The sequence below is a fragment of the Bacillus sp. MHSD_36 genome (assembly GCF_030757775.1).
Taxonomy (GTDB): domain Bacteria; phylum Bacillota; class Bacilli; order Bacillales; family Bacillaceae_G; genus Bacillus_A.
The window spans coordinates 57,672-115,342 of sequence record NZ_JAVBIS010000007.1 but is presented as its reverse complement, the minus strand read 5'-3'; the positions used below and the strand labels follow the sequence as shown (position 1 = coordinate 115,342).

The following is a 57,671-nucleotide window of genomic DNA, read 5'->3' as shown; positions in this document are numbered from 1 at the left end:
TCACCTTTTTCATTTTTTTTCGCTCCAACAATATACGTTTGTCCAACACTATTCAATTCTTCCGTTGATTCATCTAATTTCTCTGTTAACTTCTCTCTCTTTTCTCTTTCCGCCGTTGGGTCTTTTGCAACATCTCTCAATATGTCCGCATCTAATTTATGTACTACCGTATCTCCTGTTTCAAAAGAATGTCGTTCAAATATAGACATCATACTATTTTGAAACATATTAAAACTTAACGCTCCCATAGTACCAACAAGCGTCAAAATAACTAACACAGTTAACAACACATTTTTTTGAAGAAATGATATATTATGCCAATACTTTTCCATTAACATCACCTTTCTTAATTAACTTAATATAAAGTGAAACTATTAAAATATAAACCTTATTAATAATCGTTAAAAGTTCTCATTTGTTTATAAAGTGAAACTTTAATCAGCCCTCACCAATCGGGCTTTTACGGGCAGTTGATCCCCACCTAACTTCTTTGCTTCCGCTGAATTTTGAGGTGGGGGGCTTACTGCCCGTTAATGCGGGATAAATAAAAAAAAGACCAATGAAAAGAGCATTGGTCAAGACCAACCCTATCCGTCCGGTAACTGGCTAGCATAGCCTTTCGGCCTTAGCTCCTGTAGTTTTGCGTCCTAATGTTTCCATCAGTTTGCCTTTCTCGCTGAACGAGTTGAACGATATGGGAGTTCTATGAGAATTACATTATTCTCTATCAAAGGTTACAACATAAAAATTAAAATGTCTACCTATTTAAAAATGCAAATGTATAGTTTCAACGAATTATTTTTTCGAAATAATTTAACAAAGTACGTGAATGTTACATTTCTTGTGTTATATAATAAAAAATGTATGAAACACAAGGATTATTTTGAGTATTTATTTTAATTTTCATTTAAATTAAATTATTCGAATATATCTTAACTAATGAATTTCGGAGGTAGTTTATCATGTTTTGGCTACAATTTCTTACGTTACTACTCTGCATTTTTATTGGCGCACGCCTAGGCGGAGTCGGTCTAGGAGTAATGGGTGGCGTTGGTATGGCAATACTTGTTTTCGTCTTCCACTTACAACCTACAGCTCCTCCTATTGATGTAATGCTTATGATTTTAGCAGTGATTACAGCTGCCGGTGCACTTCAAGCCGCTGGAGGAATGGACTACCTTGTTCATTTGGCTGAGAAAGCATTACGAAAAAATCCAAAGCGTATTACATTCTTCGCTCCAATTGTTACTTATTTATTTACACTCTGCGCAGGAACTGGTCACGTTGCTTATTCTGTACTTCCTGTTATCGCAGAAGTTTCTCGCGAATCGGGGATTAGACCGGAACGACCAATGTCAATTGCCGTAATCGCTTCTCAACAAGCAATTACAGCTAGTCCTATATCAGCTGCAACGGTTGCACTTTTAGCAATGTTAGCTGACTATAAAATCACTTTATTAGATATTTTAAAAGTTAGTATTCCTTCTACTTTCATTGCTTGTATGGTAGCTGCATTTGTTGCTAGCAAAATGGGGAAAGAATTAAATAAGGACCCTGAATACTTGAAACGTTTAAAAGAAGGAATGATTCCTAAAATTGAAGAGAAGAAAGAATTTGTTGGTGTAAAAGGCGCTAAACTATCCGTTATCCTTTTCTTAGTAGCAACTTTCCTTGTTGTACTTCTTGGTTCATTTGAAGCACTTCGTCCAGGATGGATGGTTGATGGAAAGTTAGTTCGTCTTTCCATGCCAAACACAATTGAAATGGTTATGTTAACGATTGCAGCTCTTATTATTATTTTCTGTAAACCAAATGTAGAAAGCATCGTGTCTGGTAACGTCTTTAAAGCAGGGGCAACAGCAGTTGTTGCTATTTTCGGTATCGCTTGGATGGGAGACACTTTCTTTAACGGAAACTTAAATATGATTCAAGGATCAATTCAGCACCTAGTAACAAGTGCACCATGGCTATTTGCCATCGCATTATTTATTCTATCTATTTTACTATATAGTCAAGCGGCAACAGTACGTGCTTTAATGCCACTTGGATTATCACTCGGTATTTCACCAGCACTACTAATCGCGATGTTCCCTGCAGTAAATGGATACTTCTTCATTCCAAACTATGGAACAATTGTTGCTGCCATTAACTTTGATCGCACTGGTACAACTGGCATTGGTAAATATGTTTTAAATCATAGCTTTATGATTCCAGGCCTAATTGCAACATTCACTTCTATTGGAATTGGAATGCTCCTAATATCAATTATGTTTTAAAGAAAAAGCACAAACCGACAATTTTAAAAGGTTTGTGCTTTTTTAATCAAACGTTTGTTTAAATAAACGAAACAACTCATTTTGCAACTCTACATAGCTTTTTTCTACAAACTCTTACTTACTTCCTCTACTAGCTTCTTCGTACTTTCATACGCAGATTCCGCTAAACTAATCGCAGAAATAACGGAAACACCGTCTGCACCCGCTTCTATAACTGATGCTGTATTTTCAATTGTAATGCCACCAATCCCGACAATCGGTATTGTAATTCCTTGCTCTCTAAAATGAGCTAAGCCTTTCGTTCCTTGCACAGCTTTCGTATCTTTTTTCGTACTCGTTGGGAAAATAGGGCCAACACCTAAATAATCAGCTCCGTTTTCAATTGCCCAGCGTGCTTCTTCAATTGTATGTGTAGATACACCAACAATTTTATCCCCCATTTTTTCACGAACAGAAGTAATCCCTTCATCATCTTGTCCAACATGCACGCCATCAGCATCTAACTCGAGAGCTAGTTCCACATCATCATTTACGATGAACGGTACACCGTACTCCTTACAAGTTGCTTGTAGTTCTTTTGCGAAACAAATGCGTTCCTCTCCTGTTAAAGCGCCTTCTCCCTTTTCACGAAATTGAAAAATTGTTATACCGCCTTCGAGTGCATCTCTCAATACTTGTAGCGGCTCTTTCGCACAATTGTTACTTCCCATTATAAAATATACTGATAACAACCTGGACATGTCAGCCTTTGTAATACGCGACATCTAGTTCCCCTCCTTACTATATAATCTCAATCTTCCCGTACTTCTCAATATCACCTGAAGTAGTATTCGCTAACTGATTTAAAAATTCAATTTGGAAACTACCAGGTCCTTTTTCCACAGTCTTGGCAGCTGCCAATTCCGCAGCTACACCATAAAACGTTAATGCTGCTACCGCTGCCTTTACATAATCCTTTTCTACCGCTACAAATGCTCCTATTACAGAAGTTAGTAAACAACCAGTTCCCGTAACTTTCGTTAAAATAGGGTGACCATTTTGAATAAGGATTGTTCGCTCTCCATCTGTAACAACATCTTCTTTTCCAGTAATTACCGCTACTGTATTCAATTCATCTGCTGCCTGCTTTGCAATACTTACGACATTTCCATTTCCAGCACCAGCGTCCACTCCTTTAATTTCCCATCTCTCATTAATAACATTCGCTACTTCAGCTGCATTTCCGCGAATAATCGCTAACTTGATTTCAAGCGGAATATGTCTCGCAACTTCTGTTCGATACGATGTTGCTCCTGCACCAACTGGATCAAACAGTACTGGTACATTGTTCACATTTGCTGATTTACCAGCAAGTAACATCGCTTCTACCTCGTCAGGACGAAGTGTACCCATGTTCAAAACAAGCGCCCCAGCAATGCTAGCCATTTCTGCTACTTCTTCTTTTGCATATGCCATTACAGGCGATGCTCCTAACGCTAACAAACCGTTAGCTGTAAAATTTGTGACAACAACATTTGTAATATTATGAACGAGTGGATTAGATTCTCTCACCAAATCCACTACTTCGCTAATTTCTTTCATATTCATCCTTCTCATCTCCTAACTATAGTGATGGGAGATACACAAAAAGGCACTTTGCGCGTACGCAAAGTGCCTGAACATGTGCTTTTACACTCTCCCTACGCTGGCATTATCCAACAGGTTCAAATGGTCAATAACGGATTAGTCATACTCTCAGTTTGCATCCACAAACTCCCATGTGCTTATTATTCTTCTACTTCAAAGTCTACTCTTATTCTAGTAAAATAACAAGTTCTTTACTTTTCTATTTCATATAGAAGCAACTAATAAAACAATACGCATAATAACTATGTATTTCTCACAGTCTCATCATGGTGCATATTATATTCTATTGCCATCATTCACTTTCAAACAGATGTTACCCCATTAAAAAACGTTCAAATCTGGAGCGAAACTGAATCTCAAGAAGATGTATGCTATAGTTAACGTATGGAAATTTGAAAGGATGTTTTAAATATGTCAAAAAGCGTTGTAATCGCTGAAAAGCCTTCCGTTGCACGTGATATTGCTCGCGTACTGAAGTGTGATAAAAAAGGAAATGGCTACCTTGAAGGTAGTAAATATATTGTAACTTGGGCTTTAGGTCATCTCGTTACATTAGCAGATCCAGAAAGCTATGATGTGAAATATAAAAAGTGGAATTTAGAAGATTTACCTATGCTGCCTGAACGTTTGAAATTAACGGTTATTAAACAAACTGGGAAACAATTTAACGCTGTAAAAAGTCAGCTACTTAGAAAAGATGTAACTGAAATTATTGTAGCGACAGACATCGACTTATCTCTATAAAATATGCCTGTACAAAAATCCTAGAACATACCTAATCCTTTGTTTAATAAAGGCTATTTACTTTTTTATAATTGTACATAGTACTAAGAAAAAAGGAAGATAATATAAAGCACTTTATATTCTAGTTTAATCCAAGTGATATAGCTAATTTAATTCAATATATAATTAAAGAAATATTAATTCGTATATACTTTAAAACTATTTAAATGAATTTATCTATTCTACAAGCAAGTGATCCCGTCAAAATTCTTTGCCGATACGTTTAATTATTAGAGTTTGCTTCATTTTTACGACCGCCAAAAGATAATCTACTCCTTGGTGTGTTCCAAATAAGATCAAAGCAACGATTACTACTTTTGAGGCCACTCTTCATTTTAGTATTTGAAATAAGTTATATGAGACAATTTAGACTTAGGGAAATCAACGATAAAGTGCAATTAATTAAGATAAGCCTCTTCTCAAATTTAGGATATTCTGTATTTTTGTGTGTTTTTTAATTAATCCCCCATTTATTTTTGTGTAATTTCTGATTTGTAAAAATTTCATTAAAATAAAGCAATAACAGCCTTGAGGCTTTTTTCATACGCATTTAAAATAACTTTTCCTTTAATCATATTACCACTTTCCTGATTCGATACCATCAATAGTTACCAAAAGCAACATACGAAGCTAGTAAAATAAAAAGCCACCAAAGGGTGGCTGAGTAATTAAATTATATAACTTTTGTCGACTAATGACGGAGATAAATATGTTTCTAATAATGCGGCAACTAATAAAAGTATTAAATCTATAATTAATAGCACCAAAAGATTTTTTCCTAATATGATAAATGAATTCTTATTAAGTTCTTTCTTTCTAATTATGTTAACAATGCATACCGCTACAAATAAACCTATTGCTGCAGTGAAGAACATATTTATGATTTCAATTATTCCATGACCTGCAAAATAAGAATATGCTGTTTTTAAGGAAGTTTTTTCTACCAAACTATGAAAAGCAAATCCTAAAGAAAAAAACTGTTGGAACAGAAAAATTAAAGAAAAAAATCCGAAACTAATAATGGAAAATATGATTGTAGTAAAATGTATTTCAAAGTTAGTACTAAAAATAGTAATGAAAGAAGGCTGTAAATTGGGACTAAACTGTTCATTAGGAAGTAGTAAAAAACCCAAAAAGAAAAATGAGCTTCCTATAACTGAACAAGCAATAAAACAAATACTAAATAATTTAGGTTTCACAATTATCACTCTCCAGAACTACTTTATCGAGTTGCTCATCTCTTTTTAAAATTATTTTTTTATCTGAAAAATTCGCTACATCAGTATCTGTTGAATGAGTTGCATAAATTAAAATTGCTTTATGTTGAATTATATAATCCTTCAGATAATCTAGAGTAACTTTCCTCGACCTAATGTCAAAATTAACAAAAGGTTCATCAAGGAGAATTAAATTAGGCGAAGATAGAAGAGCTAGTATTAATGATAGCTTTTGTCTAGTTCCTAATGATAATTCACGTGTATAAGTATTTTGATATTTATCGAGTCCAATCTCTTGAATGAGATGTTCTAAAGATGAATCTAATCTTTCTCTATTTAGGAAAGATAGTACCATATCTATTGTTTCAGAGGGTGTTAAATAATCGTATAAGAAAGGTGTATTACCAATTAATGAGACACCTGCAATATACTCTTTAAAATTTTCCTTTACTGAAAATTTATTTAGTATGAGTTCCCCATCAAATTTCGTCATTCCACCAATTATATTCAATAACGTTGATTTACCTATACCATTTTTACCCACTAATTCTACAATGCTCATACTGTCTACTTTCAAGTTTATTCCATCAAAAATGTAAGTTGATTCACCATATTTTTTTTTTATGTTTATCAATTCAAGCATGTCTTACCTCTCTTTTGTAAGGAAATTATATAACAATAAATAACTAGAATATACAATGAAGAAACCCATTATAGGATATATATTTCCTAATCTCATTGAATAAACAGCTACAACACTGCAGGTAATAAAAGGCAAGCCTAAAATTAAAAGATCTTCAATAGGATTAAAGAAATATAAAAAGAAATTGTTTTTTATATCTTCTATTGATAATTTTTTAAAGCGATAGACTCTTTTTGTAATGATTTTTATTGAGTAGAAGTAGATAATTGTTGAACATACAATAATGATAGCTGTAAATAATGACAATCCGTAAAGAATGATTACACCAAGATAATAACCAATCAGGATTGCTATGAGCTTTCTTGAAAGAAACTTAGAAAGTAAATTATTATAATAATTTTTTTGATCAAACTTCTTTATATAATAAAAATCACTTAAATTAGATCCCTGTAACATTTTTGAGCTATTTATGATTCCTTGGGATATAAAACTTATAATAGCGCTTTCAGACGCTAAATAAACAGAAATGATAATGAATTTATTAATATTAAAATAAAAATTTAAAATCCCTATTATACATAGAGAAGCTATTGTAAATATATAAGTATATAGGATATGTAAATAATAAGTTCTATTTTGGCAAGATCTAGATAAAGCAATTTGATACTTATCAAATTGTGAATCATTTCGATCTTTTATTATATGTTCTTTCTTTTTCGTATTATTTGGTCCGTTTATAAATAAAAAGACAATCTGATGATTACTCCATAAGAATTTCAAAATAATAGTAATTAAAACAGTTATTAATACTAAAAACTCATATAAAAATATTGTTGTGTAACTAAAATAGAGTTCCCTCATAAAAATGATAATAAAAGAACAATAAAAAAGAATTTTAAATCCAAATGTTAACAATAGTTTTTTTATGATAAGTAATTTAAAATTATTTTCTTGAGCCCTATACATCCACTGAGAAACATTCTCCATCTCTTCTGGGTCATAATCATCATTATTAATATCTGTGATTAACATTGTCACAAAAAAATAAGTAGTAGCAATATAAAAAGGGTTTATAAATGAACGAAAATAATAAATTAGCTCGTAAACAAAAATTGGTGCTAATATCGAAACGAAAGTAATGACTACATTTACGTTATACAAAAAAGTTAGCAATAACTTTTTATCACCATCAGCAAACTTATTTAGAAAATCCCCCAATAAAAGCTCTATATTGGCAAACGCTTTTCTTTTTTTCATTAATCGTTTGTATTTGAAGTACTTCATCTTCTTCAATTTCCTAATATTTTTACAATATTTTTTATTAGGCTAAAGCTTGCTACCAAACCAGACAGAACCGCTATTACTAATATTATCTTCATTGTAGTCTTAAATTTTTTTTCCATTTAACTCACCTTCCTAAAGTTATTGAAATTACACAAAAGTCATCAGCATTTGAATGATAAAAGTCAAACCATAAGTTATTGAGAATATAATTACACTTATTTTAACTTTTAATCTATTTGCGATAGAATCATTTAAATTTGATAAATATAGGTAAACGAAACCAGATAATAACATTTGAGAACCTGGAGACCAACCTAGCCATTCAAGGTCTTGTAAATTATTCAGCCCAACAATCCAAATAACCGTCATATTTAATAATATAGAAGATATATTTGAAAAAATTATTACTGATAAAAAGTTGCTAAAGTTTAATTTTTTATTAGCAATAAAGTTTGTAATAAAAGTAACAAATAGTGTTTCTATTATTACCACAGTAATACCCACAATCACTTGTATCGAAGTTAAAAAGACAATAACAAATGAATTGGTAAACAGAGGTAATTTTTTTTGGATTATATCAAATTGTTCAATCACGCCAAAGTTTTTAATTGAAAAAAATGTATTTGCAAAAATTACCAAAGCCAGAAGGCAAAAAGATAGTAAATTAATTATTCTTTTATTTTTTAATTTGATCATTTTTAATCCCCTTTATAATAAACAAAGTTAACTGACCATCCCCTAAAATTGAACACTACTTCTTATTTTTAATAGTTTATCATTATTTTATTTTGGTGGTACAAATCTAGTAATTTCATTGCCTAATTGTATTAAATCTAAATTCCATTCATTGATTCGTTTTAATTTTATATAAAGGAATATACTTTTCTTAGACATTTCTACTCCGCCGTAATACGATATTTATTACTCTATTTGAAGAATAGCGCCCCACTTTTATAAAAAACATTTATTGATTCTTCTTATGGCGCAATACCATATCGTTTGTTACTTTCTCTATTATTCATATTTTCCTAATCATCTTGGACTCCTCTCCTAACTAAAAGTTTATTATTTGTTAAGAAAGGAGTCCAAATTTATTAGGGGTGGGGCTAAACAACCCCACCTTAATATCTTTTTAAAGTGCGTTTGCTGCAGCTCTCTTACCCATTCTAGTCATTCCTAAAATTGTAGCACGATATGCCCAAACAGCAGCTGATGCAGAAGCACCAATTCCAGTTAGAGACATTAATAATGAAGCATAAGAAATCCAATCCATATAATCAATAATAGTTGATGCAGTAGCTGCGCTACAACCGATAAGTGATCTAATCATTACTGTTTTCATTTAAATTTCCTCCCTAAATATCCATTTAACTCTTATATCCTTTTAATTACATAAAACAATATAAGAATTAAATATCCCAAATTCTATTTTTTATGTTGTTCCCCGGGTACTAGAAGATAATACCATAAAAAAACATTTTATAAATATGCAAATTTGCATATTTATAAAATTAGTTTTACGAAGTTAAAAAGTTCATATTAAAATATATTTGGTTATTTAATTTACTAAGAATGCAATTTAATTATGCTAGATCAGTTTGAAAGAAAATAATATAAATTTCCTATTCTAGTTGAATGAAATTTCTTTTCAACCGCATTATTAATACGATAAGTAAGAAATTAGGAATGGTTATCTTATTATATTATTTTATAAATTTTGTTATAGTATTTAATTACTATACAAATTAAAAATAAATTATTGTAAAGGAGATAAGTTATGTTACAAAATCAAGTCCATACTTCAAATAAGAAGAAAAGGATTATTGTTAGTGTTATTATTTTAATTGCTATTGTTGCAGCTATTAACATTTTTGTCATGCAAAGTACGAAGAAAGGCGAGGTTAAGACAGGTACTGTAAGTTTCGAAAAGGTAACAGAACGTAAACTTAATAATACGAAGTTAATTTCCGGACAAGTGAAACCAGGAAATATTGAAGGGTTCTACACAGATTCGACTAAAGGAAAAGTGAAGGATATTACGGTAAAAGAAGGACAAGAGGTAGAAAAAGGTACGAAGTTATTCTCTTATGATAATGAGGAAATTAATTTAAAGATGAAACAAGCTGAGCTTGATCAAAAGATGGCAGATATGCGATACAATCAAAGCAAGAAGAAAATAGATTCATTGAAGCAAGAAATTAAGAAGACAAAAGATAGCGGTGCTACTACAGAAGTCATAAATCCACTGGAAGAGCAACTAAGTGAACTAGAAATGCAGCAAAAGACAACTGAGCTTGAGAAAGAAAAAGGAAAGTTGCAAGCAGAAGAATTAAAAAAGCAACAGAAAGAACTTACGATTTATAGTAATTTTGCTGGTGTTGTTCAAAAGTTAGATAAAGATGCAGCGCAAAGTTCATCTCAAGCGTTAGGTGGTCAAGGAAAAGCGTTTTTACAAGTAGCTTCTAAAGATCCATTCCAAATTCAAGGAACGTTAACTGAGCTTCAAAAGTCACAAATTCAAAAAGATCAAACATTTACTGTAACGGCGAAAGCAAATAATAAGAAGAAATGGACAGGTAAGATTACAGAGGTAAGTGAGTTTCCAACAAGTACAGAGATGGCGCAAGCCGGTGGTGTAGGTGAGGCAACTCAAAATATGTCTCAATATACATATAAAGCAAGTCTTGATAGTCAAGATGGTTTATCTCCAGGTTATCACGTTTCTCTACAAGTAAATTTAGGGAATAAGAAGATGGTTGCTGTTCCAACTAAGAGCATTGTAGAAAAGGGCGATGATGCATTTGTTTATGTTGAGGATAAAGGAAAGCTTCGTAAACAAAATGTGAAAAAAGGTTCTACTGATGGAGACTGGACAGAGGTTGTAGAAGGCGTAACAGTGGGGCAAAAGGTAGTTAAAAATCCTTCCGACGATGTGTATGACGGAATGGAAGTGAAAGAGAAATGATTACGTTAAATAATATTGCTAAAACGTATTATCAAGGAAAATTGGCGGTGCCGATTTTGCACGGTATTAGTTTAACGATTCAGAGCGGTGAGTTTGTTTCAATTATGGGACCGTCTGGTTCTGGTAAGTCAACGCTTATGAATATTATCGGTTGTTTAGATCGTCCAACAGAGGGCGAATATATGCTGAATGACGTGAATATTTTAACAGCAGACGAGTCGAAGCTTGCTTTAATTCGTAATGAATATATTGGCTTTGTATTCCAGCATTTTAATTTACTACCTCGTCTTTCAGCGATGGAAAATGTTGAGCTTCCGCTCGTATATGGTGGCGTGAAAAAAGCGGAGCGTCGCAAGCGTGCTTTGGAGGCGTTAGGTAAAGTTGGATTGGCAGATCGCGTGCATCATTTACCAAATGAGTTATCAGGTGGACAGAAGCAGCGTGTAGCGATTGCAAGAGCGATTGCGAATAATCCAACGTTCATTATGGCCGATGAACCGACTGGTGCACTTGATACGAAGTCTGGTGAGCAAGTTATGGATATTTTCACGAAGCTTAATGCAGAAGGTACGACGATTGTTATGGTTACGCATGAAGAGGAAGTAGCAGCGTATTCCTCCCGCCGCATTGTACTGCGAGACGGGAAAGTTACAGAAGATAGAAGGTGTGCGGTATGAGTTTACTAGATAGTATAAAAATTGCCCTATCTTCTATTTTAGCTCATAAACTGCGTTCAGCTCTTACGATGCTCGGTATTATCATCGGGGTTGGTTCTATTATTACGGTCGTTGCAATCGGACAGGGCGGGGAAGCGATGCTGAAATCTCAATTTGCCGGTTCAGGTAATCAAACTGTTCAAATTCATTATAGTGCAGATATGAATGATCCTTTTGGTATGGGAATGGTAGAAGCACCGAAAATAACTGAAGAAGATATTTTTGAAATAAAAAAAATATCAGAGATCACACATGTTGTGACAACAAACTCAAGCATGGAACCACTTGATATTGAAGATAAAAAAGAAATGGTGAGTATTACTGGATTAGATAGTGAGTACTTTGCAGTAAATAAAGTAAAGTTGTTAAAGGGACGTTCTTTACAAGAATCAGATGTGGACCAAGGTAATAACGTTGTCATGATTAGTAAACAAATGGAAGACAAGGTGTTTAAGGATGCCAATCCAGTCGGTAAAATTATTGAAATAAAGGGACAACCAATGCAAATTATTGGTATCTACAAATCAGATAGTGAGTTTATGGGAATGGGGACATCAGAAATATTAATTCCAATTTCATTATGGCCAATACTATATGGGAAAGATGAAATTCAAAATATTTCTGTTCAGGCCAAAAATGTAGATGATTTAGAGAAAGCAGGTAAAAAAGCTGCCGATGTCTTAAACAGCCGCAAACCAAGTGATGCAACTGGTAAATACGAGGTTCTAAATTTAAAAGAACTTCAAGAAGGCATTTCAAAGATGACAGGGATTATGACAATGATCATCGGTGGTATCGCTGGTATTTCACTAATTGTTGGTGGTATCGGTGTTATGAACATCATGCTCGTATCTGTAACAGAGCGTACACGTGAAATTGGTATACGTAAAGCACTTGGTGCAACGCGCGGCAAAATTTTATTACAGTTCTTAATTGAAGCAGTTATGTTAACGCTTCTTGGTGGGCTGATAGGAATTGGGCTTGGTTATGGTGGTGCATATATTGTTTCCACGTTTGCAAAGTGGCCACCACTTGTTTCATGGGAAGTTGTCATAGGCGGCGTATTGTTCTCAATGACACTCGGCGTTATTTTCGGATTAATTCCAGCGAACAAAGCTGCAAAATTAGATCCAATTGAAGCACTTCGTTATGAATAAATTACTAGTGTAGTAGGAATGTTATTCTCTATTACACATACCCATTGTTTTAGTAGGCATTTCACATCCTCGAGAATAAAGAGGATGTGAAACTCCCCCCCCCTTATAACCATTTATATTAATATAAAAATGTATTATAAAGGAAGTGAGTTTAAATAAACAGAAAGTTGGCGAAGAAAAACCGCCTTTACTTAAAATGATTACAGATCCTGGATTACAATTCGAATGAGAAAAAATTTGAGACATGTTCTTCTTATTAGCACTGCTACAAGTTCTTTTTGGTAGTTGCAGTGCGTAATATTATGTATACATCAACAGCAATTGTTAAGATAAAAAATCATTAGGGAATTATTGAGTTTTTATGATGTTTTTTGGAAATAATACTCCTTATACAACTATTATTATCATTAGTGGTCTTATTAAGGCTATTTTAAGTTTAACTTCATTTGGCAGAACAACTAAATAAACGAGTTTAGTTTCATTATTTACTAAAGGTACACTTGCATATAGAATTAGTAGTACAATTCAAACATCCTATGTATCAAATTTAACTGTTTTTTGTTTAGGGTTATAAATTGGATTAAGCAAATTGAAATTTGCTATTCCAATTCTCATCTTCTTTATATTCAAAACTATGTTTTCATTTGCACTTGTTTTATTAATAACAAAGTTTTTACCGGATATGCCGACATAGATAAGATTATATTCGTGACAGTATACAATTTGTCACATTAGTAACCGATTAATTTGTTTCGAAGCGTATAATTTTCTTTTTTGATATGTTGACTCTTTGTTACAATAACAGCATTCTAAGTTCGATTAAAAATTGAGCAGACTTCTTGCATATAATTCTACTTCCCCTCCTTATTAATTACATTTTCAACAAATAATTTTAAATCGTCCCAACGCTCTTTGAATTTATCCAATTCCTTTTCCCCCATTTTTGATAACGCATAGTACTTTCTTTTTGGACCAGTCGTAGATTCCCTTAATACACTCGTAACTAATCCTTCTTTTTGCATACGTAATAATAATGGATATATCGTCCCTTCACTAAAAGAGTGAAAGCCATAGTTATGTAATTTTCCCTTTAATTCGTAACCGTATATTTCCCCTTCTTGAATAATGGATAAAATACATCCATCTAAAATACCTTTTAACATTTGTGTTGATTTTTCCATTTCATTCCCCTCTCTTCTGTTAACTTTTAATACAAGTGCTTTAAACATAAACATAAAAATAACATACGATAACTTGTAATGCAAGGTATAATGAACGTAACTTTTAAATTTCCATTCATAAAAACAGAACGATTTTTATAGTATTTATTAAATATATGTTTGTTAATAGCAAATACCTTTGTTAACTTATTTTTGTAGTAATTTTCTTAAATTTCAAATATGGTTAAGTCATTTTATTTATCTCCTCTATATTCTTAAATTTATTATATTATCCTTTCATCAATTGAGATCCCTGCTGGAAAAAACCTAAATATTTCCTCCTAAAAATGCACATGAATCATTGATTATTTTAACTTTTCCATTTCAGATAATTTATTAATTTTACAAAGGGGGACAATTCCTCTAAGTTGTCTCCTCAAGTAGCTTCTACAAGTATTCTTTTCCCTTAATTGGAGAAATACCATTCCTTCGGTTGTTCTTATATGGCCGCTCTTTATAGAACAGAGTACTTCAGCTGATAAAGAACAAGACCACTTTAATGTGGTCTTGGTTCTAAATTAACTTAAGCAATTCATGCAGATCATTTATTATTCTTTCTTGCGCCCACCAGAATAATGTTATGAGCACCCCTTAAATCTAATTTTCCAAAAAATTTATTGACTCTTGATAACTCTTGTTCTGAAGAATTAAATATTACTTTTATTAATTTCTTATATAACAATCAACGAAAACATTAAACTCCTTTATAAGATCAAAAAAATAATTTAAAGAATTAACTCCATTTGGAATAACCTTTATTCCAAATGGAGTTTTTAAACTAACTGCTAAATTAAATTTTATGATCTCATTTTAATCAAATTTTAATTTCTTTAATGCTTCTGCGAACGGGTTATTTAATGGTTCTTCTTCTTTGTTCTGTTGTTTCATATATTTTTGAACGTCGCGTTTATCCGCTTTGTTTCCAGATTCTTTTTTACGTCGCTCTTGGAATGTCGATAACTTCTCGCGATAGCCACATTTACATGCAAAGATTTGCCCTGCACCTTCACCACGTAATTCTAGTTTCTTCTTACATTGTGGGCAACGAGCGTTTGTTGTACGAGATACATTTTTACGATGACCGCATTCACGGTCTTGGCATACGAGCATTTTTCCTTTTTTGCCGTTTACTTCTAGCATTGGTTTACCACAGTCTGGACAAGACTTCGTTGAAATGTTGTCATGTTTATATTTTTTATCACTCGATTTAATTTCAGAAACAATTTCTTTCGTATAGTTCTTCATTTCGGAAATGAATACTTCTTTTTTCAGTTTACCCTTTGCAATTGCCTCAAGTTTTTGCTCCCATTCCCCAGTTAGTGTAGGAGACTTTAACTCTTCTGGCACTAAATCAAGTAACTGACGGCCTTTTGAAGTAATGTGAATATCTTTACCACGTTTTTCAATTAAGAAAGAATTGAAAAGTTTGTCGATAATATCTGCACGTGTCGCTACAGTACCTAATCCACCAGTCGATTTTAACGTATCAGCAAGTTGTTTATTTTGTGTATCCATATATTTTGTAGGATTCTCCATTGCTGAAAGTAAAGTTGCTTCGTTAAAACGTGCAGGTGCTTTCGTCTGACCTGATGTTTGCATAATTAACTTTACAGTTAATGTATCGCCTTTTTCAATGTGAGGTAGAAGCTGCTCTTTTACGTCATCAGTCACATCATCGTCTTCAAAGCGATTCTCGTATACTTCTTTCCAACCGGCATGTAGAATAGTTTTTCCGCGTGCAATGAACGTTTCATTGCCGACTTTTGTGCGTAATGTTAGTTGTTCGTATTCGAATGCTGGGAATAAAACAGCTAAGAAACGTTTTACAACTAAATCATAAATTTTACGTTCTTTATCTGTGAAGGCTGAGAAGTTAACGTATCCTTCTGTTGGAATGATTGCGTGATGATCGCTTACTTTACTATCATCAACAAATGATTTATTAGCCTTGATAGGCTTTTGTAATACTTTATGTGCTAAAGGACGGTATTCTCCAATACCACATGCTTTTAGACGTTCTGGAAGTGTTCCGACGATATCAGATGAAATGTAGCGTGAATCTGTACGAGGGTACGTTAGCACTTTATGCTGTTCATACAATTTCTGCATAATATTTAACGTTTCTTTAGCAGAGTAACCGAACTTTTTATTTGCATCACGTTGCAATTCAGTTAAATCGTAAAGACCAGGAGAGAATGACTTCTTCTGTTTCTTATCAATTTCCACAACAGTAGCATTTTGTTTATCTAGGTTCTTTACGATGCCATCAATTTTTTCTTTATTAAAGCTACGACTATTACCGTTTGCATCTTGCCAAGTTAGTTTTAACTTATCAGTTGTTTGCGCTTCGATACCGTAGTAAGTTTGAGCTTTGAAGTTTTTTATTTCATCTTCACGACTAGCGATCATAGCGACAGTTGGTGTTTGTACACGCCCACAGTTTAATTGTGCATTAAACTTTGTTGTTAATGCACGAGTAGCATTTAGGCCAATATACCAATCAGCTTCAGAACGAGCGACAGCTGAAGCGTATAAATTGTCATATGCTTTACCTGGCTTTAAGTTTGCAAAACCATCTTTAATTGCTTTGTCTGTTACAGAGGAAATCCATAAACGCTTAATTGGTTTATTCACCTTTGCTTTTTCAATTATCCAACGTGCAACTAGCTCTCCTTCTCTTCCAGCGTCTGTGGCCACAACCACTTCATTAACATCATTTCGGGTAAGTTGATGTTTCACAGCATTAAACTGTTTTCCCGTTTGTTTTATAACAACTAATTTCATACGTTCTGGAAGCATTGGAAGATCTTCAAGATTCCATGTTTTATACTTATTATCGTAAGCCTCAGGGTCTGCAAGCGTCACTAAATGCCCAAGAGCCCAAGTCACGATGTATTTGTCACCTTCTAAAAATCCATTACCTTTTTTTGTACACTTTAATACTTTTGCTATATCACGTGCAACTGATGGTTTCTCAGCAATTACTACACTCTTTACCATTTTTTATTCAAACTCCTTTACTAACTATATACCGTTTAATATACCACAGTTTTCAAGAAGAGCAGTAAGAAGCACCTTATATATCAATCATAATTGACATAACTCGTTTAAGAGTGACCAAACAGAAGCATTAAAAAAATTAAAATTTGATTAAACAAAAAGGTTCCTACCTCTATCGGTAGGAACCTTTTATTTTAGTGAATGATTTTACTTCCTTTTGCATTCTCAACGAATTTTTCACTCGATTTGTTAATTGGTGTTTTCAATAATAACGCAGCAACAATCATAACTACTACGAAAGCACTTAACACAAGTAAATCTCGCGTTACGATATCCCAAAGCATTCCGCCTACTGTTTCACGAATTGCACTAATTGCGTATGTGAACGGTAAGAATGGATAAATTGCTTGGAAGAACGCTGGTGTCATTTGAATTGGGAATGTTCCGCCCGACCCTGCTACTTGCAGTACAAGTAAAATGATCGCCATCGATTTCCCAACGTTTCCGAAAATAGAAACGAGTGAGTATACGATACAAACGAAGACTCCGCCAATAAATAAACTAAATAACACAAACCAGAACTTATCGACTACGTACGTACCGAGTAAGAATATATCTCCCATCGATACAATAAACGCCTGTGAAAGACCTATCGTTAAGAATGTTAATAAACGTCCGAAGTAAATTTCATGGCTCTTATAATTCGCGCCCTCTTCATGTACTTCTACTGTTAATAATGAAACCATTAATAATGCGCCTACCCATAATGCAAGCACTGTATAGAATGGTGACATTGCTGAACCGTAGTTCGGCATCGCAAATAACTTATTCTCTTTTAAATTGACTGGATTCGCAAAGTAATCACTTTGCTTTTCAACATCATTTTTCAATAAGCGTATGATATCTTTTAAATCCTCTTCAGATTCAAAATCACGAATTTTATTTGCTAATTCTTTAATCTTTTTCTCAGTCTCCGGCATTTCAGCTTTAATATCTGCTAATTTCTTTTTACCATCTACTAAGCCTTTTGATGAATCTTCTAGTAACTTTTTAACATCTGGAAGCTTTTTGTCTGCTTCTTTTAAAATTTGAGATGTGTTTTTAGACATCTCTTTTGTACGAGCAATTGCTTCATTAAAGTTTGGAACGATTTCTGAATCATATTTAGCTAAGATGTCACCTATTTGACCCGAAACATTTTTAGATACTTCATTAATACTCTCAATAACATCTGCCGCTGGTTTTTGACCTTTATTAATAGCGTCAATTCCTTTATCAGTTAAATCGATTCCTTTTTGAAAACCATCTTTTACTTTATTCAATTTAGAAATCATGTTGTTCATGTTCTTATCACTATTTACATCTGCTAAAACTTTATTCGCATTTTCCATAACGGGAATCATATCATTAACTAAATTTCGCCCCGCTTTGAACTGGCCATTTAAATCATTTAAAGCTACTTTTGTCGAATCTAGTCCGTTGACACCTTTATTATTTAAGTCTTCTCTCGCTTTTCCAAGCTCCGTTTTTAATCTGCTGTAATCATTTACAGCCTTATCATATTTTTCTCTACCATTGTCTAATATCTCATTAGTTTTGTTTATTTCTTGATTTAAATTCTGTTGCGCATTTCCAGCTTTATCTTTTAATTGTTCAGCTGTACTTACCGCTTTTTCAAAATCTGCTACGAACGTTGCATTATAATCTGCCTCCGCTTGGTTTACCAAATTATTTATTGCATCTAACTTTTTATTAGTAGCATCTCTTAAATCTTGTTTCACTTCTTGCCCTGTACCTATAATATTAGCGATATCTTTAACGCCACCATTTGCATTGTCTATAGCCGATTTAAGATTCGTTAATTTATCTATTCGTTTTTGGAAGAAGTCTTTTCCAGAATCAGTTGGTGCAGATTCTTTAAATTTAGTAAAGACATCAATTAAATATGAAACACTATCCACACGACCTTGAAGATTCTCAGAAACCTTATTAAGATCTTGTTTCGCTTTTTCCGGGTCAAAATTACCATTTTGTAACCCGTTTATAACTCCTTGTGCATAAGTTGTTCCAACACGTATTGAGCCGAATACATTATTTACAGTTTGATCAATATTTTTAGCAATATCTTTATACAATTGACCATTCACCTGCGGTAGTTCTGGTATCTGTGGAATAGTTATATCAGGCAACACCGGGAATGTAGCCGGATCTGGAAGTGCCAGATTGAAATCAACAGATGGATTTTTTAAGAAATCCGTAATCGCCGCCGCACCATTCAAACCTGTTTGCATTGCAATTAGATTATTCTTAATAGTGCCCGGAGCACGATTCAATGTTCCATCATTTCTCGCAAAGAATGCATCTAAACTCTTAAGTGTATCCTGCCCATCATTAATAACACTTTCTACAACCGGCAACTCTTTCTGCGCCACTTTCACAACATCTTCTGCTCGAGTCGCATCATCTAACGCCTTATCCATCAATGTATTCATTTCTGGGAACTGCGCTTCTAACTTAAATACAAGATCTTTTACTTTCTCGATACTTGGTAAGTTTGTTTCTAAATCGATTCCAAGGTCATTGAAGATTTTAAAAATCTCACCGTTTGCTGTTTTAACAAAGTTTTTACTAATTTCTTCTGTAATACCCGATGCACCTTTTGCTGTAATTTTTGGTGCAATCGCATTTACTTTTTCGTTTACATAGTAATCCAGTTCCGGCTTCTGTGGATTTTCATCCAGAACAGTTGCAATCTTTTTAGAGAAGTCTTTTGGAATTGTAATGCTAGCATAGTAATCCCCGCGTTCAACTCCGTAAATTGCCTGCTTTTCATCTACAAATTTCCAACCAAGATTTTTGTTTTTCTTAAGAGAATCTACAATCTCGTCACCAATATTAATATCTTTCCCTCTTAAATTAGAGCCTGCATCTTGGTTAGAAACTGCAATGGGAACCTCTTTTGTATTTCCGTACGGATCCCAAGAAGCTTTAATGTTAAACCATGCATATAAGGATGGTAAAATCATTAACCCTAAAACAATAACAATTGCAGCCCAATGTTTAGCTACATTCCGTAAATCTGTCTTATAAATACGCCAAATTTGTTTCATAGAAGTTATCACCTAATTATATATTTTTCCTTCTTTAGAAAATGATACATACATTTTGCAATTATATCACTTTCTACATCGTGGATTAACCAAAAACGAACTATTTTTTCCCATTAACTTTGACTTACTACATTATATAACGAAGTCAGTCAAAGTATGAATACAAAATGACCAAATCGGTTTTACATTCAATAATAACAAATATATAGGAAATGTCATAAAAAATACAAGTATTTTCTCTTGGAAATACTTGTATTCCTCAAAAAAATCCTCACAGCTTTTCATCATCTGTGAGGATTTCTTCTATTATATATCTACTTGTACTTCTACACCGAAATGATCTGAAATTACATTTCGGTTTGTACCATTAAAAATGACCTTTGAAGAACGAACTTTTTCACTTTGGTTACACAATATTAAATCGATTCGTAGATTATGTTTATTTTCATCCCAACCAGCAATCTCCCCTTGGACAGTTGTTCCTTCATCCTTCTCTATTGCTAGTTCATATGTGTCATACAAACCTTTTTGCATCATATATTCATAACCCTCACCTTGCAAACGGGCGTTATTATTAAAATCACCCATTAAGAAGGATAGTTCATTTCTATCTATACGCTCCATTAAACGATTAACTTGACCTTTAAATGATTCTTCTTCATCATTCCACCAACCGAGGTGGCAAGAATAAAACGTGATGTTCTTACCATTATAGGCAATTGTTGCACTTACAATTTTGCGTGTTTTCCAATACGTTGTATCCTTCTTTTCTGAAATAAAGAATGTATCTTCTTTTATAACATTATGTTTCGTTACAATCGCTAATCCTTCTTCATACACATCATAACCAATATGAGAGAAATCCCAAGTAATATTGTAATCTTTTACATGTAACGCTTTTAACTCTTCTAATAGTAAAAGTCCAAAATTATCTTCTTTCTTGTTACCGCATACATTTTCAGCCCCTATCGACTGACTTACTTCTTGTAATGCGATGACATCATACTCTTCTTCTTGAATGACTTTAGCAAGATATTTTATCTTTTCTATTTGATTTTCTTCTTGCCAAGAGTGACAGTTTAAAGTTAGCAATTTCATATTATTACGCACCTAACATATCTTGAATGTCTGACTTTAATACGTCAGCTTTCGGACCATATACTGCTTGCACACCTTTGTCTTTTACGATAAGTCCTAAAGCACCATTTTGTTTCCACTGCGCTTCTGGTGCAACAACATCTAAATTTTTTACTGTTACACGTAAACGAGTCATACAAGCATCTACGTCAGCAATATTTTCTTTTCCACCTAATAAATCAATAACTTTTGTTGCTAATGAACCATCTTGTACATTTCCTGTTCCCTCTGATGACTCATCTTCATTATCAATATAGTTACCTGCACGCCCTGGTGTTGGTAAATTGAACTTTTTAATTAAGAAATTGAATAATGTAAAGTTCAGACCGAAGAACACTAATGAAACGATAACGAAATTGATTAAATCTCTAGTTAGTCCCGCATTAACCATCATCGGTGTACGAGTAATTAATTCAATAAATCCAAATGCGTGAACACGTAAGTTAATTAAATCCGCTAATGCGAATGCAAGTCCTGTTGTAATTGCATATACAACATATAATACTGGAGCAATAAACATGAACATGAATTCAATTGGTTCTGTTACACCTGTTAAGAATACTGCTAACGCTGCTGATAAGAACATTGGTTTATATTTTGCACGTTTTTCTTTATCAACATTACGGAACATTGCGAATGCAATACCCATTAACGCTGCTGATGAACCGATAACTTGTCCAGCTTTGAATCGGGCTGGTACAACATTATTTAATAGATCGTTATATGCTTTTGTATCTCCATTTGCTAATAAGTTATTTAAATCTGTAATCCATGCAAGCCATAAAGGATCTTGTCCTGCTACAACTTGTCCAATTTTTGAGCCAGTTAACATCGTATATGTTCCGCCTAGCTCTGTGTAGTTCATCGGAATTGTTAACATATGATGTAAACCGAATGGTAATAGTAAACGCTCTAATGTTCCATATACAAATGGTGCAACAATTGGTGCACTATCCTTTGAAGCTGCAATCCAGCGACCAAATTCATTTAATCCACTTTGGATGAATGGCCATAAAAGTGATAATACAATTGCAGTGACTGTAGACCAAACAATTACAACGAATGGTACAAATCGTTTTCCGTTAAAGAATGCTAATGCCTGTGGCAGTTTGTTATAGTTATAATACTTGTTATATAAAGTAGCTCCTAAGAAACCTGTGATAATCCCTACGAAAACTCCCATGTTTAATGCTGGTGCACCAAGTACAGAAGTAAAGTAATCTTTTACAATTAAATCCCCTGCTAATACTGAAGAAACTTTCGCTTTTGAATCCGCTAACATTTCAGCGTTTACGCCAAATATAGCTCCTGTAATTCTGTTCGTTAAGACGAATGCTAATAGCGCTGCAAATGCACCACCTGCGCGGTCTTTCGCCCAAGATCCCCCAATTGCTACTGCGAATAAGATGTGCAGATTTGTAATAATTGCCCAACCGATGTCTTCCATTACGCGAGCGATCGTATGAACTGCGTTAATATCCCCAGCAGACATCCCAATTAACTTACCTATAGAAATCATTAAACCAGCTGCTGGCATTACAGCTACAACAACTAATAATGCTTTCCCGAACTTTTGCCAAAAATCAAAAGACGTAATTTTCATCTGTTCTTCCTCCCCTTTATTTATAACAACATAATAATTTAAATTATAATTTCTGTTTCTATTGTGAAAACGATTCCTTATGTTACTTCATTTTTATCTTTACGCAACCGTTTTCATAAATCTATTTTAATAAAAGCGTTTTCACTTTGCAATAGAAATTTATTTTTTTTCATAAAAAAAGATGCTCTAGGAGCATCCTTTTTTATTATGAAATGCGATAAACCCTTGTTTCATAAGGCTTTAACATGATTGTAGTTACTTGTTCATGTTCCGCAACTTCGTAGTTATTTAAAAGCAAACGTTTGCGTTCTAGTGCGAATGAATCCTCATTATATACAGCTTCCTCTTTTGAGATATTACTAATTACAATGATTTTTTCATCATTTAATGTACGAGTATATGCATAAATTTGCAGATCATCTTCTAAAAGTAAATCGTACGTACCGTAATTCAGTACATCATGCTCTTTTTTCAAGGCAATCATTTTCTTATAGAAATTGAAAATAGAGTTCTCTTCATTTTTTTGCTTTTCAACATTAATTTCTTTATAGCTTGGATTCATACCAAACCAAGGTGCACCTGTTGTGAAGCCAGCATTCATCTCATCGTTCCACTGCATAGGTGTACGTGAATTATCGCGGCAAGAAGCCCATATAATTTCCATCATATCTTGATGTGATACGCCCTCTGCAATTTTTTCGCGATATAAATTTTTAATTGCTACATCATCGTAATCTTCAATATTTGGGAATCGAACATTTGTCATCCCAATTTCTTGTCCTTGATAAATAAACGGTGTACCGTGCATAAAGAAATACATTGCTCCTAGAGCTGTTGCACTTTCACGCCAATATTGTTTATCATCTCCCCAAGTTGAAACGATACGTGGCTTATCATGATTCTCAATATATAAAGCATTCCATCCTTTATTTTCTAACCCTTTTTGCCATTTCGTTAATACTTTTTTCAGTCCTACAACATCAAGATCTTTCTTCTTTTCTGCATCCCATAAGCTTAAATGTTCGAATTGGAATACCATATTGAACTTGCCTTGCTCTTCTCCAACCCAAAGCTCAGCATCTTCAATCTTAACTCCATTCGCTTCACCAACAGTCATAATATCGTACTTAGAAAATGTATTTTCTTTTAACTCTTCTAATAAAGGTTGAATACCATCTACATTCATATGTTTATCAAAAGATGGTACATACTTCAGTTCTTTGGGATTTGGCATATCTTTGAAGCCATCTTCTTTTTTAATATGGCTGATTGCATCCACGCGGAAACCATCAATTCCTTTATCAAGCCACCAATTAACTGTATCGTATAACACTTCGCGAACTTCTTTATTCTCCCAATTTAAATCTGGTTGTTTACGCGAGAATAAGTGTAAATAATATTGTCCTGTTACCTCATCATATTCCCATGCCGAACCATTGAAAATACTTTCCCAGTTGTTTGGTTCCGCACCATCTTTACCATCATGCCAAATATACCAATCACGCTTCGGATTGTCTTTAGATGAACGAGACTCAATAAACCATGGATGTTCATCACTTGTATGATTAATAACTAAATCAATAATAAGCTTCATATCACGCTTATGAACTTCATCTAGTAAAGCATCAAAGTCTTCCATCGTACCAAACTCATCCATGATATCTTGATAATCACTAATGTCATAACCATTATCATCATTAGGTGACTTATACATTGGACAAATCCAAATTACATCTATACCTAAATCTTTTAAATAATCCAGTTTCGCAATAATACCTTGTAAATCTCCAATACCATCACCATTTGAATCCATAAAGCTACGTGGATAAATTTGATAAGCAACCGCTTCTTTCCACCATGTCTTATTCATAGTCATTCTCTCCTTTTGCATCCCATCGGAATTTTATGCAAACGTTTTCGTAACACTATCATAACAAAATATGAATAGTTTGCAACTGTTTTCATTGAACTCTATGTAGATTCCTTATTCTTATGCTTTATTTATTTCTCACAAAAGTAAATCTCATTCCTCACCTACTCTTGTCCACGCATGTTACATATGCTTTTCATATATTAATAAAAAGCACTACTTATTTTAGAAAGGAGTGATAAATTGAAACAAACAAAATTAACAGGTCGTATCGTTGTTCCTTCAGATCCTGACTATGATGTAGCCCGAATGAATTTAAATTTAAGTATTCCAAAACTCCCTTGTATTATTGTTTTTTGCCAAAATAAATATGATGTGTGTAATGCCTTAAAATGGGCTCGCGAACGCCATGTACCATTTCGCTTAAGAAGTGGACGTCATAGCTATGAAAATTTTTCTCTTTTAAATAGAGGTCTTATTATTGATGTAAGTGAAATGCATCGCATTACTGTTCATACAGATAAATTAACAGCAACAATTGAAGCTGGTGCAAATCTTGGCACCGTTTATAAAGAGCTTTGGAATTATGGTGTGACAATACCAGCTGGTACAAGTGCAAGCGTCGGAATTGTTGGATTAGCACTCGGCGGTGGCATCGGTATGCTTTCACGCTTGTTTGGATTAACATGTGATCAATTAGTAGAAGTTGAAATGGTACAAGCGTGTGGTAAATTTGGAGCAAAAATCATTCGCGCAAACGAACATGAAAACCATGACTTGTTTTGGGCATGCCGCGGTGGTGGCGGTGGAAACTTCGGCATTGTTACTTCTTTAACTTTTCGAGTGCATCCTATAAAAAATGTATCAATCTTCTCCATTACATGGGAATGGGAAGATTTTATCGCTGCATTTCAAGCTTGGCAAAACTGGGCACCTTATATAGACGAACGTCTCACTTCATCAATTGAGTTATTCGCAAAGCAACAGAACAAAATTGAAGCACAAGGTGAGTTTGTTGGCTCTCCCTCGGAACTCCATTCCTTATTATCTCCTCTTCTTGAAACTGGTACCCCCTCTCTCTTTATAGATGAAGTTCCTTATATAAAGGCTGTTGAATTTTTTAATAGTGGTAATATCCCTGAAAACTTCAAACGCTCAGGTTCCTATGTATATAAACCTATTCCCCTTAAAGGAATTCAAATCATGCAACACTTCCTTTCCCATGCTCCAAATAAAGATGCGAGTATTTGGCACCAATCGCTCGTAGGTGCTGTTGAAAATATTCCATCTTCTGAAACAGCTTATTTCCATCGTAAAGCGATTATTGCACAAGAATACATTACCTCCTGGAAATGTGATGATGAAGAAAACCGAAATATACGCTGGGTTAAAGATTTACGAGAAAACTTGGATTCTTATACACTAGGTGACTATGTCAATTGGCCCGATATCGATATTAAAAATTGGCAAACTAGTTATTATGGCCGTAACTTTCAAAGATTACGTAAGGTGAAAACCATATATGACCGTTGCAATGTTTTTCGATTTCAACAAAGTATCCCTCCTTTTCATACGTAAAAAAAGAAGAACAGTATTCTGTTCTTCTCTTTTACATTGAAAATCGTTCAATTGTTTGTTTCAATTCTGTTGCTTGTTTCTCTAGATCCTTTAATAATTGATCGATTGCTATCATATTTTTAGATTGTTGCAACGTCACACGTGCTACTTCTTGTGAACCAGCTGACGTTTCTTCAGCAATTGCTGCTACGGCCTTTGTTTGTGCTCCTGTTTGATGAATATGGCTCACTTGTTCATTCATATAACCACTAATTTGCTTCGTTGCATCCGCTACTTCCATAACACTTGATGACATTTCTTTTAAAATTAATTCCGTAGCCTCCCCACGTTTCGCCTCTTCTTTAGCTATTTTCACTTGTTCTGTCATTTTCATTGCAACTTGTTGTACTTCCTCTTGCATATTTCGTAATAACTGCGATATGTTTCTTGCAGAATGATCACTTTCATCAGCAAGTTTTCGTACTTCTTCCGCAACAACCGCAAAGCCTCTTCCATGCTCTCCTGCACGAGCAGCCTCAATAGAAGCGTTTAGTGCTAATAAATTAGTTTGGCTAGCAATCTCACTCACAACAGAAACAATATGTTCTACTTGTTTCATTCTTTCCTCTAACTTCTGTACATTTTGCATTGAATCTTCATTTTCTTTCGCCAATGTTTGAATACCTTGAATTAAAGACGTAAAGACACGAGTACTATTCCCTAAAGCTTGAACCATTTCTGAAGACAACTCATCAGACTGTTTCGCTTTCTCTTCTACTTCACTTGCAATAGAAGTTGTTGTATCAACAGCAGAAACAATTGCTTGAATGGATGCCGCAGATTGCTCAGCGCCAGAAGAAATCTCTGCAAGTGTTTCAGAAACACCTTGTGCTTGTTTCGTTGCTTCGCCTGTTTGTTTTCTAATTTGCTGTACTTGATTGTTTGTATACGAAAATGTTGTATCAATATTTTTTACCATGCCCCTTAAGTTCCCTAGCATCATATTAAATGCAACACTTAAAGATTTAATTTCATCATCAGTCTTTGGTAATGGAACATCTTCACGAATATCTCCTTCAGCCGCTTTTCTCGCCGCCTCCTCTAACTTTCGGAGCGGTTTAATTAAAAATACCGCTGCTCCATATGCTAAAATTCCAGACCATACTACCCCTAATAACATAACGATAATATTATATGCAGTTTGACTTACATAACTTTGAAAATAATCATATATCACATAAATAAAAAATATACTTGTTGAATATGTAATTAAAGCTAAAACTGTAGTGAATAGCATAAGTTGTGTACGTAGACCAAAGGAAAAAGTTTTCTTCTCCTTTTCCATTTCTCATTCCTCCCCATAAATAATATACATACTATCTATATATTATTATCCATATTTTCCTTATAGAAAGATATATAGATTTCAATTTTTTATTTACATATTCATTACATTACTTTTTCTGGATATAAAATGAAAATAATGTATAATTTTATTTGGATGCCATTTACATATTCAACTAAATAATTTAAGGTTAGGTGATTCTATGTTAAAGATTTTATATCGTTTAAATGTTATAAACAGATTATTATTGTTAGTAGCCATACCGATTCTTTCCATATTAATTATTAGCGTTGTAAATTATATAAACTTACAACAAATGCACACACAGCTTCAAACAGTATATGTGGATCGTCTACAACCTATTAAATGGATAGGATCTATCGAGAGCAGCATGTACCAAGAGTTTAGTTATGTAAAGGAACTCATTATTACTGAAGATGAAAATCGGCGTACTACAATTTTAAATAAATTAAATCATACACATAAAGAAACCGAAAAATTACAATCTCAGTACGAAAATACATATATAACAGGAGAAGAAAAAAAGCTCCTCAACCAATATAAAGAAAAATTAGAAAGCTACAACAAGCATCGGGCTCAAATGCTTGATCTTATTAAAGAGAATAAAATTAATCAGGCATATTCATTTTACCTAACTACAGTTGACCCTAATTTATCGGCTACAGTAGGTGCTTTAAAAAACCTTAGTGACTATAATGAAAAGTTAGCTGAAAGTTTGTATACCGACAGCGAACACTCTTATAAGCAAGTGATACGCGTAACAATTATTTTATTCATTGCATGTTTAGTTCTTTGCATTCTTATCTCGTTATTTATTGCTAAATCTATTATTAATCCAATCAATTCATTAAGGAGCATCATGAATACAGCTGGAAAAGGAGATTTAACTATTACGGTGCCAAAACAATATCATCATGAATTCGGTCATATGTTTAATAGTTTTGAGCAAATGATATTAAATTTACAGCAAATTATTAACAATGTGATTCAAACAAGTGTAAAAGTAAAAAGCTCTACAAACCACATTGTTAAAACAGCAACCATTTCCTCCTCTACTATGGATAATATTGCAAGTACAATGAAACAGTTGTCTCACCATATTAATGATCAGTCTGCAAATATTAAAGATAGTTCTACAGCAATGGATGAAATAGCAAATGGCGTGCAAAGTATAGCAGAATCTTCTACAACGATTTCAAACTTAGCTATTTCTACTTCTGATAAGGCGAATGTCGGAAGTGAAATCATTGAAAAATCCATTTCTCAAATGACAACTATCCATACTGTCATGGATGAAATATATAAAGTTGTAGATCAATTAGTTGTTCGAACACAAGATATTGATAAAGCATTACAAACTATTACCTCCATTTCTGAGCAAACAAATCTATTATCTTTAAACGCTGCAATTGAATCTGCTCGCGCCGGTGAACACGGAAAAGGATTTGCAGTTGTTTCTGAAGAGGTTCGTAAGCTTGCTGAACAATCCAAACAAGCAGCTACAGATATTACAAAAATTAACTTACTCGTTCAAAATGATACAAAAGATGTAGTCAACACTATGGGGAAAGGACAACAAGAAATTCAAGAAGGTATTCATGCTGTACAAAATGCAAAATTAGCATTCCATAACATTGTGAATCATATTAATGAGATCACAGATCAAATACAAGACATAACAGCAAGTGCAGAAGAAATGTCAGCAAGCTCAGAAGAGATAAATAGCGCACTTATTAATATTTCTTCAATCTCGCAAAATATAGTTTCAGAAACTAATTATACATCCCAATCTTCACAAGCCCAGTCGGTATCAATACAGGATATTACGAATATGTCTCTTCAAATGCAAAAACTTGTTGAAGAATTAGAAACGTTTGCCACTCAATTTAAAATTAAAAACTTGTAAACTTATAAAAAGACCACCTAATTTAGGTGGTTTTTTTATTTAAATTATACATTCAGATTTATTTATATAAGAACTGTTCCTCGAAAAAAATAAAGGATTCTGACAATTTATGACTAATAACAGAAATAAGGGGCAACATTTGTAAAATATATTTTTGACTGGGGGTTTTGTATGATTCAGGTTCGAAATCTAGTAAAATCATTTGGCTCACTTGATGTTTTAAAAGGAATTGATTTAGAAGTACAAGAAAAAGAAGTTGTTGTTTTAATTGGTGCCAGTGGTTCCGGTAAAAGTACATTACTTCGCTGTCTTAACTTTTTAGAAATGTACGATGAAGGTGAAATTCACTTACAAGGTGAACAAATTGATCCAAAGCATTCAAATTTAAACAAAGTCCGTGAAAATGTCGGTATGGTTTTTCAGCATTTTAACCTCTTTCCCCATATGACCTCACTAGAAAACATCATAGAAGCACCTATTCATGTAAAAAAATTAGAAGCAGCAAATGCAAAAGAGATTGGAAATCAACTTCTGCAAAAAGTCGGCTTACAAGATAAAGCAGATGTAACGCCCCACCTCCTGTCAGGTGGTCAAAAACAGCGCATTGCCATAGCACGAGCTCTTGCTATGAATCCTAAAATTATGCTATTTGATGAACCTACCTCAGCCTTAGACCCTGAACTTGTTGGAGAAGTACTGCAAGTTATGAAAGAACTTGCTGAAGAAGGAATGACCATGGTTATTGTTACTCATGAAATGAATTTCGCAAGAGATGTAGCTGATCGCGTCATTTTTATGGATGACGGAAAAATTGTAGAAGACGCTCCGCCAGCACAATTCTTCTCAGCTCCATCCCACGAACGAGCAAAACAATTTTTACGCAACGTTTTATAGTGTAACTTCTGTTTCAAACGAAAAGAAATACATTCATACGGTGCACAACTAATCATCTAAATACAATATTTCAATAACATACTTAAAGCCATCCGTATGATCAATATATAGGAGGGGTTTTATGAAAAGAAAACTATTAACCATTGTTGCGAGTATTACATTATGTACATCTTTCATACTAGGAGCATGTAGTAAGGAAAGCTCTACTACTTCTTCAAATGGTGAAAAAGAATTTCGTTATGCGATGAGTGGCTTATATAAACCTTTTAACTATAAAGAAAATGACGGAAAACTTGTCGGTTTTGATGTGGAAATAGGTGAGGCACTTGCGAAAAAAATGAATATGAAACCCACTCCTATTACAAATCCATGGGAAACGCTAATCCAAGGTCTCAAAGCAAAAAAGTATGATGTAATACTGGGCAGTATGGCCATTACAGAAGAACGCTTAAAAGCTGTTAATTTCTCCAATCCTTATTACCGTTCTGGCGCCCAAATTTTTGTGGCTAAAAAGAATACATTTATCTCTTCTCCAGAAGATTTGAAAGGTAAGAAAGTTGGTGTTGTAAAAGCTAGTACCTTTAAAAACCTTGTTGCAAAACATACAGATCAAATTACAGAATACGATAGCGATATTACTGCACTTATGGATTTAGAGCCTGGACGTATTGATGCGGTAATCACTGATCAAATGGTTGGTTTACGCATGATCAAAGAAGGTAAATCAAATATAAAAGAAGCTGGAAAACCATTAAATCTTGATGAAATGGGAATTGCTATTCGTAAAGATGATAAAGAAATGGTTGAGAAAGTAAATAAAGCTTTAGATGAAATCATTAAAGATGGTACGTATGAAAAGATTAGTAAAAAATGGTTTGGACGTAATATTCTCGGTGAGGAGGAAAAAACGAAGTAAATTAGCTATTCAAAAGCTTCATCCATTACGCCCCACTTTTTATCCCGCTATTTATGGGCAGTAAAACTCCCAATTGGTGCGAGATAATAATCAGTGGGGTATTTCATTCCCTACCAAAATCCATACAATATGAGGTGACACATATGTTTGAAATTTTTATGTCTACTTATCCCACACTCTTAAAAGCTACTATTGTCACATTACAATTAACACTAACATCCCTATTACTCGGTTCACTAATTGGATTACTATTCGCTTTTTTTCGGATTTCTAACAATAAAGTTTTAAATAGTATTGCTCATGTATATATCGCCATTATTCGTGGTACACCTTTAATTGTTCAAATTGCCATTCTCTATTTTGGGATTACATCCGTTGTTGTTTTTACTCCTTTTTGGGCAGGAGCAATTGCTTTAGCAATCCATAACGGTGCATATATTACTGAAATTTTCCGCGGATCCATCCAATCTGTCGACCGTGGACAATTAGAAGCTGCTCGTTCTCTAGGTATGCCTTACCCTTTAGCGATGCGCCGTATTGTACTACCACAAGCATTTCGTCAATCTCTTCCTCCTTTAGGAAATCAATTTATTATTGGATTAAAAGATTCTTCACTTGTTGCTTACGTAGGAATGTCCGAATTATGGGGATCAGGTTTATCTATTGCTGCAGGTAACTTCCAACAATTAGAAACATACATAATCGTTGGTTTATATTATCTCGTGCTTGTTCTCCTATTCACTTACCTTGTTAACCTTCTGGAAAAACGACTACAAAGAAAAGAAACTAACTCTGTCCAGGTCCATACAAAGAATAAAAAGGAAGTTTCTTTATAAGAAAAAGCAAGCCTGAGATGGCTTGCTTTTTCACTGCAACATATATTTATTTTTACTGATTTATTTTTTTAATACTCTCTTCTTCCCCTATATGTTCCTCACGATATGAAATATTATGAGGATCTAGTCCATTTCCTAAGGAACCATAGAAATGCTCTCTATGCGGATCCACTAATTCACTTCCTTGATAATACACACGTGGTGTATTCCATAACGCTGCCAAAGCTTTTGTCATCGGCATCTCATGATAGCGTTCTGGCCACATTTCTTTAATTTTCTCTTTTACTAACGGATAGTATTTAGAGCTCATAGCAGGGAACAGATGGTGTTCTGTATGATATGAGAAATTGAAATGTAAAACGTCTACCCAACGCGGCACTGTTACTGACAAACAGTTTGCTAACGGATCATTTACTGGAACAATTGGGTTTAAGCGGTGATTTGTTGCAATATATGCCATTACAATAAAGTTAGCAATTAATAACGGAATCACATATGCAAATAACCATTTTCCAGGTCCCATAATAAACAATAAACTAATCCAAACTGTCCAAGGCAAAAGAAGTTGAAGCCATACAGATTTTTGATTGGATGACTTAAATTCTTTTATAAAATGAAAGAACATTCGAGTCGAATGCAATGTAAATTGAATGGTTAGTGACAGAAAACTAAAGAATGAACGTACATGAAGAGGCATACGATATACCCAGCTCAAAAACTTACTCTTCTTAAGCTTCTCAAGTGTAGGCCATGCATCTGGATCATTCTCTTCATGTTGTGTATGAACGTGATGCGTTGCATTGTGCCACTTTCTCCAAAGTTTAGGTCCTGTTGATAATGGCATAAACGCAATTGCTCCTAAGAAATCTCGAAGCCATGCCTTTCTTACAACAGTTCCATGTAAAATTTCATGTCCTAAAAACCCAAGTGAAGCAAAACATAACCCAAGAACAATCGCAATTCCTAGATTCGCCCACACATTCAATTCAAATACACCAATCGATATTAATCCCGCCAATGCCACAAGCAAATAAGCCAGTCCACCAAATAAACGAGTAGGAACTGGTTTGAATGCTTTTTTCGGCAAATGTGGTGATACACGTGCTGCATACCACCCAAACGTATGAAGCTCCTTCATCCTTTTGCCCCTTTCTTATGCCGCGTCTTGCGCAACTTACATATATCAATTCTTGCTTCCAGATTGATTTTACTAGCTGATTAAAAAGCATCTATGTATAAGGAAAATATACTCACTCTATCGTCACTTATTTTTTCGCTTTTATTATCAATGAAAAACATTTCTCTTTTTACTCTCTATCAACCTTTCCACATGATGAATCATATCAATAGAATTTCCATATTGTCAACAACTTTTATGACCTAGTAATAAAAGTTGGTTATATTTTTATAATTATACTTTATTCCACTAAAGAAAAAACATAGATTTTATAAGGTTTCATCCATTATCCATATACATACACTCATATACTATAGACCCTATCTTATTCAAGAAATCTCTGGGTAAACAACAAATATACTCACCTAAATCTAGCTTTACACAACTCCTATCTCTTCATACCAACAACACCAATAATTATATTAAAATAATTTTATCTTTCTTTTAATAGAAAATAGCCTTTCTGTAAAACAGCACACATGAATTTCATAACTTATGGAAATATTAAAAGGAAAATTGTTCTAAAATCGGGAGGTTTCTATAATGACAAGCGATACATTTCCACAATTCCCATTATCTTATTGGATTGAATCTACTCAAATCCCTGCTTTTCCCCCTTTATCCGAAAATGTAAAGACGAAAGTTGCTGTTATCGGTGCTGGCATTACAGGTATTACTACTGCCTATTTACTTGCGAAAGAAGGCATCGATGTTGTTTTAATTGATTCTGGTCTTATTTTAAACGGAACAACTGGACATACAACAGCAAAGGTAACAGCTCAACATGATCTTATTTATGATGAATTAATAAATCATTTCGGTTTGGAAAAAGCCGGGCTTTACTATGAAGCAAATAATCATGCTCTACAATTTATTAATGAAACTGTGCAAACATATAAAATCGACTGTAATTTCTCAAATGAAGATTCATATTTATATACAACTACTGATAATGGATTAAGAAATTTATCGAAAGAATATGAAGCCTATCAAAAATTAAATATACCTTGTGACTATGTTCAATCTCTATCGATTCCAATTCCAGTACAATCTGCACTTGTCATGAAAAATCAAGCACAATTCCATCCCCTTCTTTATTTGAAAACACTTTTAGAAAAGTTTGTGGAGATGGGTGGAAAAGTTTATGAACAAACTACAGCTATTGATGTAGAAAAGGGTGATTATCCACAAGTCATTACAAAAGGCGGACATCGCATCACTTGTGAATATATTGTCTCTTGTTCACATTTTCCTTTTTATGATGCGAATAGCTTTTTCTTTACGCGAATGTACGCAGAACGCTCTTATGCTCTTGCTATTAAAGCAAAAACAGATTATCCAGGTGGCATGTATTTAAGTATTGATGACCCAAAACGCTCCTTACGTTACACAACAAACAATGGGGAAAAATTAATTTTAATTGGCGGAGAAAGTCATAAAACAGGACAAGGAATAAACACGATGCTTCATTACGAAGCACTTTATTCTTTTGCGGAAACAACGTTTGGAATAGATGAAGTTCCTTATAGATGGTCAGCACAAGATTTAATCACGCTAGATAAGCTCCCTTATATTGGACATATTAACGAGAGCAATCCAAACATATTTGTTGCAACTGGATATCGTAAATGGGGAATGACAACTGGAACTGCTGCCGCTCATTTACTGAAGGATTCCATTCTAAAAGTACACAGTCCATATAAAGAACTGTATGCACCATCACGCTTCCATGCAAATCCAGATATAAAAACGTTCCTCTCCCAAAACCTTGATGTTGCGAAACATTTAATTGAAGGAAAGATTGAAACTGCATTACGTAAACCAGAAGATCTCGAAGTTGGTGAAGGATCTGTCGTGCACGTTAACGGGAAACGAGCCGGTGCTTATAAAGATAAAGATGGAAAATTACATATTGTCGATACTACTTGTACACACCTCGGCTGCGAAGTTGAATGGAATAATGGTGATTGTACTTGGGACTGTCCTTGCCACGGTTCACGCTTTTCGATTAAGGGAGATGTTATTGAAGGTCCAGCAGATCAACCGTTAAAACGAGTTGATAATGAGTAAATAAAGAAGTTCAACAGGTTTTCTGTTGAACTTCTTTATTTGTTATAAAACCTTTTCAGATAAATCACGGTACAAGAAGGAAAATATTAACACCAAATAAAATAATATATTCATCTACAAATTAAAAGGGGTGAATATTATGCAACCTTCAGCTCCACCTCATCTAGAATCTACAGAAACTATCTTTTCGAGCTCTATTACAAAACTTGTTGTATTTATTTGTTGGCTAGCCATTCTAGCTGATGGATATGATTTAGGTATTTACGGTGCCGTTCTACCAAAGCTCCTAGAAGACAAAAACTGGGCACTTTCACCGGCACACGCTGGGACAATTGCTAGCTATGCTTTATTTGGAATGTTTATTGGCGCTATTCTAGTTGGAACCATTACAGATCTAATTGGGCGAAAATGGACGCTTATATGCTGTTTAGCACTTTTTTCTATCACAATGGGTCTTGCTGCACTTGCTCCTTCTCCCGAATTATTTGGTTTATCTCGGTTTATCGGAGGAATCGGGTTAGGCGGTGTTATTCCAACAGCTTCAGCACTTACCGTTGAATATTCACCAAAAAAGCGGCAATCTTTTATTTATGCTCTTATGTTTACTGGGTATCCTTTAGGGATCGTATTAGGCGCTATTTTGTCTATGTTTATGTTAGAGGATTTCGGATGGAGAACTATGTTTGGCATCGGAATGATTCCACTGCTCCTCATTCCTTTCATTATCCGTTATTTACCTGAATCCATTCAATTTTTATTATCACGTAATCGCCAGGAAGAAGTAGACAAAATCCTTCATCGTTTTCAAATTGAATTCCATAAAAACGATGAAACTCATCAACCTCCATCTAATATACGAAAGAAAAACGGATTCCTTATTTTATTCTCGAAAGAATACAGAAAAGCAACGCTGCTTTTTTGGATCACTTATATAATGGGGATGTTTTTAATATATGGTTTAAATACTTGGTTACCGCAGATGATGCGCCAAGCAGGATACCCTCTTGGATCTAGTTTATCATTTCTACTTATGCTAAATATTACTGCCGCTATCGGTGCATTATTTGCTGGAGCAATCGCGGATCGTATTGGATCTAAAATTGTTATTAGCAGCTCTTATCTTATGGCAGCTATATGTATTGGACTATTAACAATTAAACCATCTATTACAATCATCTATCTTTTAATTGGTCTTGCTGGAATTGGATCAGTCGGCATTACTCAAATATTAAATGCATATGTAACACAATACTTCCCATCCCATATTCGGGCTACTTCGTTAGGCTGGGGACTTGGACTTGGCCGAATTGGTGCAATTGCTGGTCCTATTCTTGTCGGTATTATTATGACAATGCAATACGACTTAGCATGGAATTTTTACTTATTCTCATTTGCAGGTCTTCTTGCAGCTATATCTGTTTTCTTTATCCCTACAAAATAAAAATGAGCCCGGTACAATACCGGACTCACTTTTATTAAGCTGCCTAATGAAATAACCGTGTCTAACTTTTAGGGGTCACTTCAAAACTCATTTGTGCTCTTTTTCATATACTGCAAACAACGTATCTCGAAACAACGTATTTAAACTCTCAATATCAATTCCTGATCCCTTTTCAATTCCTTTTACATATTGCTGATAGTAATGAATTTGCTCTTCTAAAAATTGATTCAACACCTCAATTTTTAATCCAATATCTAGTTCAGTACCTGCCTTTTTCTTTATTAGCAATTGTTCAATTTCATCTAATACGCTACGCTCTAATGATAATTCTGTAATTAATCGATCGAATTCTACAGGTGGTAAAGTCTCTTTCTCTTCTAGCCACTTACAAGCTAAAATAGGACGTAATACGTAGAAGTACTTTTTCAACTTTACATTCTCACCTTGCAAAAATTCCCGATAATTTTTTGATGCCATATGTAAGTAATGATATATCGTTGCTTTTGGATCAAAATCCTTTTCACTTATTTGTTGAAGTTGCTCTGGAAAATTAGAGTTTTTCGAATAAAAAATTGGTGATCGTATCCATTCGAGTAAAGCTGGGTTTGACTTTACAAATAATTGTAACGCTTTTTTTATATCCCATCCGCTTATATCTAAATCATCACTAATCGGATACTCAATTACATCTCGTTTATCATGAATTGATAAATACCATTCTACTGGATGCATATAAACGAATCTAACATCATAATCACTATCTTTTGATGGAAATCCCCAAGCACGACTCCCTGATTCTACTGCAAATAAAATTTTCACATCATTCTCTTTTTCAATTCTTGCTAACTCCGCTCTAATTTTCTCTCTCATTTCATACCCTCTCCATTTTTTGATTATTTCCTTGGAAATTCGACAAATATACTACTAAGTTTACTACATACTAAAATAGCTGTCAGAAAATTTCCGACAGCTTGTCAAAACCTCTTATTTTTACTTGTTCTTTTCTGTTACACTAACCGCAATTCGTTCAAACTCTTTTTGAATCTCCTCTTTATATGCGTCTACTTTTGAAAAATCCATAGCAGCAATATAAATTCGTTCCAATTTATCACGAACTGATTTTGCCTTTGCTAAGAAAGACATCGCTTCATTCATTTTTGCTTTATATTGAATCGACACATCACGAATTTCTGTCGCATACTTTTCATCTGTCCCTGGTGTCACGATCAAAGCATACATATCTATAATTTCATCACCTTCGCGGCTCGGAAAATACTCATGTGGCGCAGTGCTATCAAAAATTGCAAATCCTAATTCTCTTACGATCACCATATCAAGACTATTTGGATCAAATCCACAATGATATACTTCAACTTCAAATCCTTTTTCTTCTGCTGCCTTAGCTAATTTTTTGAGCATTGTTGATTTTCCAGAGCCTGGGCGTCCTTTTATAAAATAACGATGTGATAATCCTTCTGTTAAATTAGGAACAAAATCAACTGCACCTTTCGGTGTAGCTGCCCCTAAAAAGCGATGTTTCACAAGCGATTGTTCCCCAACTTTATCTGTAAATAATTTCTGAATGAGCTGATCTGTTAGTTCATTTGCTTTATCAAAATTAATATTATCAATATATATTTTCTCCCACTCATCATGTATAACTAATGCCTCGTTAAAACGAGCGTAAGCAGCTTGAAAAGCTTTGCTTGCTTCTGAAACAAATCTTTCAATTTCCACCTTCTGCTTTCTTAATTTATCTGAATCCCAAGCAACACCTAAATTGATATACTCCTCGACAACTCCTGGCATTTTCGGCTCAATAACATGCGGTGATGTTCCATCAACAATTCCTACTTTTAACTTCGGGATAATGACACCATCAACCGATTTATTATCAGAAGAACAGTGTAAAAATTCAATATCATATCCCTTTTCAACCCATTCACGACCTATTGCCTTAATTAAAGAAGATTTTCCCGTTCCAGGTCCACCCTTTAAAATAAATAATCTGTTTAGTCCTTTTAAATTCTCTTCGTATAAATTATGAAATCCTCTAGCTGTATTTCCACCAGCATAATAATTCAATACATTCCCTGTCACTGCACTCACTCCTTCGCAGCATTCTATTTACATAAGCTACAATATGCGAGCAACTTTATTTGGGTGAATACCTATTTTGTGTTGCACAGAAAAAGGAAATGAATTACAATTTAATTACCAAGAAAATTCTGAACTTTAAATTGAATATACCTTTATCAAGAGAGGCAGAGGGACCGGCCCTTCGAAGCCCAGCAACCTCAGTTTATACAAACTGAATAGGTGCTAATTCCTGCAAAATGCATTGCATTTTGAAAGATAAAACGTAACTATTGTGTGCAAAACTCATCTTTCTTGACTATGAAAGGTGAGTTTTTTATATTTCAAAACATATACTTGGAGGTATTTAAAGTGAAAGTAATTGACCTATCGCAAACATTTGAAAACAATATGTCTCAATTTCCTGGAACACCAAAAATCAATTTAGAAGCCATTACAAGTGTTGAAGAGACAGGCTATCAAGTTACAGATTTTCATTCTGTCGTTCATGTTGGTACGCATTGTGATGCTCCTGCTCATTTCATTTCAGGCGCAACGACTATTGATCAATTACCTCTAGATCAATTTGTAGGCGAAGCTGTTCTTATCGATGTAACTCATGTACAAGAACGAAAACTACCTAAAGAAGTATTACACAACACTGACATAAAAGAAGGTGATATTGTCATTTTCCATTCCAATCTATCTACTAAATGGAATACAGAAGCATATGAGAAAGAAGCTTTTTATCTTTCGGAAGAATTAGCTGAAGAACTCGTTCAATTAAAAGTAAAATCTGTCGGTTTAGATTTTATCTCTCCTGATGAGGTAACGACAGAAACATCGCCAATTCATCACATACTACTTGGGAATAATATTTACTTAATCGAAAACTTAACAAACTTAGATGCCATTCACACGAAACGTTTCTTTTTCTCAGCAGCACCTTTAAAAATTAAAAATAGCGACGGTGCTTTTGCAAGAGCATTCGCTGTAATTTTTTAAACAAACTATACAAAAAAGCAAAGATCATCATTGACCTTTGCTTCTATTTCTTTTATTTAAACTAAGAAGGAATTGCTCAACACGTGGACGTAACCAAGCTAAATAATCTTTCTCTTTCTTCTTTGTACAAGCTATTTCTTCCCCATCTACCATTCCGACAAGCTCTAGCTCTAACAGTTGCCTCGTAAATGCTAACATATTTATTTCTTCATCCGGATACTCTTCTTTTAATTTCTCCTCAATTTCCCCTAATAAAAAACCGTCACGCATCATTGCCAATGCATCAATCCAAAGTGGCGGCATTTCATATTTTTCTCCTGTAATTGTATCTTTTACAATATAATTCTTTTGCTCTTTTCGAAATTGAATCGTGTGTAAGCATACAGTCGAATTTAATGTTAATTCCATCATACCACCTCTTTCATAATATCTGCATAGAAAAAAGGATGCGCGTGCACCCCTTCTTTTTCTAATACTACCGAACCGTTACATGAATAATAAATCTCATGTCGATATTTTCCTCCATTATAAACGAAGTATTTTATAAAAAAAACCCTTCTTGAAACATTTTATAAAATGTTTATATTTACACAACAAGAACACTTTTCTGAAAAATATTTTCTTCTAGCACATTATACTGTCGGTAAAGAAATTTCCACTTTCGTTCCTATTCCCATCTACTTGCAATTGAAATTTCACTCTATATTGTGCTGCATAACTTTCCACAAGCTGTACAACATATAAAAGGAATTCCCGTTATTTCTTTCAATTTCTTATAACATAATATCGTATCGGCAGGACTTCTTTCTTTTTGTATTTGTGGAAATCCTTTTAAAACTCCTCTTTCCTCATATATCTAGCTTTTAAAGTTTTTCATATAAAGTGAAACTTTAATCAGTGGGGGTTTTTGTCCATCCCCCACTGATTATTAGCCCTCACCAAGCGGGCTTTTACGGACAGTTGATCCTCCACCTAACTTCTTCGCTTCCGCTGAATTTTGAGGTGGGGTCTTACTGCCCCCGTTAATGCGGGATAAACATGAACTTGCTTTGAGACAATATGTAACCTTATAACGCTCAAAGGAAGGAGATTTCCCCTTCCTTTTCATCACAATTTATATCCACCTTACCCGATCATGCAGTAATCCATCGGTAAGGTCATTTTCACCAACTACAAAATCATTCATATATAAATTCAAATATTCTCCATACTTACTTTCTGTATTTAATAATAATTCCTCTACATAATAAGCACCTTGTTTAAAATTATCGAACAGCAAACTACACAAGCCAGCATAAATTCCGCATCCTACTTGGAAGTAAGTCGCATTCGTTTTATATTTATGAAAAACTTGACTGCTATTCATTACGTTATACATATATGTCTCGCTATTTTCATAAACGAGTAATACACCGACTAGATCCTCGCCAGCAATCTCTTCCTCCGCTGGATTAAATACTTTACGATTCCAGTTCCATAAGTCTTCTACCTTATCTAAATTTTTCCTAATTATATTTGTTGTATACTCATTAATTCGGTAAAGAAACCCAACTTCCATGTTAAAGTTTTTCCCTAAAATTAAAACTTCCTCATGTGGCATTAAACAACCATAGAACTCTTTCTCTCCTAACTTTACTTTATACTCTGAAGCATATACATCTTCATACAAATAAAGAGGACGATGATGACTCATATACATCGGATAACTCCATATCGCTTCATCTAAAAATCGCTCTACTGCCCATGAAGCATAAAGTGTATGAGGCTTTATAAGTGCTGCATCATGTAAAAATGATGTATCATGTTCTACTATATAACATGCTTTTGGCTTTTCATTTGGACGTTCCCTCATAAGTTCAACAACCATCCATTGAACAACACCTGGGTTCATACCTGAGCCTATAATTGCTTTTGTATTTGTAAATTTCTCTTTTTCCTTCTCAAACCGCGTATATCTTTCCGTGAGCTGAAAGCCAATTAAACTATCGTCCTGATCTACTGCCTCATTTTCCAAAGCTGAATTAATATAACAAATTCCAAGTTCATTACAACAGCTTAATACTCTAATTGTATCTGCCCCTGAAACATCAATAACAACGCTCGTACCATTTTCTTTTAAATGCTGTTTAAATGTCACTACATCTTGGAGATTTATTTCAGATAAAAACAATTGCTCTTTTAAATTTGGAAACAACTCATCATAATAATTCCTATCTTTTTGTTTTATATCAACCAAATGAAATGTCACATTCTTTATCGTTTCATAAATCGGGTCTTTTTCATTTACTATTGCTTGATTTAAAATTGCTAAAACTGCTTTTGCTGCTCCACCAGCACTACCAAGTAATGTAATCGATAACGAATTCAGAAACCGCTCCACCAACAAAACCCCTTTAATATATTAGTTAAGCAGCTCTCCCCCCAAAAATAAATTGAATACACCAAAAGATAGCTCGTACATGTTTTTTATAATTTTGCACAAGGCTAGCTCTTCATAAATGATACAAATATAGTTATATTCAATTCATTTTCCCCCTCACATCCAAATCAAACTAAATAAATAGGCTCGACCTTTTCTTTTGCATATATAAAAGAAAAAGCCAGCCTTCCCACTAGTCTACGGACAATGGACAGATTTCACATGTTGAATATTCACATACATTTTTGCATCACGTGCTTTTAATATTTCAATATGTCCCTCATCAATCTTTGCCATCTTTCCAATCTTATTAGATTCCTCACCTAAATCGAAAACCATGATTTTCCCAGCCATTTTAATAAGTTGTTCTTCAAAGGTACGAGCTAACGTAATATTTAATGGATTTACAGGGAGTTCATTTTTATTGAGGGCATAAGGGACTTGATTTTCTTTATACGGAATTAACCATTTCAAATGTTTTAAAGATATATATACTGTTTTATAAACTGGACTATAAAAAACGATATAATCGTTCATTACACTTGTAACATAACCATGTATTGGAGCATTTCCTGCTACATAAATTTCTGTAAAAATCCCTTTAGAAGTACTTAATACTTTCCTCAAAGAAATTGAAGGAGATTCTCTCTTAATTACAGAATCCACATCTGGTTTTGATACTTCTTCATCATGTGGTCGTAAAAATTTATAATGTTGTACATGATATAAAGATATATATACGTAGTCTTGTCCATTGTAAAGAACCACGATATCATTTCCTACGTCTATTAATACACCTTTAAATCTTTTTTCACCGATTAATTTAACATATATATTTTCTCCAATCCTTTTGTTTAACTCATTCATCCATATCCTCCTTCCTATGAATTTCTTCTTTCCTATCTTCTATTTAAAAAAATAATCAGGGCAAAGTTCTGTCTTAATAGTAAGTAATTCCTTTTCATACTATCGAAATAAGAAATTGTTCTTCTCTTTCCCTCATAATGCCCCTCTTATTTATTAAACATTATTCATCTTCATTCTTTTTACATTTAACTATTTGACTCACACTCTTAATATGATAATTAATGATATAAATCACTTCATCACAGTTTACTAGTGTAATACATTCTTCATGCACTTCACTTAATAAACCTTCTACACACTCTGGGCCGCCACGATTAATCTTTACCCACTTATACTTCAAGTCACGTAATACATCGACAAAAGTATCATCATCAGAGCAGAAACATGAAACATAGCAATCGCCACATTTACTTTCTTTCACTTTCTTCACTAGACTCTTTACATGTTTCAATTGATAATATACTAATTCACCAAGAGGAAGTTGTAATGTAAGGTAATCTCTTCCTAAAGATACGAGTACCCCCACTCGACTCTCTGGTCCACGAAGATTTACTTTTACAGTCTCTCCGACTAAGCATTTAATTTGCTCACAGCATAATATATTCTCCAAATTCATATCCCCCTTTCTTATTATCTACCTCTACTTGATGGTCTTTGTGCGCGCTCTCGACCTGAACAACAACTTTCATTATTACTTTCTTCGCTCTCTTCGCATGCTACTGTGACACTCTTAATATGAGATACTGCAACTAATATAACTTCTTCTTTTACAATTAATGTCACGAATTCACAAGAAACATCTTGTAAAATACCTTCCACTTTCTCTGGACCACCACGATTAATTTTCACCCAGCGATATTTGAAGCTTTGGAGTAGTTTTTCAAAGTCCTCTTCACACTCACATTCAAACCATCCGCAATCATCCACTTTACAATCTTTCACATTTTTTGTAACACTTTTCAGATGACGAATCTGATAGTAATAGAGCTCTCCTTTTTCATTCTTTAATACAAAGTAATCCGAACATACTGCGACTATTGTTCCTTTTTGAGATTCTGGACCACCCCTGTTTACTCTTACAAAAGATCCAATTAAATCTTTCAGAAAATCACAATGAAATATACTCACGAGAAAACCCCTTCCATTAATTTATAAGCTTTTGCACTGATAGTATATGTATCTGTACAGGTTACGTTCTCTATGTTTGTCCTAGCTAGAAAAAAATATGCTTTTAACATGGTAGACTACTACCTATCAAAATCCCGAAAAATCCTAAAACCTCCTTAAATTTTTGATATTTCGAGACAAAAAATCCCGTATGAAGATACATTTCTGCATATCTTCATACGGGATTTCCCATCGTTTAATCTTCGTCTTTAACATCCATATCTTCTGGAATTGGTTCGTTTAATATTTCTTCCACTAATTGCTTATATTTCTCCATTTGTTCTAAATGTGTATTGAATTGTTCTTTATTTAATAAATATTGCTCTCCATCAAATAGCGCACGAACTTTCTTTTGCTGAATCAGCTCTTCAATATACGACTTTGGTAAATTCAAATACTCCGTAGCTTCTTCTACTGTTATATACAACGCGTTCATTCCTTTATCATTTTTTCCTATATACTGTATCTTACTTTATTTTTGTAAACAAATAAAAAAGATTTTGTAAATGCAATTTAAAAAGAAGGTGGATGCATTCCATTTATTGTATAATAATATAGTAAGGATTTTTTAAATATAGAATGGTATTACCCATTTACACAAAGGAGAGTTAACATATGGCTACTCGTCACATCATTACAATGTTAGAAAAAACATTACAGGCTGAAACAGAAAACACAATTTCTCATTTAACTACATCTTTATCTGATCGTATTCTTTCTCAAAGCACAGCAATACATGAAAACAATTGTTACCATACAATTAGGGACTGGTACAAAAATCATTTTTTATTCCAACAAGATGATTTCCTTTGGGCTAAATACGCTTTCTATGATGCATATTGTGAAGCTATAAAGGAACAAGGACATCTTACAAAACGCGTCCGTCAAATATTAGAATCATTAGCTCGCATGCATGGCAAACAGTACATTGCTTCTATATTAAATATGCCATTTCCTAACGAAAGAGCCAAAGGGACAGCATAATATAATACTGTTCTGCGTCAGCAAAACATAGATTCATTGTTTTCTAGGCAAATTTACAAATAAAACGTTCATTTCACATGAACTAATGAAACCGGTGTCATTATAATGATTGAAAATATAGTAAACAGGAAAACCCCTATTTGCCTCTCTTATCATTCGAACAGAGAAGTAAATGGGGGTATACTTGTTTTTTATTATTTCATCATCTGCTTAATCAATTCACGATTTCTTTTCTTAAATACTTCATTATGCGAAGAAACCATTCCATACTCGCTTGCATCTGGCTGAATAAATTGTTTCGCTTTATTTACAGCATTTCCAGCATCTTGGAATGCTCCCGCAATTAAGTGTAATTTCCCTTCATGCTTTAAAATGTCTCCCGCAGCATATAATCCATCTACTGAAGACTCACTATTTGCATTACCAGCAATAAAGTAATTATCTACAATTGCGACATCTAGCTCACTATTTTCCAACAATGTAATGTCACGTTCATATCCATGATTAATAATAACTTCATCGATAGCTAACTGAGAAACCTCGCCTGTTTCATGATTTGTTAATTCTACATATTCAATCGTTTCATGGTTATCACCAGCAATTAATGTTGTAATCGATGTATGAAAGAAACATTCTGCCGAACTATTCATAAGTTGTTTTACTTGCGCCTCATGACCCGATAATTCTTCTTTTCTATATGTTAAATAAACTTTTTTCGCAATTGGTTCTAACTCATTTGCCCAATCAATTGCAGAGTTACCTCCGCCTGAAATAATGACCGTTTTATCTTTGAAACGTTTTAACGATTTAACTGTATAATTTAAATTTGATACTTCAAATCGCTCCGCACCTTCTATGGATAACTTTTGTGGATTTAATATACCACTTCCTGTTGCAACGATCACTGTTTTTGAAAAATGTTCTTCTCCAGTGCTTGTTTTTAACGTGAAAATACCATCTTTATTACGAATAATGGATTCTATCTTTGTATTCAATACAACTTCCGGCTGAAATGTTAACCCTTGTTGTACAAGTTGCTCAATTAACTTTTCACCAGTAACCGGTAATAATCCGCCAATATCCCAAATCATTTTCTCCGGATAAACATGTATTTTTCCACCTAACTGTGGTTGAAATTCTATTATTTTTGTTTTCATCTCTCTGAGTCCACTATAAAAAGCTGAATAAAGCCCTGCAGGTCCCCCGCCTATCACGGTTACATCAAATAATTCTTCTCTATTCATTAACCTTCACTCCTCAGCTACTAATCATTGATTATCATTCTCAATAAAATATAACCTGTTTCCGCAAAATTTACAATTAAAATTACTATTGACAATACACCTATATAAAATTATATTATTTAAAGAATCAATAGTGATAATCATTATCAACTTGTTAATAATTAGCAAATTTGAGATTACATCTTCTTTCATTACTATGGTTAATACTATATTGTAAAATCTCATATTCAAGATTTTTAATAAGCATTTTGCATTAACACTACTCTTTCAAAAAGATTGCAGTTAAACAACTTATTGTATACACATATCATCTATTTAAAGGAGACAGACGATGAAAAAGTTATTTATTTCACTAACAGTTCTTTTCGTTTTTGTTATGAGTGCTTGTAGCAATGGCTCTACGGACAAAAAGAACGATGCAAAAGGTAGCAAATCAGAAACAATTACATACCAATCTGAAGATGGTAAAAAAGTAGAAGTTCCTGCAAATCCAAAACGTGTTGTTGTTTTATCATCATTCGCTGGTAACGTAATGTCATTAGGAGTAAACCTTGTTGGGGTAGATTCATGGTCTAAACAAAACCCACGTTTTGATAGCAAACTTAAAGATGTTGCTGAAGTATCAGATGAAAATGTTGAAAAAATCGCTGAACTAAATCCAGATTTAATCATTGGTTTATCAAATATTAAAAATGTTGATAAGTTAAAGAAAATCGCGCCTACTGTAACATACACTTACGGAAAAGTTGATTACTTAACACAACATTTAGAAATCGGTAAGTTATTAAACAAAGAAAAAGAAGCAAAAACTTGGGTTGATGACTTCAAGAAACGTGCACAAGACGCTGGTAAAGAAATTAAAGCAAAAATTGGTGAAGATGCAACAGTTTCTGTTGTAGAAAACTTCAACAAGCAGCTTTATGTATACGGCGAGAACTGGGGCCGTGGAACAGAAATTCTGTACCAAGAAATGAAATTAAAAATGCCTGAAAAAGTAAAAGAAAAAGCATTAAAAGAAGGTTACTATGCATTATCTACTGAGGTATTACCTGAGTTTGCTGGTGATTACTTAATCGTGAGTAAAAACAAAGATACTGATAACTCGTTCCAAGAGACAGAATCATATAAAAACATCCCAGCAGTAAAAAATAATCGCGTATACGAAGCAAACATGATGGAATTCTATTTCAATGATCCACTTACATTAGATTTCCAACTAGACTTCTTCAAGAAGAGCTTTCTTGGTAAATAATACAAACATGAGGAATTCTTAAATTAAGAATTCCTCTTCCTTTATTCTATGAACAGAAAAGATGTGAAACGCATGACAAAAGATCACGACAATCCACGTTCTATAGTTTTTACATACAAACTCATTTTGAGCATAATTGCATTCTTTCTTATTTTTATGGTGGCAATGGTATTAGGGGCTGCGGATACTTCAATAAAAGATGTATGGTTAGCACTCACTTCCTCCGCTAAAGGAGACAAACTATCTATTATTCGCGAAATTCGTTTACCACGTGAAGTAGCTGCTATTTTTGTAGGAGCTGGACTTGCTGTTTCTGGAGCAATTATGCAAGGATTAACACGAAATCCACTTGCGGATCCTGGATTATTAGGATTATCTGGTGGAGCAAATGCTGCACTTGCGTTAACGCTGGCCTTCAATCCTTCCATCAGCTATCTTTACTTAACATTTGCTTGCTTTATTGGTGCTGCAATTGGTGCAGTTATGGTATTTGGAATTGGTATGGTGAAAAAAGGCGGACTTTCTCCTCTTCGAATTGTATTAGCGGGGGCTGCCGTTTCCGCATTTCTACTTGCCATTTCAGAAGGCGTCGGCATTTACTTTAAAATTTCACAAGAGGTATCACTTTGGACTGCTGGGGGCGTAATTGGAACAACATGGGGCCAATTGAAAATTATTATTCCAATCATTTCAATTAGCATCTTTATCGCTATCTTATTTGCAAGAAAGCTGACGGTCCTTAGTTTCAGTGAAGAAGTTGCTGTTGGACTCGGTCAAAAAATTATTGTTATTAAAACCATTCTATTTATCATTATTATCTTACTTGCAGGTGCGTCTGTAGCGCTTGTCGGAAATATGGCATTTATCGGTTTAATGGTACCTCACATGGTACGCCCAATTGTCGGTCCAGATTACCGATTTGTTATACCGATGTCAGCAATTGCTGGAGCTTCCTTTATGCTACTTGCAGATACAATCGGACGTACTATTAACGCTCCGTACGAAACACCAGTTGCCGCTATTGTCGCAATTGTAGGGTTACCATTCTTCCTATTCATTGTACGTAAAGGAGGAAAAACATTTTCATGATGCAATCTATGCTAAGAAAACAACGTCTTATTCTACTCGCTTTACTTATACTGACCATCACCACCATTGTAATTGGGATGGGACTCGGTTCAGCATCTTTATCTTATGATCGACTACTCCCAACATTAATGGGACAAGGGACGTTTAAAGAGGAGTTCGTTTTATACTCTTTAAGACTACCTAGAATTGTCATTACATTATTAGCTGGTATGGCTCTCGCTTTATCAGGTGCTATTCTGCAAGGAATTACCCGAAATGATTTAGCTGAACCTGGTATTCTTGGAATCAACTCTGGGGCCGGTGTTGCTGTCGCTATTTTCTTTTTATACTTTCCAATAGATGTAGGTTCATTTCTTTACTTACTACCTGTCGTTGGATTTATCGGAGCATTTCTGACAGCTGTTCTAATTTACGTATTTTCATACAGTAAATCAACTGGACTTCAGCCCATCCGACTAACATTAACTGGTATTGGTTTTTCATTTGCACTATCTGGGATGATGATTGTCCTTATTTCATCCGCTGATCGTATGAAGGTGGACTTTATCGCCAAGTGGATTGCCGGGAACATTTGGGGAGATGACTGGGTCTTCGTTTTCGCAATGCTTCCATGGTTAATCGTATTAATTCCGTTCGTTTTCTATAAAGCCAATCGATTAAACATTCTAGCATTAAACGAGCCCGTCGCGATCGGCGTTGGAATTGAAATTGAAAAAGAACGCAGATACTTATTAGTTGCAGCCGTTGCGCTTGCTGCTGCTGCAGTTTCTGTAACAGGAGGAATTAGCTTTATCGGGCTAATGGCTCCTCATATCGCAAAATCTTTAGTAGGTCCGAGACATCAAATATTCGTGCCTATCGCCGTTTTAATTGGCGGATGGCTATTGTTACTAGCAGACACAATCGGAAGAAACATCGTTGAACCTAATGGCATCCCAGCAGGTATTGTCGTTGCTTTAATTGGTGCTCCTTACTTTATGTATCTGTTACTTAAGAAGGCATAAGAACCCCCCTCAAGATTGAAATCTTGAGGGGGTTTTTATCCCGCTTTAATGGGCAGTAAGACCCCCCACTGATTAAAGTTTCACTTTATCTCATTCTACTGCTGCCCATATCCTTCAAACTTCTTCGCCAAATTCTCCATCTCATCTTCTGGCAATAACTTCGGTTCTCCGATGCTTTTCGTTTGATAATAAATTTGCGCACAAAACTCAATTTCTTCCGCAACAGTAAATGCCATTTTTATATTATTTGCACCTGCAATTAAACCGTGGTTTGCAAGTAATACCGCACGGCGATCAATCATGCCTTCGAAAGCAGCCTCCGCTAATTGTTTCGTACCAAATGTTTCATACGGTGCACAGCGAACGTTGGGGCCCGCGAAAGCAATTAAATATGATACAGCAGGAAGTTCCCATCCTAATGATGCAATCGTCTTCGCATACGGAGAATGTGTATGCACAAGCGCATTTATATCTTCACGATTTCGATAATAAATAAGATGCATATCTAGCTCACTTGATGGTTTTCTCTCTCCCTCTACCACTTCACCATCTAAGTTTAATATAACAACATCTTCCGGCTTCGTTTCATAATAATCTAAGCCACTTGGACTCATTGCAACAAGACCTTGCTCGCGATTGAAAATACTAATATTACCGCCTGTCCCCTTTGTTAAACCGCTAGAAATCATTTTCTTTCCATACGCTACAATTTCTTCTCTTTCCTTTTGTAATAACATATACATACATCCCCCTAAGTATGAAGCTTATGATGACTGACTTTTTCATTCTATCTACTTATTGAAATAACTTTTTTAAGTTCTCTGTAAACGGTGCTTTTACAATGCCTTTTTCCGTAATAATTGCTGTCACATTTTCATGTGGTGTGACATCAAATGCTGGATTATATACTTTACTTTCTTTCGGAGCAGAATATTGTCCAAAACGATTAATCACTTCAGAAGCATCTCTTTCCTCAATGGGAATTTCTTTTCCTGTCGGTGTTTTCAAGTCAATTGTCGGCGTTGGTGCCGCTACATAAAACGGAATGTTGTAGTATTTCGCTAAAATAGATACGCCTAATGTCCCAATTTTATTTGCTACATCACCGTTTGCTGCCACACGGTCGCATCCAACAATCACCGCATCAATCTTCCCTTGTGACATGACCATAGCTGCCATGTTATCCGTAATGACAGTAACATCAATTCCCGCCCGTTGTAGCTCTAATGCTGTTAACGTCGAACCTTGTAACCTAGGACGAGTTTCATCTGAATAGATTTTTAAGTCCCATCCTTTTTCTTTCGCTAAGTACATTGGAGCTGTCGCAGTACCATACTTAGTCGTCGCTAACGCACCAGCATTACAATGTGTTAATACTCCCATTCCATCATGGAATAACGTTAATGCATGTTCTCCAATTTGCCGGTTAATTTCTTCATCTTCTCTATGAATCTCTTTTGCCTCTTCTAGCAATCTATCTTTCAACTGAGCGATTGATAAATGTGAGTCCTCTGTCACGACTGCCTCCATTCTTTCAAGTGCCCAAAATAAATTTACCGCTGTTGGCCTTGATGTTGCCAAATATGCACATATCTTTTTGACTTCCTCTATAAAGTCTTCCACCGTACCTTGAGTAACTTCCTTAGCTCCTAAATACACACCATACGCTGCTGAGACACCAATCGCTGGCGCTCCTCTTACTTTCATTACTTGAATGGCATCCCACACACTTTCAGCCGTCTTGAAAGATTCATAGACCACCTCATTCGGTAGTAATGTTTGATCTAATAAAACTAAAGCATTATCTTTCCACTGAATGGGTATTAATTGTTCTTCCATCATCTTCTCCCCTTACTTCGCATATTGCATCGACTGTTCTTTTAACGTTTCTACAAAACTTGTGCCTGTTTTATATTGACTCGCCTGTAAAATAAATTTCTTCGCTACTTGAAGACAAATGCGTTCTGCTCTAGCACGTGTTTCCTCATTCTCAATACAAATAATATCCTTTACTTTCGCTAGCCCAACAATACGACGAATTAACTCAAGACCCGTCACTGCAGCTGTATCCTCTAATACAGATTGTAAATATACTTCGTTAAAGCCTTCTTCCTTCGCCATAATCTCGGTCACATGAATATCCCAAGCCTCTAAAAACTTCTTCTTAAACAAATCAATTACCTCTACCATTGTCGATTGGAGCCAACTCATATACGTATCCTTCTCAGCGCCAGGCGTCATGGTCGCATCTGCATTCACCCAAGCAAACATTAAATTCGCCATTACATTCCCAATGTCATATCCCATCGGTCCATAAAAGGCAAACTCAGGATCGATAACCTTTGTGGAATCATTTTTCACAAAAACAGAACCAGTATGTAAATCACCGTGAATAAGCGCCTGTGCATTCGTCATAAAAGAAAACTTAAGTTTTGCGGCTTCCATACGAAGCTTTTTATCACTATAAATATGCTCTCTAATCCATCCTTCATTTAACGGAAACAACTCATTACGCTTATTATGATTTGTAAATGGCTCAGCATATACGAGGTCTTCTGTAATCTCACATAATTCAGGATTTATATAATTCTTCACAAGTTCCTTCTTCTCTTTATGATTCATTACAACATCCGATGTTAATAAAAGTGTATTTACTAAAAAGGTCGTTAAATCATCCGCAAGCTTCGGAAACATTTGATGTTTTATAAGTGCTGTACGTAATATTGTGTGGTCCGATAAATCTTCCATTACGCAACAATTCATTACACTATCAAACAAATACACCTTTGGAACGAGCCCAGGTGCTAACTCCTCCTCTAACTGCAAAACATCTGATTCTATACGGATACGATTCGTCGACAACTTAAACTCATCTGAAATCCTTGCTGTATCCCCAGCTTGCTTTACAATGACAGAAATATTCTTCTGTTCATCCCAAACGCGGAATACATAATTTAAATTACCATCGCCTATTTCTTTACACTGTAACCCCTTTGCATCCTCAAACTTAGATAATTTCTCTTTCACATATACAATCACATCATTAGCTTCCATTAAAAAATACTTTGTGAACTTAGACATGGTTTCCCCTCCACACTAATTGTAAGCGTTTTCTAAAAGCTATAAAAAATAATAGGGTGAAATTTTTTCATCCTATATTATATCTTCTTCTTTTTGAAAGGTATATCTAGATTTTATTATATCTTGTTAACATCTTGAGTCAATGTCTCTATACCATTGCAATATGCTTCCTAATTATATATTTGAGATGACAAAAAATGTTCAAAAAGATTCTAATTCATTTTATTTTATTTATCGCACAATTCTTTGTAAAATAGAAATAAGCAATCCCTTTTCAAATCCACAACTTCTAAGAAATATTCCCTTCCTATCAATTTATACTTACACCATGTCTCTAACATACGCACTACTCTTTTACATACTCGTTGAAAATCGATTACATGAAAACTACCTTTTCATTCTCTAATAAACTTAATTGAGAATAAATATTAATTAAATTGATATAAAGTTGGTTTATTCTCTTGACAAAATAACCACTTCTATATGATAATTAATATCGAATTAGAATTATTATAGTTAATTAAAAAATATATTTTATGAGCACACTATTTTTTGATGCTCAAAACCAACATTTAGGAGGAATTTTAATATGTTATTAATCGGCACAGAAGTAAAACCGTTTAAAGCTAATGCTTACCATAATGGAGAATTTATCCAAGTTACTGACGAAAGTTTAAAAGGAAAATGGAGTGTAGTTTGTTTCTACCCAGCTGACTTCACATTCGTTTGCCCAACTGAACTTGAAGACTTACAAAACCAATATGCAACTCTTAAAGAGTTAGGCGTTGAAGTATACTCTGTATCTACAGATACTCACTTCACTCACAAAGCATGGCATGATAGCTCAGAAACTATCGGCAAAATCGAATACATTATGATTGGTGACCCAACTCGCACAATCACTACAAACTTCAACGTTTTAATGGAAGAAGAAGGTCTTGCTGCTCGTGGTACATTCATCATCGATCCAGACGGCGTTATCCAATCTATGGAAATCAATGCTGACGGTATCGGCCGTGACGCAAGCATTCTTGTTAACAAAATTAAAGCAGCTCAATACGTACGTAACAACCCAGGTGAAGTTTGCCCAGCTAAATGGCAAGAGGGTTCTGCAACACTTAAACCAAGCCTTGACCTTGTAGGCAAAATCTAAGGAGTTCGATCAAAATGATACTAGATGCAGATATAAAAACACAACTATCCCAATACCTTCAGTTAATGGAGAACGATATTTTACTTAAAGTAAGCGCAGGAGACGACGACGTATCTAAAGATATGTTAGCTCTAGTAGACGAATTAGCTACTATGTCATCTAAGATTACAGTAGAAAAAGTTGAATTAGAGAGAACACCAAGCTTTAGCGTAAATCGCCCTGGTGAAGACACTGGTGTTGTATTCGCTGGTATTCCATTAGGACACGAATTTACATCATTAGTACTAGCTTTACTACAAGTAAGTGGACGCGCTCCAAAAGTTGAACAAAAATTAATCGATCAAATTAAAAACATTCAAGGCGAATATCATTTTGAATCTTATATCAGCCTAAGTTGTCATAACTGTCCTGATGTTGTACAAGCTCTTAACGTAATGAGCGTTCTAAACTCTGGTATTACACATACTATGATTGATGGCGCTGCATTCAAAGAGGAAGTAGAAAGTAAAGATATCATGGCAGTACCAACAGTATTCCTAAACGGCGAATCTTTCGGAAGCGGTCGTATGACACTTGAAGAAATTTTAGCTAAAATGGGTAACGGTCCAGATGCATCAGAGCTTTCTGATAAAGATCCATACGATGTTCTTGTTGTTGGTGGCGGCCCTGCTGGTGCAAGTGCAGCAATTTATGCAGCACGTAAAGGCATCCGCACTGGTATCGTTGCTGAGCGCTTCGGTGGTCAAGTAATGGATACTATGGGCATTGAGAACTTCATCAGCGTAAAACGCACTGAAGGTCCTAAGCTAGTAGCAAGTCTTGAAGAGCACGTTAAAGAATACGACATCGATGTAATGAATCTACAACGTGCGAAACGTTTAGAGAAAAAAGAACTTATTGAAGTGGAACTTGAAAACGGCGCTATTCTGAAAAGTAAGAGCGTAATCGTTTCTACAGGTGCTCGTTGGCGTAACGTTGGCGTACCAGGTGAAGCTGAGTTCAAAAATAAAGGTGTAGCATACTGCCCACACTGTGACGGTCCATTATTCACCGGAAAAGACGTAGCAGTTATCGGTGGAGGTAACTCTGGTATTGAAGCAGCTATCGACTTAGCGGGTATTGTTAAGCACGTAACTGTTCTTGAATTCATGCCAGAATTAAAAGCTGATGCTGTATTACAAGAACGTCTTAACAGCTTACCAAACGTAACTGTTCTGAAAAATGTTCAAACGAAAGAAATCACTGGTACTGACAAAGTAAACGGTATTTCTTACATCGATCGTGAAACTGAAGAAGTTCATCACGTTGAATTACAAGGTGTATTCGTACAAATCGGTCTTGTTCCAAACACAGACTGGTTAGGCGAAACAGTTGAACGCGTTCGCGGTGAAATCGTAACAGACAAGCACGGCGCTACAAACGTACCAGGAGTGTTTGCTGCAGGTGACTGTACAAATAATCCGTACAAACAAATCATCATCTCTATGGGTTCAGGTGCGAATGCAGCTTTAGGTGCATTTGATTACTTAATCCGTAACTAATTATATAGACGTGAGTAAAGAAAAGCAGGTGCCTCGGCACCTGCTTTTTTTATAATCTTAATGTATAAACTAAAAACCTCTCATTCCCATTCTTCTCATAAGCTCCTGGCAACCTTACTTCTCTCTTCAGCTCAAACGCAGTCTGATTCTCCAAGAAGAAAATATAATCTTCAGAAGGATAGTATAAAATAATATCCACTTCTCTCTCCGTCGCTTCTACCGAAAGTAAGATGTTATTTACTACGTTCATAAATACTTGTACAGAAAATGGATTGAAGAAATAAAAGCGGTTATCACGTGGATCAATTTCATATTCCTGCGCTAAACAACATTCAAACCCAATTTTATCTTTAACGTTTCTTACCTTTCGTACATAACGATTAAGATTATCCAACGCGTCTTTATAAAACTCTTCATTCATTTCAATTCCAACCGCTGAAGCACCACACTTATGGTGCATATAAAAGTTTAATCGTCCTTTTCCGCATCCAAAGTCTACAACTCGGTCACTACTTCTTATTTCATACTGATTTAATAGTTCATCTAATCCTCTATATGGCGTCGGTTCATAACGATGATAGTGCATAGACTTGTTAAAGCCCTTTTGCTCACCAACAGTTTTTATATGTAATACAGCATCGTAATATTGTTCGTTCATTCGTCTTCTCCTATTAGAAAATGGTACTTATTATTATACACCATGTACCGGAGAGGGATTTTTCATTGCATTAATTGGTGCGTGAAATTATATCGACGATTTTTTTAATATATCGACTTACCGACAATTCACGACAAAAAAACAGGAGCTCTTTAGCCCCTGTCTTCTAACACTTTCAATACAGTTTGTTTCAATATTTCTACTCCATCCATAATACAACTATGATCGAACTTCATATACGGATGGTGTAATCCAGGTTGTAAGTTTGCCCCGAGTCCGAGCATGACAGCTTTTAAATGTGGTCTCTTCACTGTGTAGTAATGGAAATCATCGCTTCCTGTCGTATACAGCGGTCCGGTGCATCCCTCTTCCCCGTATACTTCAAGAATGCCTTTTCGCATAAAGCGCTCAGCTTCTTCTGACACTTCAGCTCCTGGTGCAAGATCAATCCATTTGTATGAAGTTTCCGATCCCATCGATGCAGCCGATTTTATTACATGTTCTATTTCTTTCTTCAATTCTTCTAATAATGTATTACTCTCTGCTCTGACATCTAAGCTAAAATGCCCGTTACCCGGAATAATATTTAAATTATCTCCACCAGCTTGGCATCTCGTCATCTTTACTGAATAAGAACTTTGCGGTGGTAGCCATATATTTTTCAAACCGATGTTGATCATAGAAATGACATCAATTGCATTTATCCCTTGATGTGGGCGTGCTCCATGTGCATCATCTCCATGAATTGTACCCTCTAAAAACCCTGCCGCTCCGTGACGAATAGACGGGGCAGCTTGTTTCAAAGGAAGTTCTTCAATTGGTCTTAAATGAACACCAAATAAGAAGTCAGCATCATCCACAGCACCCTTCTCTACCATCTTTAAAGAGCCATTTCCTTTCTCTTCTGCCGGCTGAAAAATAAATCTAACCGTTCCACTATCCCATCTCATATTTTTCAATTGTAAAATAAGCCCCATCACAATTGTCATATGTGCATCGTGACCACATGAATGGTTCGCTTTAAATTCACCATCTACTTCTTGCCACAATGCATCCATATCGGCACGAATCGCAATAACTGGGTTTCCGCTTCCGATTTCCGCAATCACACCTGGACAATCATCAAATATTTTATATGAAATTCCTTCTTCTTTTAAAAAGTTAGTAATATACGCTGTTGTTTCATACTCTTTCCAACTCACTTCAGGGTTTTCATGTAAATGTTGAAAAATTTCAGTTAAACGTTCTTGTAATTCTAATGTTTTCAAAGCTACATTCTCCTTCCCAAATTCCAAAACCATTCAGGTTAATTATACTTATGAAAAACAGATGTTTTTATGAACATATTGAATTTTAAGAAA

At 34.5% G+C, this 57,671-nt stretch carries 48 protein-coding genes, 4 pseudogenes and 3 riboswitches (1 of these 55 only partly in view); of the genes and pseudogenes, 20 read left to right on the top strand and 32 right to left on the bottom strand.

All coding sequences use genetic code 11. The features are described from left to right. Positions 1 to 332, bottom strand: the start of a protein-coding gene (locus Q9B79_RS22980) for a methyl-accepting chemotaxis protein (protein WP_306187950.1). The gene continues 1,408 nt to the left of window position 1, outside the view; only the first 332 of its 1,740 coding nucleotides appear in the window; its start codon is at positions 330 to 332; the stop codon falls past the left edge of the window. 262 nt (positions 333 to 594) lie between these two features. Beyond that, positions 595 to 679: riboswitch (cyclic di-GMP riboswitch) on the bottom strand. Positions 680 to 962: 283 nt separating this feature from the next. Here Q9B79_RS22980 and Q9B79_RS22975 point away from each other — a divergent pair. Next, on the top strand, positions 963 to 2,276 hold the full coding sequence (locus tag Q9B79_RS22975; protein WP_306187949.1) for an anaerobic C4-dicarboxylate transporter family protein: 1,314 nt from the start codon (positions 963 to 965) through the stop codon (positions 2,274 to 2,276). 104 nt (positions 2,277 to 2,380) lie between these two features. On the opposite strand, the gene thiE is transcribed toward Q9B79_RS22975, so the two are convergent. Next, positions 2,381 to 3,040, bottom strand: a complete 660-nt coding sequence (gene thiE / locus Q9B79_RS22970; protein WP_306187946.1) for a thiamine phosphate synthase — start codon at positions 3,038 to 3,040, stop codon at positions 2,381 to 2,383. Positions 3,041 to 3,056: 16 nt separating this feature from the next. After that, complete coding sequence (gene thiM / locus Q9B79_RS22965) at positions 3,057 to 3,863, bottom strand: hydroxyethylthiazole kinase (protein WP_306187944.1); 807 nt, start codon at positions 3,861 to 3,863, stop codon at positions 3,057 to 3,059. Positions 3,864 to 3,935: 72 nt separating this feature from the next. After that, a riboswitch (TPP riboswitch) is annotated at positions 3,936 to 4,045 on the bottom strand. A gap of 268 nt (positions 4,046 to 4,313) precedes the next feature. Between thiM and Q9B79_RS22960 the strand changes: the two are divergent. Next, positions 4,314 to 4,628, top strand: a pseudogene (locus Q9B79_RS22960) (toprim domain-containing protein); the annotation flags it as partial. A 725-nt stretch (positions 4,629 to 5,353) separates the two neighbouring features. On the opposite strand, the gene Q9B79_RS22955 reads toward Q9B79_RS22960, so the two are convergent. From Q9B79_RS22955 to Q9B79_RS22935, 5 genes are all read right to left on the bottom strand, one after another. After that, positions 5,354 to 5,884, bottom strand: coding sequence for a stage II sporulation protein M (locus Q9B79_RS22955; RefSeq protein WP_306187942.1), 531 nt, complete (start codon positions 5,882 to 5,884; stop codon positions 5,354 to 5,356). Then, a complete protein-coding gene (locus Q9B79_RS22950; protein WP_306187940.1) occupies positions 5,874 to 6,545 on the bottom strand; it encodes an ATP-binding cassette domain-containing protein in 672 nt (223 codons plus the stop codon). The genes Q9B79_RS22955 and Q9B79_RS22950 overlap by 11 nt, the downstream gene beginning before the upstream one ends. A gap of 3 nt (positions 6,546 to 6,548) precedes the next feature. After that, on the bottom strand, positions 6,549 to 7,829 hold the full coding sequence (locus Q9B79_RS22945) for a sugar transporter (RefSeq protein ID WP_306187938.1): 1,281 nt from the start codon (positions 7,827 to 7,829) through the stop codon (positions 6,549 to 6,551). A gap of 147 nt (positions 7,830 to 7,976) precedes the next feature. Further along, positions 7,977 to 8,525 (bottom strand): hypothetical protein, encoded by a 549-nt coding sequence (locus Q9B79_RS22940; protein ID WP_306187936.1) that lies wholly within the window; start codon positions 8,523 to 8,525, stop codon positions 7,977 to 7,979. A 436-nt stretch (positions 8,526 to 8,961) separates the two neighbouring features. Continuing rightward, complete coding sequence (locus Q9B79_RS22935; protein WP_000859781.1) at positions 8,962 to 9,171, bottom strand: hypothetical protein; 210 nt, start codon at positions 9,169 to 9,171, stop codon at positions 8,962 to 8,964. 435 nt (positions 9,172 to 9,606) lie between these two features. Here Q9B79_RS22935 and Q9B79_RS22930 point away from each other — a divergent pair, with 435 nt between their 5' ends. The 4 genes and pseudogenes from Q9B79_RS22930 to Q9B79_RS22915 all read left to right on the top strand — a co-directional run bounded on the left by Q9B79_RS22930 (position 9,607) and on the right by Q9B79_RS22915 (position 13,361). Then, on the top strand, positions 9,607 to 10,794 hold the full coding sequence (locus Q9B79_RS22930) for an efflux RND transporter periplasmic adaptor subunit (RefSeq protein ID WP_306187934.1): 1,188 nt from the start codon (positions 9,607 to 9,609) through the stop codon (positions 10,792 to 10,794). Beyond that, positions 10,791 to 11,471, top strand: coding sequence for an ABC transporter ATP-binding protein (locus Q9B79_RS22925; protein ID WP_306187931.1), 681 nt, complete (start codon positions 10,791 to 10,793; stop codon positions 11,469 to 11,471). The genes Q9B79_RS22930 and Q9B79_RS22925 overlap by 4 nt, the downstream gene beginning before the upstream one ends. After that, entirely contained in the window at positions 11,468 to 12,667 is a 1,200-nt protein-coding gene (locus tag Q9B79_RS22920) for an ABC transporter permease (RefSeq protein ID WP_306187929.1), read from the top strand. Before Q9B79_RS22925 ends, Q9B79_RS22920 begins: the two co-directional genes overlap by 4 nt. Positions 12,668 to 12,863: 196 nt before the next feature. Beyond that, positions 12,864 to 13,361, top strand: a pseudogene (locus Q9B79_RS22915) (YknW family membrane protein). Between the two features lie 157 nt (positions 13,362 to 13,518). Here the strand turns inward: Q9B79_RS22915 and Q9B79_RS22910 are convergent. The 6 genes from Q9B79_RS22910 to Q9B79_RS22885 all read right to left on the bottom strand — a co-directional run bounded on the left by Q9B79_RS22910 (position 13,519) and on the right by Q9B79_RS22885 (position 24,607). Further along, positions 13,519 to 13,848, bottom strand: a complete 330-nt coding sequence (locus Q9B79_RS22910; protein ID WP_306187927.1) for a PadR family transcriptional regulator — start codon at positions 13,846 to 13,848, stop codon at positions 13,519 to 13,521. Positions 13,849 to 14,697: 849 nt separating this feature from the next. Beyond that, positions 14,698 to 16,887 (bottom strand): DNA topoisomerase III, encoded by a 2,190-nt coding sequence (gene topB, locus Q9B79_RS22905; RefSeq protein WP_306187924.1) that lies wholly within the window; start codon positions 16,885 to 16,887, stop codon positions 14,698 to 14,700. A gap of 194 nt (positions 16,888 to 17,081) precedes the next feature. Then, positions 17,082 to 19,997 (bottom strand): YhgE/Pip domain-containing protein, encoded by a 2,916-nt coding sequence (locus Q9B79_RS22900; RefSeq protein WP_306187922.1) that lies wholly within the window; start codon positions 19,995 to 19,997, stop codon positions 17,082 to 17,084. Positions 19,998 to 20,303: 306 nt separating this feature from the next. Further along, positions 20,304 to 21,095 (bottom strand): endonuclease/exonuclease/phosphatase family protein, encoded by a 792-nt coding sequence (locus tag Q9B79_RS22895; protein ID WP_306187920.1) that lies wholly within the window; start codon positions 21,093 to 21,095, stop codon positions 20,304 to 20,306. 4 nt (positions 21,096 to 21,099) lie between these two features. After that, positions 21,100 to 22,737, bottom strand: coding sequence for a PTS transporter subunit IIBC (locus tag Q9B79_RS22890; protein ID WP_208735218.1), 1,638 nt, complete (start codon positions 22,735 to 22,737; stop codon positions 21,100 to 21,102). Between the two features lie 205 nt (positions 22,738 to 22,942). Beyond that, positions 22,943 to 24,607 carry a glycoside hydrolase family 13 protein gene (locus Q9B79_RS22885; RefSeq protein WP_208735219.1) on the bottom strand — a complete coding sequence of 555 codons (1,665 nt, stop codon included), beginning with the start codon at positions 24,605 to 24,607 and terminating at the stop codon, positions 22,943 to 22,945. A gap of 243 nt (positions 24,608 to 24,850) precedes the next feature. Here Q9B79_RS22885 and Q9B79_RS22880 point away from each other — a divergent pair, with 243 nt between their 5' ends. Then, positions 24,851 to 26,185 (top strand): FAD-binding oxidoreductase, encoded by a 1,335-nt coding sequence (locus Q9B79_RS22880; protein ID WP_306187916.1) that lies wholly within the window; start codon positions 24,851 to 24,853, stop codon positions 26,183 to 26,185. Between the two features lie 31 nt (positions 26,186 to 26,216). Here the strand turns inward: Q9B79_RS22880 and Q9B79_RS27110 are convergent. Beyond that, positions 26,217 to 26,789, bottom strand: a pseudogene (locus Q9B79_RS27110) (methyl-accepting chemotaxis protein); the annotation flags it as partial. 369 nt (positions 26,790 to 27,158) lie between these two features. Further along, positions 27,159 to 27,344 (bottom strand): annotated as a pseudogene (locus Q9B79_RS27105) (HAMP domain-containing protein); the annotation flags it as partial. A gap of 367 nt (positions 27,345 to 27,711) precedes the next feature. On the opposite strand from Q9B79_RS27105, the gene Q9B79_RS22870 reads away from it, so the two are divergent. The 4 genes from Q9B79_RS22870 to Q9B79_RS22855 all read left to right on the top strand — a co-directional run bounded on the left by Q9B79_RS22870 (position 27,712) and on the right by Q9B79_RS22855 (position 32,082). After that, complete coding sequence (locus tag Q9B79_RS22870; protein WP_306187912.1) at positions 27,712 to 29,436, top strand: methyl-accepting chemotaxis protein; 1,725 nt, start codon at positions 27,712 to 27,714, stop codon at positions 29,434 to 29,436. A 171-nt stretch (positions 29,437 to 29,607) separates the two neighbouring features. Beyond that, positions 29,608 to 30,330 (top strand): amino acid ABC transporter ATP-binding protein, encoded by a 723-nt coding sequence (locus Q9B79_RS22865; RefSeq protein ID WP_306187910.1) that lies wholly within the window; start codon positions 29,608 to 29,610, stop codon positions 30,328 to 30,330. Positions 30,331 to 30,451: 121 nt separating this feature from the next. After that, positions 30,452 to 31,246 carry an ABC transporter substrate-binding protein gene (locus Q9B79_RS22860; RefSeq protein WP_306187908.1) on the top strand — a complete coding sequence of 265 codons (795 nt, stop codon included), beginning with the start codon at positions 30,452 to 30,454 and terminating at the stop codon, positions 31,244 to 31,246. A 143-nt stretch (positions 31,247 to 31,389) separates the two neighbouring features. Then, a complete protein-coding gene (locus Q9B79_RS22855; protein ID WP_306187906.1) occupies positions 31,390 to 32,082 on the top strand; it encodes an amino acid ABC transporter permease in 693 nt (230 codons plus the stop codon). A gap of 52 nt (positions 32,083 to 32,134) precedes the next feature. Here the strand turns inward: Q9B79_RS22855 and desB are convergent, their stop codons facing one another. Then, positions 32,135 to 33,220, bottom strand: coding sequence for a Delta(10) desaturase DesB (desB, locus tag Q9B79_RS22850; protein WP_306187905.1), 1,086 nt, complete (start codon positions 33,218 to 33,220; stop codon positions 32,135 to 32,137). A gap of 582 nt (positions 33,221 to 33,802) precedes the next feature. Here desB and Q9B79_RS22845 point away from each other — a divergent pair. Both Q9B79_RS22845 and Q9B79_RS22840 read left to right on the top strand, forming a co-directional pair. After that, complete coding sequence (locus Q9B79_RS22845; protein ID WP_306187903.1) at positions 33,803 to 35,329, top strand: FAD-dependent oxidoreductase; 1,527 nt, start codon at positions 33,803 to 33,805, stop codon at positions 35,327 to 35,329. A 139-nt stretch (positions 35,330 to 35,468) separates the two neighbouring features. Beyond that, a complete protein-coding gene (locus Q9B79_RS22840; RefSeq protein ID WP_306187900.1) occupies positions 35,469 to 36,770 on the top strand; it encodes an MFS transporter in 1,302 nt (433 codons plus the stop codon). Positions 36,771 to 36,857: 87 nt separating this feature from the next. Here Q9B79_RS22840 and Q9B79_RS22835 read toward each other — a convergent pair whose 3' ends face one another. Both Q9B79_RS22835 and Q9B79_RS22830 read right to left on the bottom strand, forming a co-directional pair. Further along, complete coding sequence (locus tag Q9B79_RS22835) at positions 36,858 to 37,640, bottom strand: nucleotidyltransferase domain-containing protein (RefSeq protein WP_306187898.1); 783 nt, start codon at positions 37,638 to 37,640, stop codon at positions 36,858 to 36,860. 120 nt (positions 37,641 to 37,760) lie between these two features. Beyond that, positions 37,761 to 38,870 carry a PRK06851 family protein gene (locus tag Q9B79_RS22830; RefSeq protein WP_306187896.1) on the bottom strand — a complete coding sequence of 370 codons (1,110 nt, stop codon included), beginning with the start codon at positions 38,868 to 38,870 and terminating at the stop codon, positions 37,761 to 37,763. A gap of 149 nt (positions 38,871 to 39,019) precedes the next feature. Next, a riboswitch (SAM riboswitch) is annotated at positions 39,020 to 39,132 on the top strand. Positions 39,133 to 39,218: 86 nt separating this feature from the next. On the opposite strand from Q9B79_RS22830, the gene Q9B79_RS22825 reads away from it, so the two are divergent. Continuing rightward, positions 39,219 to 39,851: a cyclase family protein gene (locus Q9B79_RS22825; RefSeq protein ID WP_306187894.1), complete on the top strand. Its 633-nt coding sequence runs from the start codon at positions 39,219 to 39,221 to the stop codon at positions 39,849 to 39,851. A 27-nt stretch (positions 39,852 to 39,878) separates the two neighbouring features. On the opposite strand, the gene Q9B79_RS22820 is transcribed toward Q9B79_RS22825, so the two are convergent. The 7 genes from Q9B79_RS22820 to Q9B79_RS22785 form a co-directional block, all read right to left on the bottom strand. Beyond that, complete coding sequence (locus tag Q9B79_RS22820) at positions 39,879 to 40,259, bottom strand: hypothetical protein (RefSeq protein WP_306187892.1); 381 nt, start codon at positions 40,257 to 40,259, stop codon at positions 39,879 to 39,881. A gap of 520 nt (positions 40,260 to 40,779) precedes the next feature. Beyond that, positions 40,780 to 40,962, bottom strand: coding sequence for a hypothetical protein (locus tag Q9B79_RS22810; RefSeq protein ID WP_306187889.1), 183 nt, complete (start codon positions 40,960 to 40,962; stop codon positions 40,780 to 40,782). A 3-nt stretch (positions 40,963 to 40,965) separates the two neighbouring features. Beyond that, entirely contained in the window at positions 40,966 to 42,231 is a 1,266-nt protein-coding gene (locus Q9B79_RS22805) for an S-adenosylmethionine decarboxylase related protein (protein WP_306187887.1), read from the bottom strand. Positions 42,232 to 42,468: 237 nt separating this feature from the next. Further along, positions 42,469 to 43,137 carry an LSm family protein gene (locus Q9B79_RS22800; RefSeq protein WP_263703271.1) on the bottom strand — a complete coding sequence of 223 codons (669 nt, stop codon included), beginning with the start codon at positions 43,135 to 43,137 and terminating at the stop codon, positions 42,469 to 42,471. A gap of 160 nt (positions 43,138 to 43,297) precedes the next feature. Continuing rightward, positions 43,298 to 43,747, bottom strand: a complete 450-nt coding sequence (locus tag Q9B79_RS22795) for a spore coat protein (RefSeq protein WP_306187885.1) — start codon at positions 43,745 to 43,747, stop codon at positions 43,298 to 43,300. A gap of 20 nt (positions 43,748 to 43,767) precedes the next feature. Beyond that, positions 43,768 to 44,265: a spore coat protein gene (locus Q9B79_RS22790; RefSeq protein WP_306187882.1), complete on the bottom strand. Its 498-nt coding sequence runs from the start codon at positions 44,263 to 44,265 to the stop codon at positions 43,768 to 43,770. 235 nt (positions 44,266 to 44,500) lie between these two features. Continuing rightward, positions 44,501 to 44,740, bottom strand: a complete 240-nt coding sequence (locus Q9B79_RS22785) for a helix-turn-helix domain-containing protein (RefSeq protein ID WP_306187880.1) — start codon at positions 44,738 to 44,740, stop codon at positions 44,501 to 44,503. A 179-nt stretch (positions 44,741 to 44,919) separates the two neighbouring features. On the opposite strand from Q9B79_RS22785, the gene Q9B79_RS22780 reads away from it, so the two are divergent. Beyond that, positions 44,920 to 45,288 (top strand): hypothetical protein, encoded by a 369-nt coding sequence (locus Q9B79_RS22780; protein WP_306187878.1) that lies wholly within the window; start codon positions 44,920 to 44,922, stop codon positions 45,286 to 45,288. Between the two features lie 194 nt (positions 45,289 to 45,482). Here Q9B79_RS22780 and Q9B79_RS22775 read toward each other — a convergent pair whose 3' ends face one another. Next, a complete protein-coding gene (locus tag Q9B79_RS22775; protein WP_306187875.1) occupies positions 45,483 to 46,532 on the bottom strand; it encodes an NAD(P)/FAD-dependent oxidoreductase in 1,050 nt (349 codons plus the stop codon). Positions 46,533 to 46,863: 331 nt separating this feature from the next. Between Q9B79_RS22775 and Q9B79_RS22770 the strand changes: the two genes are divergently transcribed. From Q9B79_RS22770 to Q9B79_RS22760, 3 genes are read left to right on the top strand one after another with little or no spacing between them, the layout of a single operon-like run. Further along, entirely contained in the window at positions 46,864 to 47,784 is a 921-nt protein-coding gene (locus tag Q9B79_RS22770) for an iron-hydroxamate ABC transporter substrate-binding protein (RefSeq protein WP_306187873.1), read from the top strand. Positions 47,785 to 47,832: 48 nt separating this feature from the next. Then, entirely contained in the window at positions 47,833 to 48,873 is a 1,041-nt protein-coding gene (locus Q9B79_RS22765) for a FecCD family ABC transporter permease (RefSeq protein ID WP_306187871.1), read from the top strand. Then, a complete protein-coding gene (locus Q9B79_RS22760; RefSeq protein ID WP_306187869.1) occupies positions 48,870 to 49,877 on the top strand; it encodes a FecCD family ABC transporter permease in 1,008 nt (335 codons plus the stop codon). Before Q9B79_RS22765 ends, Q9B79_RS22760 begins: the two co-directional genes overlap by 4 nt. Positions 49,878 to 49,972: 95 nt before the next feature. Here the strand turns inward: Q9B79_RS22760 and Q9B79_RS22755 are convergent, their stop codons facing one another. The 3 genes from Q9B79_RS22755 to mtnK are packed head-to-tail and all read right to left on the bottom strand — an operon-like array spanning position 49,973 to position 52,958. Then, positions 49,973 to 50,614, bottom strand: coding sequence for an L-fuculose-phosphate aldolase (locus Q9B79_RS22755; protein WP_098670388.1), 642 nt, complete (start codon positions 50,612 to 50,614; stop codon positions 49,973 to 49,975). A gap of 58 nt (positions 50,615 to 50,672) precedes the next feature. Further along, complete coding sequence (gene mtnA / locus Q9B79_RS22750; protein ID WP_306187864.1) at positions 50,673 to 51,716, bottom strand: S-methyl-5-thioribose-1-phosphate isomerase; 1,044 nt, start codon at positions 51,714 to 51,716, stop codon at positions 50,673 to 50,675. A 12-nt stretch (positions 51,717 to 51,728) separates the two neighbouring features. Beyond that, positions 51,729 to 52,958, bottom strand: coding sequence for an S-methyl-5-thioribose kinase (mtnK, locus tag Q9B79_RS22745; protein ID WP_306187862.1), 1,230 nt, complete (start codon positions 52,956 to 52,958; stop codon positions 51,729 to 51,731). A gap of 589 nt (positions 52,959 to 53,547) precedes the next feature. Between mtnK and ahpC the strand changes: the two genes are divergently transcribed. Both ahpC and ahpF read left to right on the top strand, forming a co-directional pair. Next, on the top strand, positions 53,548 to 54,111 hold the full coding sequence (gene ahpC / locus Q9B79_RS22740; RefSeq protein WP_000924422.1) for an alkyl hydroperoxide reductase subunit C: 564 nt from the start codon (positions 53,548 to 53,550) through the stop codon (positions 54,109 to 54,111). A 14-nt stretch (positions 54,112 to 54,125) separates the two neighbouring features. Then, a complete protein-coding gene (gene ahpF / locus Q9B79_RS22735; RefSeq protein ID WP_000599492.1) occupies positions 54,126 to 55,652 on the top strand; it encodes an alkyl hydroperoxide reductase subunit F in 1,527 nt (508 codons plus the stop codon). 49 nt (positions 55,653 to 55,701) lie between these two features. Here the strand turns inward: ahpF and Q9B79_RS22730 are convergent, their stop codons facing one another. Both Q9B79_RS22730 and Q9B79_RS22725 read right to left on the bottom strand, forming a co-directional pair. Beyond that, positions 55,702 to 56,310: an SAM-dependent methyltransferase gene (locus Q9B79_RS22730; RefSeq protein ID WP_306187859.1), complete on the bottom strand. Its 609-nt coding sequence runs from the start codon at positions 56,308 to 56,310 to the stop codon at positions 55,702 to 55,704. Between the two features lie 152 nt (positions 56,311 to 56,462). Then, positions 56,463 to 57,578: a M20 peptidase aminoacylase family protein gene (locus Q9B79_RS22725; protein ID WP_306187857.1), complete on the bottom strand. Its 1,116-nt coding sequence runs from the start codon at positions 57,576 to 57,578 to the stop codon at positions 56,463 to 56,465. Between the last annotated feature and the right edge of the window lie 93 nt (positions 57,579 to 57,671).

Coding starts and splice junctions, on each gene's coding strand:
- Q9B79_RS22975 (WP_306187949.1), top strand. CDS start 963: ATGTTTTGGCTACAATTTCTTACGTTACTACTCTGCATTTTTATTGGC.
- thiE (WP_306187946.1), bottom strand. CDS start 3,040: ATGTCGCGTATTACAAAGGCTGACATGTCCAGGTTGTTATCAGTATAT.
- thiM (WP_306187944.1), bottom strand. CDS start 3,863: ATGAATATGAAAGAAATTAGCGAAGTAGTGGATTTGGTGAGAGAATCT.
- Q9B79_RS22950 (WP_306187940.1), bottom strand. CDS start 6,545: ATGCTTGAATTGATAAACATAAAAAAAAAATATGGTGAATCAACTTAC.
- Q9B79_RS22945 (WP_306187938.1), bottom strand. CDS start 7,829: ATGAAGTACTTCAAATACAAACGATTAATGAAAAAAAGAAAAGCGTTT.
- Q9B79_RS22940 (WP_306187936.1), bottom strand. CDS start 8,525: ATGATCAAATTAAAAAATAAAAGAATAATTAATTTACTATCTTTTTGC.
- Q9B79_RS22935 (WP_000859781.1), bottom strand. CDS start 9,171: ATGAAAACAGTAATGATTAGATCACTTATCGGTTGTAGCGCAGCTACT.
- Q9B79_RS22930 (WP_306187934.1), top strand. CDS start 9,607: ATGTTACAAAATCAAGTCCATACTTCAAATAAGAAGAAAAGGATTATT.
- Q9B79_RS22925 (WP_306187931.1), top strand. CDS start 10,791: ATGATTACGTTAAATAATATTGCTAAAACGTATTATCAAGGAAAATTG.
- Q9B79_RS22920 (WP_306187929.1), top strand. CDS start 11,468: ATGAGTTTACTAGATAGTATAAAAATTGCCCTATCTTCTATTTTAGCT.
- Q9B79_RS22910 (WP_306187927.1), bottom strand. CDS start 13,848: ATGGAAAAATCAACACAAATGTTAAAAGGTATTTTAGATGGATGTATT.
- topB (WP_306187924.1), bottom strand. CDS start 16,887: ATGGTAAAGAGTGTAGTAATTGCTGAGAAACCATCAGTTGCACGTGAT.
- Q9B79_RS22900 (WP_306187922.1), bottom strand. CDS start 19,997: ATGAAACAAATTTGGCGTATTTATAAGACAGATTTACGGAATGTAGCT.
- Q9B79_RS22895 (WP_306187920.1), bottom strand. CDS start 21,095: ATGAAATTGCTAACTTTAAACTGTCACTCTTGGCAAGAAGAAAATCAA.
- Q9B79_RS22890 (WP_208735218.1), bottom strand. CDS start 22,737: ATGAAAATTACGTCTTTTGATTTTTGGCAAAAGTTCGGGAAAGCATTA.
- Q9B79_RS22885 (WP_208735219.1), bottom strand. CDS start 24,607: ATGAATAAGACATGGTGGAAAGAAGCGGTTGCTTATCAAATTTATCCA.
- Q9B79_RS22870 (WP_306187912.1), top strand. CDS start 27,712: ATGTTAAAGATTTTATATCGTTTAAATGTTATAAACAGATTATTATTG.
- Q9B79_RS22865 (WP_306187910.1), top strand. CDS start 29,608: ATGATTCAGGTTCGAAATCTAGTAAAATCATTTGGCTCACTTGATGTT.
- Q9B79_RS22860 (WP_306187908.1), top strand. CDS start 30,452: ATGAAAAGAAAACTATTAACCATTGTTGCGAGTATTACATTATGTACA.
- Q9B79_RS22855 (WP_306187906.1), top strand. CDS start 31,390: ATGTTTGAAATTTTTATGTCTACTTATCCCACACTCTTAAAAGCTACT.
- desB (WP_306187905.1), bottom strand. CDS start 33,220: ATGAAGGAGCTTCATACGTTTGGGTGGTATGCAGCACGTGTATCACCA.
- Q9B79_RS22845 (WP_306187903.1), top strand. CDS start 33,803: ATGACAAGCGATACATTTCCACAATTCCCATTATCTTATTGGATTGAA.
- Q9B79_RS22840 (WP_306187900.1), top strand. CDS start 35,469: ATGCAACCTTCAGCTCCACCTCATCTAGAATCTACAGAAACTATCTTT.
- Q9B79_RS22835 (WP_306187898.1), bottom strand. CDS start 37,640: ATGAGAGAGAAAATTAGAGCGGAGTTAGCAAGAATTGAAAAAGAGAAT.
- Q9B79_RS22820 (WP_306187892.1), bottom strand. CDS start 40,259: ATGGAATTAACATTAAATTCGACTGTATGCTTACACACGATTCAATTT.
- Q9B79_RS22800 (WP_263703271.1), bottom strand. CDS start 43,137: ATGAATGAGTTAAACAAAAGGATTGGAGAAAATATATATGTTAAATTA.
- Q9B79_RS22785 (WP_306187880.1), bottom strand. CDS start 44,740: ATGAACGCGTTGTATATAACAGTAGAAGAAGCTACGGAGTATTTGAAT.
- Q9B79_RS22780 (WP_306187878.1), top strand. CDS start 44,920: ATGGCTACTCGTCACATCATTACAATGTTAGAAAAAACATTACAGGCT.
- Q9B79_RS22775 (WP_306187875.1), bottom strand. CDS start 46,532: ATGAATAGAGAAGAATTATTTGATGTAACCGTGATAGGCGGGGGACCT.
- Q9B79_RS22770 (WP_306187873.1), top strand. CDS start 46,864: ATGAAAAAGTTATTTATTTCACTAACAGTTCTTTTCGTTTTTGTTATG.
- Q9B79_RS22765 (WP_306187871.1), top strand. CDS start 47,833: ATGAACAGAAAAGATGTGAAACGCATGACAAAAGATCACGACAATCCA.
- Q9B79_RS22760 (WP_306187869.1), top strand. CDS start 48,870: ATGATGCAATCTATGCTAAGAAAACAACGTCTTATTCTACTCGCTTTA.
- Q9B79_RS22755 (WP_098670388.1), bottom strand. CDS start 50,614: ATGTTATTACAAAAGGAAAGAGAAGAAATTGTAGCGTATGGAAAGAAA.
- mtnA (WP_306187864.1), bottom strand. CDS start 51,716: ATGGAAGAACAATTAATACCCATTCAGTGGAAAGATAATGCTTTAGTT.
- mtnK (WP_306187862.1), bottom strand. CDS start 52,958: ATGTCTAAGTTCACAAAGTATTTTTTAATGGAAGCTAATGATGTGATT.
- ahpC (WP_000924422.1), top strand. CDS start 53,548: ATGTTATTAATCGGCACAGAAGTAAAACCGTTTAAAGCTAATGCTTAC.
- ahpF (WP_000599492.1), top strand. CDS start 54,126: ATGATACTAGATGCAGATATAAAAACACAACTATCCCAATACCTTCAG.
- Q9B79_RS22730 (WP_306187859.1), bottom strand. CDS start 56,310: ATGAACGAACAATATTACGATGCTGTATTACATATAAAAACTGTTGGT.